At 71.0% G+C, this 57,671-nt stretch carries 41 protein-coding genes (1 of these 41 running past the window's edge); 16 read left to right on the top strand and 25 right to left on the bottom strand.

All coding sequences use genetic code 11. The features are described from left to right. The 3 genes in view from CIK71_RS15850 to CIK71_RS15840 are tightly spaced (at most 4 nt apart) and all read right to left on the bottom strand, a layout consistent with a single transcriptional unit that may run on beyond the window. Window positions 1-1,559: the 5' portion of an FAD-binding oxidoreductase gene (locus CIK71_RS15850; protein WP_096166651.1), read on the bottom strand. Its footprint begins 151 nt before the window's first position; only the first 1,559 of its 1,710 coding nucleotides appear in the window; it begins with the start codon at window positions 1,557-1,559; the stop codon falls past the left edge of the window. After that, on the bottom strand, window positions 1,556-2,512 hold the full coding sequence (locus CIK71_RS15845; protein ID WP_096166650.1) for a lysophospholipid acyltransferase family protein: 957 nt from the start codon (window positions 2,510-2,512) through the stop codon (window positions 1,556-1,558). Before CIK71_RS15845 ends, CIK71_RS15850 begins: the two co-directional genes overlap by 4 nt. Before the next feature lie 4 nt (window positions 2,513-2,516). Then, window positions 2,517-3,293 (bottom strand): SDR family NAD(P)-dependent oxidoreductase, encoded by a 777-nt coding sequence (locus CIK71_RS15840; protein ID WP_096166649.1) that lies wholly within the window; start codon window positions 3,291-3,293, stop codon window positions 2,517-2,519. A 134-nt stretch (window positions 3,294-3,427) separates the two neighbouring features. Between CIK71_RS15840 and CIK71_RS15835 the strand changes: the two genes are divergently transcribed. From CIK71_RS15835 to CIK71_RS15825, 3 genes are all read left to right on the top strand, one after another. Then, window positions 3,428-5,713 carry an HAD-IB family hydrolase gene (locus tag CIK71_RS15835; RefSeq protein WP_096166648.1) on the top strand — a complete coding sequence of 762 codons (2,286 nt, stop codon included), beginning with the start codon at window positions 3,428-3,430 and terminating at the stop codon, window positions 5,711-5,713. Window positions 5,714-5,971: 258 nt separating this feature from the next. Further along, window positions 5,972-6,763 (top strand): hypothetical protein, encoded by a 792-nt coding sequence (locus CIK71_RS15830; protein ID WP_096166669.1) that lies wholly within the window; start codon window positions 5,972-5,974, stop codon window positions 6,761-6,763. Between the two features lie 179 nt (window positions 6,764-6,942). Further along, on the top strand, window positions 6,943-7,995 hold the full coding sequence (locus tag CIK71_RS15825; protein ID WP_241964242.1) for a CobW family GTP-binding protein: 1,053 nt from the start codon (window positions 6,943-6,945) through the stop codon (window positions 7,993-7,995). Between the two features lie 197 nt (window positions 7,996-8,192). Here CIK71_RS15825 and CIK71_RS15820 read toward each other — a convergent pair whose 3' ends face one another. The 5 genes from CIK71_RS15820 to CIK71_RS15800 form a co-directional block, all read right to left on the bottom strand. Beyond that, window positions 8,193-9,080 carry an amino acid ABC transporter ATP-binding protein gene (locus CIK71_RS15820; protein ID WP_096166647.1) on the bottom strand — a complete coding sequence of 296 codons (888 nt, stop codon included), beginning with the start codon at window positions 9,078-9,080 and terminating at the stop codon, window positions 8,193-8,195. Further along, entirely contained in the window at window positions 9,080-10,069 is a 990-nt protein-coding gene (locus tag CIK71_RS15815; protein WP_420807335.1) for an amino acid ABC transporter permease, read from the bottom strand. Before CIK71_RS15815 ends, CIK71_RS15820 begins: the two co-directional genes overlap by 1 nt. After that, complete coding sequence (locus CIK71_RS15810; RefSeq protein ID WP_096166646.1) at window positions 10,066-10,998, bottom strand: ABC transporter substrate-binding protein; 933 nt, start codon at window positions 10,996-10,998, stop codon at window positions 10,066-10,068. The genes CIK71_RS15815 and CIK71_RS15810 overlap by 4 nt, the downstream gene beginning before the upstream one ends. 129 nt (window positions 10,999-11,127) lie before the next feature. Further along, window positions 11,128-13,308, bottom strand: a complete 2,181-nt coding sequence (locus tag CIK71_RS15805; RefSeq protein ID WP_096166645.1) for an ABC transporter ATP-binding protein — start codon at window positions 13,306-13,308, stop codon at window positions 11,128-11,130. After that, window positions 13,308-15,044, bottom strand: a complete 1,737-nt coding sequence (locus CIK71_RS15800; protein ID WP_096166644.1) for an ABC transporter ATP-binding protein — start codon at window positions 15,042-15,044, stop codon at window positions 13,308-13,310. Before CIK71_RS15800 ends, CIK71_RS15805 begins: the two co-directional genes overlap by 1 nt. A 520-nt stretch (window positions 15,045-15,564) precedes the next feature. Here CIK71_RS15800 and CIK71_RS15795 point away from each other — a divergent pair. Continuing rightward, a complete protein-coding gene (locus tag CIK71_RS15795) occupies window positions 15,565-16,266 on the top strand; it encodes a DUF6318 family protein (protein WP_176485670.1) in 702 nt (233 codons plus the stop codon). A 614-nt stretch (window positions 16,267-16,880) separates the two neighbouring features. Then, the gene (locus tag CIK71_RS15790; protein WP_241964246.1) at window positions 16,881-17,816 is read left to right on the top strand and encodes a hypothetical protein; all 936 of its coding nucleotides are present in this window, start codon (window positions 16,881-16,883) and stop codon (window positions 17,814-17,816) included. A 445-nt stretch (window positions 17,817-18,261) separates the two neighbouring features. Here CIK71_RS15790 and CIK71_RS15785 read toward each other — a convergent pair whose 3' ends face one another. The 4 genes from CIK71_RS15785 to CIK71_RS15770 form a co-directional block, all read right to left on the bottom strand. Further along, window positions 18,262-19,242 (bottom strand): class I SAM-dependent methyltransferase, encoded by a 981-nt coding sequence (locus CIK71_RS15785; protein ID WP_096166642.1) that lies wholly within the window; start codon window positions 19,240-19,242, stop codon window positions 18,262-18,264. Window positions 19,243-19,377: 135 nt separating this feature from the next. Further along, window positions 19,378-21,267 (bottom strand): ABC transporter ATP-binding protein, encoded by a 1,890-nt coding sequence (locus CIK71_RS15780; RefSeq protein ID WP_096166641.1) that lies wholly within the window; start codon window positions 21,265-21,267, stop codon window positions 19,378-19,380. Continuing rightward, on the bottom strand, window positions 21,264-23,675 hold the full coding sequence (locus CIK71_RS15775; RefSeq protein ID WP_241964245.1) for an ABC transporter ATP-binding protein: 2,412 nt from the start codon (window positions 23,673-23,675) through the stop codon (window positions 21,264-21,266). Before CIK71_RS15775 ends, CIK71_RS15780 begins: the two co-directional genes overlap by 4 nt. Beyond that, window positions 23,672-24,181: a DUF456 domain-containing protein gene (locus CIK71_RS15770; RefSeq protein WP_096166640.1), complete on the bottom strand. Its 510-nt coding sequence runs from the start codon at window positions 24,179-24,181 to the stop codon at window positions 23,672-23,674. The genes CIK71_RS15775 and CIK71_RS15770 overlap by 4 nt, the downstream gene beginning before the upstream one ends. A 389-nt stretch (window positions 24,182-24,570) precedes the next feature. Here CIK71_RS15770 and glsA point away from each other — a divergent pair, with 389 nt between their 5' ends. Further along, window positions 24,571-25,842 carry a glutaminase A gene (glsA, locus tag CIK71_RS15765; protein WP_096166639.1) on the top strand — a complete coding sequence of 424 codons (1,272 nt, stop codon included), beginning with the start codon at window positions 24,571-24,573 and terminating at the stop codon, window positions 25,840-25,842. A gap of 237 nt (window positions 25,843-26,079) precedes the next feature. On the opposite strand, the gene CIK71_RS15760 is transcribed toward glsA, so the two are convergent. The 5 genes from CIK71_RS15760 to CIK71_RS15740 all read right to left on the bottom strand — a co-directional run bounded on the left by CIK71_RS15760 (window position 26,080) and on the right by CIK71_RS15740 (window position 34,907). Continuing rightward, complete coding sequence (locus CIK71_RS15760) at window positions 26,080-29,148, bottom strand: AAA family ATPase (protein ID WP_096166638.1); 3,069 nt, start codon at window positions 29,146-29,148, stop codon at window positions 26,080-26,082. Then, complete coding sequence (locus CIK71_RS15755; RefSeq protein ID WP_096166637.1) at window positions 29,145-30,323, bottom strand: exonuclease SbcCD subunit D; 1,179 nt, start codon at window positions 30,321-30,323, stop codon at window positions 29,145-29,147. The genes CIK71_RS15760 and CIK71_RS15755 overlap by 4 nt, the downstream gene beginning before the upstream one ends. Before the next feature lie 214 nt (window positions 30,324-30,537). Next, window positions 30,538-32,103 carry a sulfatase family protein gene (locus CIK71_RS15750; RefSeq protein ID WP_096166636.1) on the bottom strand — a complete coding sequence of 522 codons (1,566 nt, stop codon included), beginning with the start codon at window positions 32,101-32,103 and terminating at the stop codon, window positions 30,538-30,540. Window positions 32,104-32,250: 147 nt separating this feature from the next. Then, a complete protein-coding gene (locus CIK71_RS15745) occupies window positions 32,251-33,765 on the bottom strand; it encodes a sugar porter family MFS transporter (RefSeq protein ID WP_096166635.1) in 1,515 nt (504 codons plus the stop codon). Next, window positions 33,762-34,907, bottom strand: coding sequence for an ROK family transcriptional regulator (locus CIK71_RS15740; protein WP_096166634.1), 1,146 nt, complete (start codon window positions 34,905-34,907; stop codon window positions 33,762-33,764). Before CIK71_RS15740 ends, CIK71_RS15745 begins: the two co-directional genes overlap by 4 nt. 164 nt (window positions 34,908-35,071) lie before the next feature. Here CIK71_RS15740 and CIK71_RS15735 point away from each other — a divergent pair, with 164 nt between their 5' ends. Next, window positions 35,072-36,571, top strand: coding sequence for a dihydrolipoyl dehydrogenase family protein (locus CIK71_RS15735; protein ID WP_096166633.1), 1,500 nt, complete (start codon window positions 35,072-35,074; stop codon window positions 36,569-36,571). Window positions 36,572-36,879: 308 nt separating this feature from the next. Beyond that, window positions 36,880-37,581 carry a hypothetical protein gene (locus CIK71_RS15730; RefSeq protein ID WP_096166632.1) on the top strand — a complete coding sequence of 234 codons (702 nt, stop codon included), beginning with the start codon at window positions 36,880-36,882 and terminating at the stop codon, window positions 37,579-37,581. 112 nt (window positions 37,582-37,693) lie between these two features. On the opposite strand, the gene CIK71_RS15725 is transcribed toward CIK71_RS15730, so the two are convergent. Beyond that, window positions 37,694-38,356, bottom strand: a complete 663-nt coding sequence (locus CIK71_RS15725; protein WP_096166631.1) for an SRPBCC domain-containing protein — start codon at window positions 38,354-38,356, stop codon at window positions 37,694-37,696. A gap of 603 nt (window positions 38,357-38,959) precedes the next feature. Here CIK71_RS15725 and CIK71_RS15720 point away from each other — a divergent pair. Further along, entirely contained in the window at window positions 38,960-40,474 is a 1,515-nt protein-coding gene (locus CIK71_RS15720; RefSeq protein ID WP_245857683.1) for an NAD(P)/FAD-dependent oxidoreductase, read from the top strand. Window positions 40,475-40,548: 74 nt separating this feature from the next. Here CIK71_RS15720 and CIK71_RS15715 read toward each other — a convergent pair whose 3' ends face one another. The 3 genes from CIK71_RS15715 to CIK71_RS15705 are packed head-to-tail and all read right to left on the bottom strand — an operon-like array spanning window position 40,549 to window position 45,685. Continuing rightward, complete coding sequence (locus CIK71_RS15715; protein ID WP_096166630.1) at window positions 40,549-43,185, bottom strand: transglutaminase TgpA family protein; 2,637 nt, start codon at window positions 43,183-43,185, stop codon at window positions 40,549-40,551. Continuing rightward, window positions 43,182-44,540, bottom strand: coding sequence for a DUF58 domain-containing protein (locus tag CIK71_RS15710; protein WP_096166629.1), 1,359 nt, complete (start codon window positions 44,538-44,540; stop codon window positions 43,182-43,184). The genes CIK71_RS15715 and CIK71_RS15710 overlap by 4 nt, the downstream gene beginning before the upstream one ends. Next, entirely contained in the window at window positions 44,537-45,685 is a 1,149-nt protein-coding gene (locus CIK71_RS15705) for an AAA family ATPase (protein ID WP_241964229.1), read from the bottom strand. The genes CIK71_RS15710 and CIK71_RS15705 overlap by 4 nt, the downstream gene beginning before the upstream one ends. A 238-nt stretch (window positions 45,686-45,923) precedes the next feature. Between CIK71_RS15705 and CIK71_RS15700 the strand changes: the two genes are divergently transcribed. Further along, the gene (locus CIK71_RS15700; RefSeq protein WP_096166628.1) at window positions 45,924-47,249 is read left to right on the top strand and encodes a hypothetical protein; all 1,326 of its coding nucleotides are present in this window, start codon (window positions 45,924-45,926) and stop codon (window positions 47,247-47,249) included. Between the two features lie 177 nt (window positions 47,250-47,426). On the opposite strand, the gene CIK71_RS15695 is transcribed toward CIK71_RS15700, so the two are convergent. Both CIK71_RS15695 and CIK71_RS15685 read right to left on the bottom strand, forming a co-directional pair. Further along, complete coding sequence (locus CIK71_RS15695; protein ID WP_096166627.1) at window positions 47,427-48,683, bottom strand: MFS transporter; 1,257 nt, start codon at window positions 48,681-48,683, stop codon at window positions 47,427-47,429. 438 nt (window positions 48,684-49,121) lie between these two features. After that, complete coding sequence (locus CIK71_RS15685) at window positions 49,122-49,700, bottom strand: AAA family ATPase (protein WP_096166625.1); 579 nt, start codon at window positions 49,698-49,700, stop codon at window positions 49,122-49,124. A 163-nt stretch (window positions 49,701-49,863) separates the two neighbouring features. On the opposite strand from CIK71_RS15685, the gene CIK71_RS15680 reads away from it, so the two are divergent. Next, window positions 49,864-50,409: a YdeI/OmpD-associated family protein gene (locus CIK71_RS15680; RefSeq protein WP_096166624.1), complete on the top strand. Its 546-nt coding sequence runs from the start codon at window positions 49,864-49,866 to the stop codon at window positions 50,407-50,409. A gap of 200 nt (window positions 50,410-50,609) precedes the next feature. Next, a complete protein-coding gene (locus CIK71_RS15675) occupies window positions 50,610-51,662 on the top strand; it encodes a patatin-like phospholipase family protein (RefSeq protein ID WP_096166623.1) in 1,053 nt (350 codons plus the stop codon). A gap of 149 nt (window positions 51,663-51,811) precedes the next feature. Here CIK71_RS15675 and CIK71_RS15670 read toward each other — a convergent pair whose 3' ends face one another. Together CIK71_RS15670 and CIK71_RS15665 are read right to left on the bottom strand one after the other, a co-directional pair. Continuing rightward, window positions 51,812-53,428: an FMN-binding glutamate synthase family protein gene (locus CIK71_RS15670; protein WP_176485669.1), complete on the bottom strand. Its 1,617-nt coding sequence runs from the start codon at window positions 53,426-53,428 to the stop codon at window positions 51,812-51,814. Window positions 53,429-53,579: 151 nt separating this feature from the next. Continuing rightward, a complete protein-coding gene (locus tag CIK71_RS15665) occupies window positions 53,580-55,418 on the bottom strand; it encodes a thiamine pyrophosphate-requiring protein (protein WP_096166622.1) in 1,839 nt (612 codons plus the stop codon). A gap of 524 nt (window positions 55,419-55,942) precedes the next feature. Between CIK71_RS15665 and CIK71_RS15660 the strand changes: the two genes are divergently transcribed. From CIK71_RS15660 to CIK71_RS15645, 4 genes are all read left to right on the top strand, one after another. Beyond that, window positions 55,943-56,338: a phage holin family protein gene (locus tag CIK71_RS15660; protein WP_096166621.1), complete on the top strand. Its 396-nt coding sequence runs from the start codon at window positions 55,943-55,945 to the stop codon at window positions 56,336-56,338. A 1-nt stretch (window position 56,339) separates the two neighbouring features. Further along, on the top strand, window positions 56,340-56,753 hold the full coding sequence (locus CIK71_RS15655; RefSeq protein WP_096166620.1) for a DUF3618 domain-containing protein: 414 nt from the start codon (window positions 56,340-56,342) through the stop codon (window positions 56,751-56,753). Between the two features lie 48 nt (window positions 56,754-56,801). After that, window positions 56,802-57,098: a DUF4235 domain-containing protein gene (locus CIK71_RS15650; RefSeq protein WP_096166619.1), complete on the top strand. Its 297-nt coding sequence runs from the start codon at window positions 56,802-56,804 to the stop codon at window positions 57,096-57,098. Between the two features lie 106 nt (window positions 57,099-57,204). After that, the gene (locus CIK71_RS15645) at window positions 57,205-57,417 is read left to right on the top strand and encodes a hypothetical protein (RefSeq protein WP_096166618.1); all 213 of its coding nucleotides are present in this window, start codon (window positions 57,205-57,207) and stop codon (window positions 57,415-57,417) included. The last annotated feature ends 254 nt before the right edge of the window (window positions 57,418-57,671 follow it).

Below are 57,671 nucleotides of genomic sequence, written 5' to 3'. Positions count from 1 at the left end.
GAACCGAGGTCCACGAAGACCTGCTGCACGGCGTTCTTGGCCGCGTAGTACTGCTCCAGCGCCTGCTCGTCCGAGGAGTACGGGAAGGCGAAGGTGAAGTAGAGGCACGCACCCGAGTGGTAGCTGTGCGACATGTGGCAGAACATGAAGCCCGGCAGCCCCTGGGCCTTCTGCACCGCGTAGAACGCGTCGTACACCGTCGAGTGGACCTCGTTGATGTTCGACCAGGTGGCGCCCGTATCGCAGACGTCGCCGAACACCTGGTAGTTCAGCAGGAAGTCGCGCAGGTAGGGGGTGTCGAACTTCTTCTGGTCGTAGATCGCGCCTGGGCCCGCCCCGAGGGTGATGCCGCCGGCGTTCTTCACGATCTTCTTCACGATCGACTTCTGCTGCTCGACGCTCTCCTTGGAGCCCTCGAAGCACACGTAGGAGATCGACATCTCGTTGGTCGTGTCCCAGCCCTTCGAGCGCAGGTAGGCGAACAGGCCGTCCTGCACCTTCGCGGCCACCTTGCCCTTGGTGGAGCTGGGCTCCTTGACCATCGCGAGGCTGAACTCGGTCTCGGGTCCGTCGGAGAGCCGGGTGAACGTGGGCGCGACGTCGGTGGAGCGGGCGATCGCGTGGATGCCGCGCACGCCGTGCTCCCAATCGGGGTACATGTAGGCGATCACCTGGCGCACCGGGGCGACGCGGTGCACCTGCACGGTGACCTCGGTGATCACGCCGAGGCGACCCTCGCTGCCCAGGATCATCTCGTGCACGCTGGGGCCCGAGTCGCGGCCCGGGATCGCCTTGGTGACGGCCACGCCGTCGGGGTGGACCATGCGCAGCCCGCGCACGATGTCCTCGATGTCCCCGTACTTGTCGGACTGCATGCCCGAGGAGCGGGTCGCGGCCCAGCCGCCGACGGTGGAGTAGGTGAACGAGTCCGGGAAGTGGCCGACGGTCCAGCCCAGGGCGTTGAGCTGCTCCTCGAGGTCCGGGCCGTAGACGCCGGCCTCCACGCGAGCGAGGCCTGCGGTGTCGTCGATCTCGATGACCTCGCGCAGACGCCCGAGGTTCAGGGTGATCACGGGACGCTTCTCGTCGACCGCGGGAGTCACGGAGCCGGAGATGCAGGACCCGCCGCCGTAGGGGATCAGCACGAGATCCTTCTCGAGCACGATCTGCAGGATCCGGGTGACCTCGTCCTCGGAGACCGGGTAGACGACCGCGTCGACCAGGCGCTCGAAGTCGCCGGCGCGCACGCGGAACAGGTCCGGCAGGGAACGGCCGAAGGAGTGCACGACGCGGTACTCGTCGTCATCCAGCACGTTCTCCTCGCCGACCACGCCGGTCAGCAGAGCGCGGACGTCGGCGGGCAGCCGGCTCGCGGGCACCTCGTGATCCGACAGCTCCGGCTCGACGGGGATCGCCTTCGAGGCCAGGTCGACGCCCACCTTGTTCTTCGCCAGCGGGGCGAAGGCCGGCTTGTTGTCGTAGCGGAAGCTGACATCGTCCAGCCCCCAGCCCCACCACTTGTGCCGCTTGACCTCGCGGGCGCTCAGCCGTTCGCTCATGCGGTTTCCTCCTCGCCCCGGGGATCTGCTCCCAGGACCTCGTCGTGATTCTCGTCGTACAGGTTCTTGACCCGCTGCTGGATGCGGGCGGAGAAGTCGACCGCGGACTCGTTCTCCTCGGAGATCATCGGCTCCCCGAACACGACCGCGACCGGGGGGCGACCCTTCTCGGGCCAGTAGCGCCCCTTGGGCATCGCCTCGTAGCCGCCGATGATCGCCGCCGGCACCACGGGGACGCCGACCCCGATCGCGAGCGCCGCGGCGCCCGGCTTGAAGTCCGTCATGTGGCCCGTCGTCTGGCGGGAGCCTTCGGGGAACACCAGGATCGGCACCCCGGAGCGCAGCAGGCGGCGCGAGGTCCCGGAGTGCTTGCGGCTGCCGCCGCGATCGATCGGGAAGGCGTTCATCATGGTGCGCACGAAGATCCGGCGGTACCAGTGGTCGAACCAGTAGTCGGCGGCGGTGCCCGTGCACAGGTACTTCGCCTGGGTCCACGGCAGGCTCATCGCCAGCAGCGGACCGTCGACATGGCTGGTGTGGTTGGCGACCAGCACGAACGGGCCGCGGATGCTCCTCACGCGGCGATGCACGTCGACCTGCGGGGTGACCGCGGAGTTCACGACGGCGCGGAACAGCACGCGCTGCAGCACGAACCGGGCGGCCGCGCGCCACTGCGAGCGGTACTTGGCCAGCTCACCGGTGGGCTTCTCCCAGCCCTCGCCGCGCGAACGGGCGGAGAGCGATGCCATCAGGCGGCGGCCCGCGCTGGGCTCCTTGCGGTCTGCGGACTGCTTGCGGTCACCAGGCTGCTTGCGATCGCCGGCCTGTTTGCGGTCGCCGGACGACGTGCGACGCGTCGTGGCGTCCGCAGGTCCGGAGGAGTCCGTGGACCCCGAGGAGCCGACGGGCTCCGAGGGATCTGCCTGACCGTGCGCGGCGTTCTGCGGACTCATGCGATCACTTCTCCCGGCTGCGGCGATGGCTGAGCAGGGCGCTCAACCTGGCCACGATCCCACGCGGGGTGGCCCTGAGCACAGCGGAGATCAGCCTCCAGCGCTTGGACGGGATGGAGACCGGCTTGCCGCGGGCCACGTCGCGCAGGCACTCGGAGACCAGGCGGTCCGCATCGAGCCAGAGCACGCCCGGGATCGAGGAGCCCTTGATGCCGGCGCGGTCGTGGAACTCGGTGCGCACCCACCCGGGCATGAGCGCCGTCACCTGCACGCCGGTGCCGGCGAGCTGCACGCCGAGGGATTCCGAGTAGTTGCCCACCCACGCCTTGATGGCCGAGTAGTTGTTCTGCGTCACCAGTGCGCTCACGGAGCCGACATTGACGATCCAGCCGCGACCGCGCTCACGCATGCCGCGACCTGCCGCACCGCCGAGCTTGAGGACGGCGCGGATCATCACCTCGAAACCGAGGTCATGAGGGGTGATGTCCTCGTCCAGGAGGCTCGCGCGCACCGAGAAGCCGGCGTTGTTGATGAAGACGTCGACCGGATCGGTCGCGGTCTCCAGCCGTTGCGCGACCCGCTCCTGGGCAGCGCGATCGGCGAGATCGGCGACCATCGTCTCGACCTCGACGCCGTAGGTGCGGCGGAGCTGCGACGCAGCATCGTCCAAGCGGGTGGCATCGCGTGCGACCAGTACGAGGGAGGTTCCGCGGCCGGCGAAGGCTCTCGCGAAAGCGGCCCCGATGCCCGCGGTGCCACCGGTGATCAGGGCCCTATGCATGGCGGCTACGATACACTAGCGCCGCCCTGACCAGCGCGGAGAAGACCCCAGGTGAGGCACCCCAGGGGCTCGTCCAGCGCCACAGCGGCCACCGTCCTCCAGCTTCCCGCCGTACCCGTCCACAGAGGGATCCCATGTCGCACAGCACACCGCCCGCCGACCAGGCCGCCACCACCGGCGGAAGCCGAGAGGGTGACCGACGGATCCTGCTGACAGGCGTCACGGGCTTCCTGGGACAGGCGGTGCTGCGCTCCCTGCTGGAGACCACCGACAGCACCCATGTCACCGCCGTCGTGCGCCCCAAGGGCTCCCTGAGCGGGCGCAAGCGCCTCGAGCAGCTGCTGCGCAAGCCGATCTTCTCCTCCTGGGCCGACGCGCTCGGCGCCGACGGCAGCGACGGGAAGGCCGCCGTGAAGGCCGTCTTCGACGCACGCGTGGGGGTGCTCGAGGGTGATCTCACCGACATGCCCGCCCTCGAGGACCGCTACGACGTCGTGATCCACTCGGCGTCGTCCGTCTCCTTCGCCCCGCCGATCGACGAGGCGTTCCGCACGAACGTCGGCGGCGCCCGGAACCTGTACGAGGCGCTGCTCGCCTCCGGGCAGGACCCGCACGTCATCCACGTCTCGACCGCGTACGTCGGCGGCATGGCCAAGGGTCTGCGCCAGGAGGGCTCGCTGCAGACCGACGTCGACTGGCGCGCCGAGTACCAGGCCGCGCTCGAGGCCCGCGACCGCGTCGAGGCCGAGTCCCGTCGGCCCGAGACCCTGCGCTCCCAGATCCGCAGCGCGAAGCTGCGCGACGGCCGCATGGGCCCCAAGGCGGTGGCCGACGCCTCCGAGGAGGCCCGCCGCGCCTGGGTCGACGAGCGTCTGGTCGACTTCGGCCGCACGCGCGCCCAGTCCGTCGGCTGGACCGACATCTACACCTTCACCAAGGCGATGGCCGAGCAGGTCGCCGAGGAGCTGTGGACCGCCAACGGCCACCGCGTCTCCTTCGTGCGCCCCTCGATCATCGAATCCGCAGTGCGCAATCCGTTCCCCGGCTGGATCGACGGCTACAAGGTCGCCGACCCGCTGATCATGGCCTACGGCCGCGGCGCGCTGCCCGAGTTCCCCGGCCTCGCCGATTCGATCCTCGACATCATCCCCGTCGACTTCGTGGTCAACGTGATCGTCGCCCTCGCCACCCAGGACGTCTCCCGTCGCGGCGACGACGCCTACTTCCAGGTGGTCTCCGGCGCCTCGAACCCGCTGCCCTTCCACGAGATGTTCACGGCGGTGCGCGAGTACTTCGTCAAGCATCCGCTCGAGGACGACAACGGCAAGCCGATCGAGGTCCCCGAGTGGAGCTTCCCGGCCGTGGAGATGGTCGAGCAGCGCTTCCGGGCCAAGGAGCTCGCCACGAAGGCCGGCTCGGCCGCCGTGGCCTATCTCCCCGCCACCAAGCGCACCCGCGAATGGACCTCCAGCCTGCACAAGGCCACCTCGGGGCTGACCACCCTGCGGATGTACATCGAGCTGTACCGCCAGTACACGAAGACCGAGATGGTCTTCGACGACGCCAACACCCGTGCACTGCGCGAGGAGCTGCCGGCCGAGTTCCTCGCCGAGCACGACTTCGATGTCACCGGGATCGACTGGCGCGAGTACTTCGGGGACCAGCATCTGCCGGCCATCACCGAGCTCACCAAGGCGTACTCCCGCGCGAAGTCCGCCCAGCGCAAGCGCGCCTCGCGCCCCGCCCCGGAGCTCAAGCAGAACGAGAACGCGCTGGCGGTCTTCGACCTCGACGGCACGGTGCTGGCGACCAACGTGGTCCAGCAGTACTTCTCCGCGGTGCGGGCCACCCGCCCCCGCCGCGCCTGGCCGGCCGAGCTCGGCGGCCTGCTCGCCTCGGTGCCCGGCTACCTGCGCGCCGATCAGCGGGACCGTTCCGAGCTGATCCGCCTGGTCAACCGTCGCTACAAGGGCTACCGCAGCGACGAGCTGCGCGCCGTGATGCAGGGCGAGGCCGGGCGCCGAATCCGCTCCTCGATCCGCCCCGAGGCCCTCGAGGTCATCGAGCGCCACCGCGCCGCCGGCCACCGGACCGTGCTCGTCACCGGTGCGCTGGACGTGCTCGTCCAGCCGCTGTCGGACCTGTTCGACGAAGTCGTGGCCACGCACATGGACGAGGACGCTTCCGGCGTCATGACCGGCTACCTGGCCACTCCCCCGCTGGTCGACGAGGCCCGCGCGAACTGGCTGAGCAAGTACGCCGACTCCCGCGGCGCCGACCTCTCCGCGTCCTTCGGCTACGGCGATTCCCACGCCGACGCCGCCTGGCTCGATCTGGTCGGCACCCCCACCGCGATTTCCCCGGACCTCGGGCTGTACGCGGTGGCGAAGAAGAAGCGCTGGCAGATCCTGGAGTGGTGACCGCCTGAGATCGGCCCCGCAGCGCAGCAGTGCTGCGTAGCAGGACAGCGGCGCAGCTGCGCACTGCAGCAGTGCAGCAGTGCAGCAGTGCAGCATGGGGCCCGGGCGGTGGGGAGTTGTCCCCATCGCCCCTGGTGAGGAAGTTCCCTAGTGTCGACGCCAGGTCGAGAAGCAGCTCCGCACGAGCGGATCGCACGGAGCGGATCGACCTGGGGGATGGCGACGGACGCGATCCCGCATCGACCCGAGGGGATCATCATGTCCAGGACCATCATCGCCCGCGGCGCCTCGCTCGCCGCCATCACCCTCCTCGCACTGACCGCCTGCGGCGGCGCCGAGGACAGCGACGCCGAGCGCGAACCCACCGGGCAGGCCGACGAACAGGCGCCGGAGCAGGATTCCGGCGCCGACGCCGCTGACGATGCGGCCGACGACCGTGCCGACGCAGAGGCGGACGACGCAGAGGCGGCGGAGGCTGACGCGGCGGGGGCGGAGGGCTCGGAGGCCGAGAACGGCGCGGCAGCCGACTCGGACGCGGCCGACGCCGACACCGACGCCGACGTCCCGGGCTCCTCCACGGAGGACGGTGCCGACTCCGACCAGGAGCCCGCCGCGGTGGACATCGGCACCGAGTTCACCGACGAGGAGACCGGAGACGTGATCACCGTCGTGTCCGCGCTGCGCGGCAATCCGACCGAGTACTACGCCGCGTCGGACAACCCCGATGGCGAGATGATCTACCTCGAGGTCGCCATCACCCCTGGTGAGGTGTATGGCGGAGTGGTCAGCCAGTCGGACTTCGTCCTCGACGACGACGGCGACGAGGTCAACTACGCCGCGAGCGCCGACGACGAGCTGACCGCTGCCGGCTACGACTACTTCGACGGCGCCCCGCGCCGCGACGGCGAGGCCACCGGCTACATCCCGATCTACGTCGAGACCACCGGAGATACCCTCACCGGCGCCTATGTGCGCCCCGAGATGAAGGTGCTCGGCGAGGACACCACCGTCCCCGAGTTCCGCGGCGAGTTCGAGATCCCCGCGGCCTGAGGAGAGTGGGGGTTCGCTGGTGGCCTGGGGTGGCCGGGCACTCGCGAGCCCCAGAGGTGGGCGGGGCGCCCGCGAGCGGCCCGAGGCGGCGGGGCGTTCCCGGTCCCAGATCGCGCCCGCTCGGGAAGCCCCTTATACTGCGAACGACTCTCAACAAGCAGGAATCAGCAGGAATCGGAGTGAGTCCCACCGTGATCCCCACCATCGCCCTGACCGGCTATCTGGGCGCCGGCAAGACCACGGTGCTGAACTCGGTGCTGCGCGCTCCCGGCGCGCGCTTCGGGGTGGTCATCAACGACTTCGGTTCGATCGACGTCGATGCGGCGCTGATCACGGGGCAGGTCGACGAGGCCGCATCGATCTCCGGAGGGTGCCTGTGCTGCCTCCCTGACAGCGGCGGGCTCGACGAAGCGCTGGAGAAGCTCTCGCATCCCTCCCTGCAGCTCGACGCCATCCTGGTCGAAGCGAGCGGGGTCGCCGAGCCGCTGGCGGTGGCGCGGCTGATCGGCGAGGCTTCCGCACACCGGATCCGGCCCGGCGGCGTGATCGAGGTGGTCGACGCCTGCTCGTATCTCGACACGGTGGACCCCGTCGGCCCCAGCGGGACACGGGGCGAGCCCCCGGCGCGTTTCGCCGCCGCGTCCCTGGTGGTGATCACGAAGACGGCGCTGCTCCCGCCGGAGCAGCACCGTTCACGGGTGGAGGAGATCACTGCGCGGATCCGGCTGCGCCAACCGGCGGCGCCTATCCTCGAGGCTCCCCACGGCACCATCGATCCCGCGCTCGTGGCCGACATCGCTCACCGCGAGGAACCCGACGGCCAGCTCCCCCTCGCCGAGATCACGCGTCAGGACCGCGAGGAGCGCGCGCACCACGACCACGTCCATGCGGACGTCGTGACCGTCCACGCCGCCGGGCCCGTGGAACCGGGAGCGGTGCTGGACCTGCTCGAGGATCCGCCGGCCGGGGTGTACCGGCTCAAGGGCACGATCACCGTGCGGGCCCCCGAGGGCGACCGTCACTGCGCGGCCCAGCTGGTGGGCCGCCACCTCCACCTCGCCCCCTGCTCTCCGGGCGGAGAGGACGGGCTGGTGGCGATCGGGCCGCACCTCGACACCACGTCCGTGCACTCCCGCCTGACCGCTGCGCTGCGGGAATCAGGCACGGCGACGGCCGACGGCCTGCGCCGGCTCGACCGTCGCCTGAGGCTCAGCGACCGCTCGAGGGGCTGACGTGCACCCGCCGACACCGTCGGCCCCGGCGACGCCGGCGCGCCTGGCGGCCACGTCGATACCGTCGGCCCCGTCGGTCCTGGAGGCGCAGGCAGCCCCGTCGGCCCCGTCGGCCCCGTCGGCCCCGACCAAACCTGCCCGACCGAAACGACCCAGAGCACCGGGGCCCAGAGCGCCGGCGCTCTGAGCAATACGGCTCAGAGCACCGAGGCGAGGAAGCCCTTGAGACGCTCGGACCGCGGCTGCTCGATGAGCTGGTCGGGAGTCCCCTGCTCGAGGATCATGCCGTCGTCCATGAACACGACCTGGTCCGCGACCTCGCGGGCGAAGCCCATCTCGTGGGTCACCACGATCATGGTCATACCGCCCTCGGCGAGCTCCTTGAGCACGGCGAGGACCTCGGCGACGAGCTCCGGGTCCAGCGCCGAAGTGGGCTCGTCGAAGAGCATCAGCTCGGGGTCCATGGCCAGGGCGCGGGCGATCGCGACGCGCTGCTGCTGGCCGCCGGAGAGCTCCGAGGGGTAGTGGTCGGCCCGGTCGGCGAGGCCCACGCGCTCCAGCAGGGACAGAGCGGACTTCTCGGCCTCCGCGGCGGAGCGTCCGAGCACCTGGATCGGCGCCTCCATGATGTTCTGTAGCGCCGTCATGTGCGGGAACAGGTGGAAGCGCTGGAACACCATGCCGATGCGCGAGCGCTGGTGGGCGATCTGGGTGCTGGGGAGCTTCTGCCAGCGGCCGTCGGCCAGAGGCTTCTCGGCGTATCCCTGGGTGACCCCGGCGATGCGCACCCGCCCGGCCGTCGGCTCCTCGAGCTGGTTGATGCAGCGCAGCAGCGTGGACTTGCCGGAGCCGGAGGGACCGATCAGCACGGTGACCTCACCGGCGGCGACGGAGAGGTCGCAGTTCTTGAGCACGTGCAGGTCGCCGAAGGCCTTGTGCACGCCCTCGAGCTCGATGAGGGGCGCCGCGGCACCGGCTGCAGCGTCGGATCCGGGATCAGGGACGGGCGCAGCACCGGGGACGGCTGCAGGGTCTGGGGTGGGCGCAGAATCGGGGGTGGGCGCAGGAGTGGCGGCGTGAGTCATCAGAGCTCCACCTCCGGGAGCGAGTCCTTGGGGGTCGTGCCGGCGCGGTTCACGGCCGACTGGCGGGAGCGCTTGGCAGGGCCGACGCCGCCGGGACGGTCGTCGAAGCCGCGGCCGAAATACCGCTCCAGGAAGTACTGGCCCACCATCAGCACGCTGGTGATCGCGAGATACCAGATCGCGGCGACGATGAGCAGCGGGATCGGGGCGTAGAGCTTGTTCGCGATCGCGTTGGTGGCGAAGGTCAGGTCGAGGGTGAAGGGCACCGCGAGCACCAGCGACGTGGTCTTCAGCATGCCGATGGTCTCGTTGCCCAGCGGCGGCACGATCACGCGCATGGCCTGCGGGATGATGATCCGCCGCAGGATCTTGCCGTTGCTCATGCCGAGGGCCTTGGAGGCCTCGGTCTGGCCCTTGTCCACGGAGTTCAGGCCCGAACGGAAGATCTCGGCGAGGTAGGCGCCCTCGTTCAGGCCCAGACCCACCACGGCCGCCCAGAACGCCGGGAAGTAGTCACGGGTGGAGAAGGAGAACCATTCGGGGCCGAACGGGATCCCGAGCGCGATCTTCGGGACGATCACCGTGAACAGGCCCCAGAACACCAGCTGGGTGTACACCGGGGTGCCGCGGAAGACGAAGATGTACGCCCAGGAGACGCCGCGCAGCACCGGGTTCTCGCTGCGCCGCATGATCGCGGCGGTGAGGGCGACGACCGTGCCGAGCACCATCGACAGCACGGTGATCAGCAGCGTCCAGCCGACGCCCTGGACCACCTTGACGTCCAGGATGTAGGTCGCCACGGTCGCCCAGTCGAACACCGGGTTCGTGATGAGGAAGTTGATCAGTCCGAGGACGACCAGCACGACCACCACAGCGCTGATCCAGGTGCCGGGACGCGGGCTGGCCTTGGCCCGGATCCGGTGCGGGATCGGATCCTCGGCACGACGACCGGCGGCGGCCGGCACGGGGGCGGGGGTCTGTGTGCTCACTGCTGCGGGTCCACTTCCGAGGTCTCGATCATGCCGTTCTCGTTGCCCCACGCCGCGAGGATCTCGCGGAGGGCGCCGGAGTCGATCAGGTGCTGCACCGCCGCGCGGATCGCCTCGGCCAGCTCCGGCTGGTCCTTGGCGACGACGAGGCCGTTCAGGGCCGCGTCCTCGATGTCCCCGACCTCCTCGAGGGTGCCGCGCGAACGGTCCACGGCGTAGGCGACGACGGGCGAGTCGCCGATCAGCACGTCGGCCTTGCCGCCGGCCACCGCAGTCGCGGCGTCGGCGTTACCCACATAGGGCTGGTCGACGATGCCCTGGCCGCCGGCGTCCCGGCACTCCTGGTCGCGCTCGACGACGACGTCGTCCATGTAGGTGCCCACCTGGTGGGCCACGCGGGTGCCGCAGAGGTCCGGCGGGGTGATCCCATAGGGGTTCCCGGTCTTCACCGCGTAGGACATCCCGGCGGCGAAGTAGGAGACCATCGAGACCTGCTCGAGGCGCTCGGGGTTGATGGTGAAGCTCGAGATCCCGACGTCGTACTTCGCGCCGATCGACGGGATGATCTGCGCGAACACCGCGGATTCGGTGCGGGTGGTCAGCCCCAGCACCTTGCCGACCGCAGCCAGGATGTCGATGTCATAGCCGACGGCCACCCCGTCGGAGCCCAGGAACTCCCCGGGGGCGTAGTTCAGGGCAGCGCCGTTGACCAGCTCGCCGCGCTCGCGGATCTCCTCCGGAACCAGGGCGGCGATGTCGGACTGCTCCTGGATGGCGTCGAAGTCGACGACGGGGATGGCGTTGGAGTCGGCGTCCAGACGGACGGACGCGTCGGTGCACGCGGCGAGCGCAGGCGTCAGCGCGGCACCGCCGAGGGCGAGCGGCAACGCGCGCAACAGGGTGCGCCGCCGGGGACGAGGTGAAGTCACGCGTGAATAGTATTCATGGCCATGCATGAAAACAAACCGATGTCGCGTGGTTCACCGAGGCGGCGTCGGCGCAGGTCTCGCGCGTGCCGTGCACGGGGCGCCGCGCACGGCCACCGCCCTCCTGCGACGTCACCCGAGCCTCATCGGCCCGGTGGTGGTCGGGGTCTCGCCGTCGGGCGCGCGAAGCCCGCCGTCCTGGGCGGCGACCACACCGTCCTGCGCCGCGAGCACGTCGTCCTGCGCGGTGGGCTCCTCGCCGAGCGCGGCGACCTCCTCCTGGGCGTCGAGGTCCACGGCGGCACCCTCGAACTGCGAGCGGTACAGCCGTGCGTACGCGCCGTCCTGCGCGATCAGCTCGTCATGGTCGCCCTGCTCGACGATGTCGCCGTCCTCCATGACGAGAATCAGGTCCGCGTCGCGGATCGTGGAGAGACGGTGGGCGATCACGAAGGAGGTGCGCCCCTCGCGCAGGCGGTTCATCGCGTTCTGCACCAGCACCTCGGTGCGGGTGTCCACGCTCGAGGTGGCCTCGTCGAGGATCAGCAGGCTGGGCTTGGCGAGGAAAGCGCGCGCGATGGTCATCAGCTGCTTCTCGCCGGCCGAGAGCGAGGACTCGTCGTCGTCCACGATCGTGTCGTAGCCGTCGGGCAGCTGCCGGGCGAAGTCGTCGACGTGGGTGGCGCGGGCGGCCTCGAGGACCTCCTCGTCGGACGCGTCCAGGCGCCCGTAGCGGATGTTCTCCCGGAGGGTCCCCTTGAACAGCCAGGTGTCCTGGAGGACCATGCCGGTGCGCTGGCGCAACTGGGCGCGGGTGAGGTCGCGGATGTCGATCCCGTCGACCGTGATCCGGCCGCCGTCGACCTCGTAGAACCGCATCACGAGGTTCACCAGGGTGGTCTTGCCGGCGCCCGTCGGCCCCACGATCGCGACCGTGTGGCCCGGATCGGCCACCAGCGACAGGTCACGGATCAGCTCGCGCTCCGGGGTGTAGGAGAAGCGCACGTGCTCGAACTCGACGCGCCCCTCGCGGATACCCGCAGCGGCGGTGTCCACCGTGGTCTCGGGCTCCTGCTCCCCGGCGTCCAGCAGCTCGAAGACCCGCTCGGCGCTGGCCACGCCGGACTGCAGCATGGTGGCCATCGACGCGATCTGGCTGAGCGGCTGGGTGAACTGGCGGGAGTACTGGATGAACGCCTGCACGTCACCGAGCGTGAGCTGGCCGGAGACGATCCGCAGGCCGCCCACGATCGCCACGACGACGTAGCTGAGGTTCCCCACGAACATCATCATCGGCATGATCAGCGAGGAGACGAACTGCGCGCCGAAGGTGGCCCTGAACAGCTTCTCGTTGCGCTCCTCGAAACGCTCGGCGATCTGCTCACGGCGGCCGAAGACGGTCACCAGGCTGTGCCCGGTGTAGGCCTCCTCCACCTCGGAGTTCATCACGCCCGTGGCGTCCCACTGCTGGGCGAACAGCTTCTGCGCCTTGGAGCCCACCACGGCCGTGAGCAGCACGACCACGGGGATCACGGCGAGCGCGATGAGCGAGAGCTGCCAGGAGATGGTGAGCATCATGACGAGCACGCCGATCACCGTGAGGATCGAGTTCACCAGACCCGTCACGGTGTTCATCAGGGTGTTCTGGATGTTGTCGATGTCGTTGGTGACGCGCGAGAGGATCTCCCCGCGCTTCATCCGGTCGAAGTACGCCAGCGGCAGCCGGTGCAGCTTCTCCTCCACATCGCGGCGCAGGCGATAGACCATGCGCACGATGATCCGGTTCAGGGCCACCCCCTGCAGCCACATCAGCAGCGCGGCGCCCACGAACAGGGCCACGGCCAGCGCGAGGGTCTGGTGCAGGGCGGCGAAGTCGATGCCCTCACCGGGGGTCAGGCGCATCCCGGACAGGAGATCCGCCATCTTCCCCTCGCCGGCGGCGCGCATCTGCTCGATGACGTCTGCCGGATCCGCTCCGGCCGGGAGGTTCTTGGAGATCAAGCCGGTGAAGATGATGTCCGTGGCGCGGCCCAGGATCTTGGGGCCGACGACGCTGAGCGCGACCGAGACCATCCCGATCAGGACCGCGAGGACCAGGTACTTGGCCTCGGGGCCGATCTCGCGCACCAGGCGCTTGGTCGAGGGCCAGAAGTTCTTGGCGCTCTGACCGGGCCGCAGGCCGCGCTCGGCGTCCTTCTCGCTCGCGATCTCGTCGGCCGCCTGCGCCTCGTCGCCTGCGGGCGCGTCCCCTGCGGGCGCGTCCCCTGCGGGCGGGTCGCCTGCGGGCTCCTGCTTCTTCTCGGAGGAAGTCATCAGGCCACCTCCTCCTCGACGCCCTGCGAGCGGACGATCTCCTGGTACGTCTCCGAGGTCTCGAGCAGCTCGGAGTGGGTGCCCTGATCCACGATGCGCCCGTTGTCGAGCACGAGGATCAGATCGGCGTTGGTGATGGTCGTGACGCGCTGGGCGACGATGAGCACGAGGGCGTCGCGGGTCTCCGGCGCGAGCGCCGCCCGCAGCTTGGCGTCCGTGGTGAGGTCCAGCGCGCTGAAGGAGTCGTCGAACAGGTACAGCGACGGCGTCGCGGCGAGCGCGCGGGCGATGCACAGCCGCTGGCGCTGACCGCCGGAGACGTTCGTGCCGCCCTGCGCGATCGGCGACTCGAGCTCGGTGGGCATCGAGGCGACGAAGTCGCGGCCCTGCGCGACCGTCAGCGCATGCCACAGCTCCTGCTCGTCGGCCGACGGATTCCCGAATCGCAGGTTGCTCGCGACGGTGCCGGAGAACAGATAGGGACGCTGCGGGACCAGGCCCACGCGCTCCCAGAGCACCCGGGCGTCGAGGTCGCGCACGTCGTGACCGTTCAGCAGCACCCGGCCCTCGCTCGCGTCCATCAGGCGCGGCACGAGGTTGATCAGGGTCGTCTTGCCGGCGCCGGTGCCGCCGATGATCGCGACGGTCTGGCCGGCGCGCGCGGAGAAGGAGATCCCCTGGAGCACCGGGCGCTCCGCCCCGGGATAGGTGAAGGAGACGTCCTCGAAGGTCAGCTCGATCGGCCCCTCGATCTCGCGGACGCCGTCGGTGCGCTGGACGACGCTGGTCTCGGTGTCGAGCACCGCGGAGATGCGCTCGGCGGAGACCATCGCACGCGGGATCATCATCGTCATGAACGTCGCCATCATGACCGCGATGAGGATCTGCATGAGGTACGCGATGAACGCGGTGATCGAGCCGACCTCCATCTGGCCGGAGTCGATGCGCGGCGCCGCCACCAGCAGCACCATCACGCTGGAGACGTTGAGGATGAACATGATGATCGGGTTGATGAGGATCATCAGCAGGCCGATGCGACGGTTGAGGTCGGTGAGCTGGTCGTTGACCACGCCGTAGCGCTCACGCTCGCGATCCTCGCGCACGAAGGCGCGCAGCACGCGGATGCCGGTGATCTGCTCGCGCAGCACCCCGTTGATGTCGTCGATCTTCCCCTGCATCTGTTTGAACAGCGGTGCCGCCCGAGCGATGAGGATGCCGACGGCGACCAGCATGATCGGCACCATCACGGCGATCAGCCAGGCCATGCCCGGCTCCACGCGCAGCGCCAGCACCACGCCGCCGATCCCCGTCACCGGTGCCTGCACCAGCATGTTCAGGGAGAAGAACACCAGCATCTGGACCTGCTGGACGTCGTTCGTGGAGCGCGTGATCAGAGACGGAGTGCCGAATTCGCTGAGCTCGCGCGGCGAGAACGAGGACACCTTCGAGAACACCGTGGTGCGCAGATCCTTGCCGACCCGCATCGCCGAGCGCGCGGCGAAGAAGTTCGCAGCGACCAGCGCCACGATGTTGCCCAGGGAGATGACCAGCATGATCTTGCCCAGATCCCAGATCACCGGCACGTCCGCCTTCGCGACGCCCTTGTCGATGATGTCCGCGTTCAGCGTGGGCAGGTACAGCGCCGCCAGCACTCCGACGGTCTGGAAGACCACCACCAGGAGGATCCAGAGCCAGTACGGCTTCACGGATCTCAGCGCGAGTCGCAGCAGGGTCACAGGGCTCCTCCGGGTACGGGCACCGGCCGGCCGTGCCTGTGCGCCTGAGGAAGCATAGACCGCATAGCACAGCTCCAGCATCAGACTTCCGTCGTTTCATCTGATGGCGGATTCGGGCGGCGGCCGAGACATCGCACGGCCGCGACAGCAGGGCGCCGGGAGTCCGCACGGCGCTGGCAGCCGGCGGCCGGGAGCCCGCACCGCGGTGACGGCCGGGTGCCGGGACTCCGCACGGCCGCGACAACTGGGCGCCGGGACCTCGCACCGCGGCGGCAACCGGGCGCCGGGACTCTGCACGGTGCTGGCAGCCGGCGGCCGGGAGCCCGCACGGCGGCGAAAGCCGGGTGCGGATGAAGCGGCGGGAGGGCGGGCGACGCAGGCAGCGGGGGCGACGGCCGGTCGCGCAGCGGGGGTGACGACCGATCGATTTGAGGCCCGATCCAAGGACCTCCGGGCTGTCCGAGTGACGGGACCGACCCTCCGTTCCCCGCGCCAAGGTGCGTCGTCTACCGTGGTCCGCGTGAATCGCCCCGTCCAACGCATCGTCATCGCCGTGCTCGCCATCCTCCTGGTGGTGCCGCTCGGCGCCGTCGGGATCACCTCCCTGATGAATCCCGACGCGGACGAGCAGGAGACAGCGCAGGACCAGGGGCAGGAGCAGCCGACCGACGACCGCCCCACCGTCGACCCGGCGCAGCAGCCCCCGCGCCCAGAGGTCGCGAAGCCTGAGGCACCCGCCGGCCTCACGGAGCAGACCCCCGAGGGCGCACAGGCCACGGTCACCTACCTGCTGGATTCGTACACCTACATGATGACCAGCGGCGATGTCTCGGTGTGGGAGAACTCCGTGGACCCCAAGTGCGAGGTCTGCACGACGTTCCTCGGCAACGCTGAGCTGCTCGCCGAGCAGGACGGCTACCTGGTCGACGGCGGCTTCGACGTCAGCGACACCGCCTTCGAGGGCAAGGGCGAGCCGCCGGCCACCGGCGAGGTCACTGCCACCTTCACCCAGGCCGCGAGCATCATCGTCGACGACCCCCGCTACGAGGCCACCCCCATCGACGAGGTCTCCGGACAGATCGTCGCCCAGGTCGCCTGGGACGGCGACCGGTGGCGCGTGACCGACATGAGCCTCGCGACCGCCGACGGCGCGGGCGACGGCACGGGCGACGAGGCCGGCCCGGGTGACGGGGCCGGCGCGGGCGCTGGCGCTGGCGGCTGACAGCCAGCGGCTGCGGGCGGCACGGGCGCTGGCGGCTGACAGCCGGCGGCTGCGGCAGCTGGCGGACGGCGCGGGAGGCTGACGACCGGCGGCGCAGCCGATGCCGGGCACACCAGCTGACCCGGACAGCACGGGCACGGCACGCGAGGCACGCGCAGGTCGCCGACATCGCCCGGCTCACGCCCGGCTCACGCCCGCGGCCACTCGCGACCTCTCACGCTCGAGCACCCCGTCGAAGTAGGCGGAATAGGCTGCTCTCAACGCCTGTTCAGACGGGTTACCGACGCGGCACGACGAAGGCCCGGGGCGAGGCGGGGCAGAAGGCCAGGGCGAGGGCGGAAGGCCAGGCGGGGATGACGCGCCGGAGCTGGCGAAGCGGGACGAGAGGCTGGGCGAAGCGCGCGGGGCCTTCAGCACTCACACGTCGGGATCTCAGCGTCGCGCAGCACTCACACGTCGAGGACTCAGCGTCGCGGTCCGAGCCTCGGGCCGTCACCGCACCTCTCCTCCACAGTGCGGACTGTGGATGGCCCGCGGCGTCGGAGCGCGAGTAGTCCCATCCTGGCGTGATGTCGCGCCCTCCGCTCCCGCTCCCCGCTGCGCTCCCCTGGCATGTGTTCACCAGCGCCGAGGCACGACGAGCAGGCGTCTCCCAGGATCGCCTCAAGCGGAAGGACATCTCCCGAATCCGCCGAGGCCTGTTTTCACGCACGGGCCCACCGGTCTCCGAGGCCGCCATCGTCGCCGCCCTCAGTCGACAGGATGGCTCCGCCGTCGTCGTCGGTCCTTCCGCCGCTCGGCTGTGGAACATGCCTCTTCCTCCGCAGCTCGGTTCCTGGGATTCGCGAAAACCAGTGCACTTGTCGATTCCCGGCGGCCGCAACAGTCATGGCGCCGTCGTGCGGTGGCACGACTTCACCTTGGCTGAGGAGGACGTGCAGCGACTGGTCTTCACCCAGGTCCTGTCCTTCCACGAGACCGCGCCGCCACCGCACTGCTCGTTTCGCATGACCACTCGATCGCGAACGTGGCGAGATCTCGCGCGCCACCTGACCCATGGTCAGCTCGTGGCGGTCGGTGACCATCTCGTCCGGGCTCCGCGGCCGCAGTTCGAGAACGGACGACGGAAACCGTGGTGCAGCCTCGAGCAGTTGGCGAACGCCTGCACGGGTCACTACGCCGCGTCACTCCGGCGTGCCCTCACCGATGTGCGTCGAGGAGCGGACTCCCCGATGGAGACCATGCTGCGGTTGGCGTTCATCGACGCCGGGTTGCCCGAACCGCTGATCAACGTGCCACTCATCGGGCCTGACGGCGTCGCGCTCCACACCCCGGACTTCCAGTGGCCGCAATACCGCGTCTGCGCCGAATACGAAGGCGCCGCCCATAACAAGGATCAACAGGTGAAGCGGGACATCCGGCGTGCGCGGCGGGTGAAAGCCGCCCGGTGGTCCGAGATCCGCCTCTACAAGGACGACGCTCACGCAGGCTGCGCCGCTGCAGTGCACCTGGTCCGCGAAGAGCTCCGGGCCCGAGGATGGCGCCCGTGACACGTCGTCCCGCCTGGGTCTGTCGACCGACGCTTCACGCGCCCCGGCGAGTCGGACACCCCGGCGCCTCTCGCACCCCCCGCGGGTCGGGGCCCCGGCGTGTCAGGCACGCCGGCGCCTCACGCACCACAGCGACTCGGGCACGCCGGTGCCTCACGCGCCCCAGCGAGTCGGGCGCTCCGGTGCTTCACACACCCCAGCGAGTCGGGCACCCCGGGGGAGTAGGCGGAATGGAGCGCTCTCAACGCCTACTTCCCCCGGCTACTAATGAGTAACGGGAAGCAAAGCAGCGGGAGGGGAGTCGCGGGGGTCAGAGCGCCCGGCCGCAGTGAGCGGGCCAGAACGACAGGGCAGGTCAGAACGACGGGGCGCGAACGACAGGGCAGGTCAGAACGACGGGGCGCGAACGACGGGACAGGTCAGAACGACGGGGCGCGATCGGCGGTCAGGCAGCGGAGGGCCGGTAGAGGAACAGGTCGGTGCGGTACGGGATCCCGATGATGCTCCCCGGCGCGTGGCCGAGATGCTCGTGGAGGTACCAGTCGAGATTCGCCAGGACCTTCGCACGGCGCTCCTCGGAGGCAGTGATCACGTAGCTGCGGGTGCGGGCGAGGTCGATGACGTCCGGCGTGGGCATCGGGTCCTCCCACTGGTGCACGCTGCGCTGGAGGAGCTCGAGGCCGGGGCCGACCGTGGGCGAGAAGTCCTCACGATGGATGTCGCCGGCGTGCATGATCCGGGAGAGGCGGTGCACCCAGGGGATGGTCACGTCGAGCATGTTCCACACCAGCGCGAGCGTGCCGCCCGGTGTGAGAAGCCGCGTGACCTCGGCCGATGCCGCCTGCGCGTCGAACCAGTGCCAGGCCTGGGCGACCGTGACCAGTTCCGCCGATGCAGCCGGCAGGCCGGTGTCCTCAGCAGAGGCGACGTGCGTGGCCAGCCGGGGAGCGGCGAGCGCAGCACCTGCTGCGTCCGCCGAGCCGGATGAGTCGGCAGGTTCCGCTGAAGCCAGTGAGCCGGAGGAGACCGTGAGGTCCGCTGAAGCCAGTGAGCCGGATGAGTCGGTGGGGTCCGCTGAGCCGCCCGACGGGGCGCGGCGCAGAGCGGTCTCGAGCATGGCCCGGCTCGTGTCCACGGCGGTGACGTCGAGACCGCGCTCCGCGAGAGCCCACGACAGTTTTCCGGTGCCGGCGCCGAGGTCGATCGCACGGCGAGGCAGCGCAGAGCGCGGCTCAGCACCAGGCAGGGTGGCGAGGATCGCGTCGAGCACGGCGGGCGGGTAGCCGGGGCGGAGCCGGTCGTAGTCCTCGCCCTGGTCCTGGAAGGCAGCGGCGAGTGCGCCTTTCCGCTCGTCGCTCCCGAAGCGCGGTTCGTCGCGTGCGGAGACCGGAGGAACGGGAGGGTTCAGCGAATCGGGCGAGCTCATGCTCCCGAGTTTCCCATCCTGCTCGCCTCGCCATCGACTCCGCTCACCACGGCACCCGGCACGCAGCGCTCCCGCTCACCGCAGCGCTCCCGCTCACCGCACCGCACCGCACCGCACCGCACCGCACCGCACCGGTCACCGTGACGCTCGGTGGGCCACCCAGGAGCGGTGCAGTCCCGCGTAGATCCCGCCGTCGAGCTCCACGAGTTCGGCGTGCGTGCCGTGCTCGACGAGGTCGCCGTGGTCGAGCACCATGATCCGGTCGGCGCGCTCGGCGGTGGAGAGCCGGTGGGCGATGGTGATCGTGGTGCGACCGCGGGCGAGGCCGTCGATGGCCTGCTGGAGGCGCACGTCGGCCGCAGGATCGACGGCACTCGTGGCCTCGTCGAGCACGATCACGTCGGGGTCGGCGAGATAGGCGCGAGCCAGGGCGACCAGCTGCCGCTCCCCCGCGCTGAGGGACTCGCCGCGCTGGCCCACTGGGGTGTCCAGGCCGTCGGGCAGCTCGTCGGCCCAGGTGCCGAGCCCCAGCTCGTCCAGGGCGCGGCGCATCTCGTCGTGGGTCGCGTCGGGCTTCCCGTACAGCAGGTTGCCTGCGACGGAGGTGTCGAAGAGGAAGCCCTCCTGCGGCACCATGATCACGCGCGAGCGCAGCGAGGAATACGGGATGAGGTGCAGCGGGATGCCGCCGATGAGCAGCTCGCCGCTCGCGGGATCCATCATGCGGGTGAGCAGCTTGGCGAAGGTGGTCTTGCCGCTGCCGGTCTCGCCCACGATCGCGATGCGGCTGCGGGCGGGGATGTCGACGCTGATGCCGTGCAGCACCTCGGGCCCGGTGGGGTAGGAGAAGCGCAGGTCACGGATCTGGATGTCGAGCAGACCGTCGGGCAGCAGAGTCGCGCCGGGCACGGGGGCCAGGCGCCGTCCGGTGTGGGGATCCATGGCGCCGCCGGGATCGGCGACGTCGGCCGGAGTGTCGAGCACGCCGAGCACGCGCCGCCAGCCGGCCACCGCGTTCTGCGCCTCCGAGAGCATCTCGATGCCCATGCGCACCGGCTGGCTGAACAGGGACACCAGGAACACGAAGGCGATGACGCCGCCAGCGGTGAGGTCCGCCCCCGGCAGGTTCACGCCGAGCGTCTGCGTTCCCAGCAGGATGCCGACCACGACGACGATCGCGGTGGCCAGGCCGTCCGCCGTCTCCGAGAGAAAGAACGACGCGGACTGCGGCCTCAGCACGGAGAACTGCGCGTTGCGCACGTCGCGCACGCGATCGACCTGCCCGGAGCGGGTGCGGTCCTCGACGCCGTAGGCGCGCACGGTGGCAGCGCCGACGAGGGACTCTGAGACCGCGCCGAGCATGCTGCCGACGTTCGCACGGACCTGCTGGAAGCGGGCTCGGATGCGCTTCTGCAGCGAGCCCATGATCAGCAGGATCGGGATGTAGCAGAGCCACACCACGAGGGCGAGCGGCCACGAGTAGAAGGCCATCACGCCCGTGGCGAGGACGAGCTGCATGCTCATCACCACCAGCATGATGCCACCGAAGCTCATGAACTGGCTGACGGTGTCGACGTCGCTGGTCACGCGGGAGACGAGCGCTCCGCGCTGCTCGGTGCCCTGGGTGAGCAGCGAGAGGTCGTGGATGTGGCGGAAGGCGCGCTTGCGCAGCGTCGCCAGTGACGTCTCGGCCAGACGGAACAGCCGACGGTTCATGAGGACGTTGCAGGCCGCGGTACCCAGCAGGACGATGGCGGCGAGCCCTGCGGCGCCGGCGACGAAGGCGACGTCGGGCCGCTCCGGGGCGATGATGCCGCGGTCCAGGATCGACTGCACGGCGATCGGGACGACCACCTTGCCGCCGGTGGCGACCACGGCCAGCAGCAGCGTGACCCACAGCCCGCGCAGCAGCTCGGGGGTGAGCCCGAGGCCCCGCCGAATGGTGTGGAGGGCGGATTCGTCGGTGGTGGTCTCGCTGCCGAGCGCGGAGGATTCGGTGCGGTCGGCGGCAGGTGCGGCGGTCATCGGCCGGCCTCCTCATCGGTCGGAGCGGACACGGCAGCGCCCGGGGTGGGAGCGTCCGGGCCGGGAACGTCCGGTGCGGGAGCGTCCGGTGCGGGAGCGTCCGATTCGACAGAGCCCGGCGCGGCGCCGTCCGGCTCAGCAGCGTCGGGCTCGGGAGCGTCCGGTGCGACGGCGTCGGGCTCGGCAGCGTCCGGAGTGGCAGCGTCCGGTGCGACGGCGGTCAGCCCGCCGGTCGCCGTCGGCGGCTCGCACTCGCACTCCCCGTCGGCCGTCGCGTCCTCACGCCGGTATCTGCCCTCGCCATGGCGTTCGACGGCGGCGGTGACGGTGCGGGCGCGCGCGGCGTCCACGGCGATGCCCGGATCCGGGCCGTCACTGGGCTGGGGCCGGGAGGCCTCGAGCAGGTTGTGGGAGATCGCGGCCTCGTCATATGCGTCGACCAGAGCGCGGTAGCCCTCGCTGCGTCCACGCAGCTCCTCATGGGTGCCGGCGGCACCGACCCGGCCGTGATCGAGGAAGACGACCTGGTCCGCGAGCGAGATCGTGGACTTGCGGTAGGCGATCAGCAGGAGCGTCGAGGAGGTCATCTCGCGGCGGATCCCGTCGAGGATCGCCAGCTCCACGCTGGGATCGCAGGCGCTGGTGGCGTCGTCGAGGATCAACAGGCGGGGCCTGCGGGCCAGGGCCCGGGCGAGCGCGATGCGCTGGCGCTGCCCGCCGGACAGCGACCCGCCGCGCTCCCCCAGCTCGGTGTCGAGCCCGTCGGGCAGCGCGTCGACGAAGGCCTCGGCCTGGGCCACGCGCAGCGCCCAACGGATGGTCCGCTCGTCGATGGCCTCGCCGAGGGTGACGTTCTCGCGCACGCTCGCGTCGAAGACGAAGGCCTGCTGGAGCACGAGGGCGACGTCCGCGGTGAGGGCGTCGGCCGTGAGCGAGCGCAGGTCCGCGCCGTCGAGGGAGATGCTGCCGGTGCTGGGATCCACCAGGCCCGCGGCGAGCAGGGCGAGCGTGGACTTCCCGGAGCCGGTGGCGCCGACGACGGCGAGCACGCGGGTCCCGGCCTCGGGGTCGGCGCGCAGGGAGACGTCGTGCAGGGCGGTCGCGGTGCGCAGGTGGTCCTCCGCGCGGGCGCCGCGGCCCAGGATCACCTGGGCGGGGTCGTCGCGATAGACGAAGGAGACCTCGTCGAAGGTGAGCACGCCAGGGCCCTCGGGCAGGGCGTCGGGACCGTAGACGCGCTGTTCGGTGACGTCGAGGATCTGCTGCACGCGGCCGCCGCCGACGACGGTGCGCGAGAGGTCGCCGAGCACCCAGCCGAAGGAGCGGATCGGCAGGGACATCAGCGTGAACAGGTAGGACACCTCGACCAGCTGGCCGGTGGTCAGATGACCCTCCCCGATCCGCCAGGCGCCGAGCACGGCGACGGCGAGGATGCCGAGGTTGGGCAGAGCGTCGATCGCGGGGTCGAACCAGCCGCGCACGTAGCCGAACCGGATGCCGGTGCTGCGCAGGTCGTCGGCCGCCCGGGAGAAACGCTTCTCCTCGACGTCCTCGCGGCCCAGGGACTTCACGACGTTCGCGCCGTCGAAGGACTCGTGGGCGATCTCGGCGACCTCCGCGCGCAGCCGCTGGGAGCGCACGGCGATCGGGGTGGCGAAGCGCTGCAGCAGCACGTTCAGGGCGATCAGCAGCACGATCAGCGCGAGCATGACCAGCAGGATCACCGGGTCAATGCGCGCCACGACGACCGTCGCGTACACCAGCATCACGATGGTGGACAGGGCGAAGGGGAAGGGCGCCATCGCGAAGAAGGTCGCCTCGACGTCGGAGTAGACCGAGCTGAGCAGGGTGCCGGTGGACTGTCGGCGGTGCCACAGAAGCGGCACCTTCGCGTACACGGCGGCCAGGCGCTCGCGGTACAGGCGGAACAGGTCGAACTGGGCGGCGGCCGCGAAGATGCGGCGGGCCATCACGGTCACGGCGCGGGCTACGGCGATGCCGAAGATGGCCAGGCCCCCGCCGACGACCAGGCCCAGCTCGATGTCGCCGCCGTCGGCGAAGGAGGGCACGACGACGTTCTCGGTGACGCTGCCGATGATCGAGGAGGTCGCGATCTGCAGGAGCGCGAACGCGGTCGCTCCGAGCACGGCCAGGATGAACCATCCGCGCTGTTCCCAGGAGCCCTTGAGCAGGCGCTTCAGGCCCGGGACGAGGACCGCGGGATGGTCGCGGTCGATGTTCTGGATCGGTGGGGTCACGGGCTCGGCAGGGCCAGGATCAGGATCAGGGGCAGGGGCAGGGGCCGGGGCCGGACCGTTCGCGCCAGCGGGATTGTTCGCGCCGGCGGAACCGGCGGAACTGTTCACGGGGCCCGAGCTGTTCGCGGGGGCGGGGCGGGGGGCGGTCATGCAGTCACGAAATGGACGACGACGCCGACCGCGAACACGATCGTGGAGAGCATGGCCAGGGAGAACTCGATCATGATGCCCACGCCGAGCGCCTTGACGGCGATCCAGGCGGAGCCGAGTCCCTTGGCGATGTCCTTCTGCCGCACGGCCTCGCTCACGCACAGGCCGAGCACGAAGCCGATCGGCAGGCCCAGCAGCGGGATCACGAAGAAGCCGACGATGCCGGCGGCGATGCCCACGTAGATCGGCCACATCGGCACCTCGGCGGCGTGCAGCTTCCTGCCCGTGAGCACGTAGCTGGTGGTCATGCCGATGGCACTGAGCACGAGCACGATCGCGAAGACGATCCAGGCCGGCCATCCACCGATCACGATGGCCCAGATCAGGGTCGCGATCGCGATGGTGATGGTGCCGGGCAGCACGGGCACGACGATCCCGGTCAGGCCGACGATGTACGCCAGACCGACCACGACGGTGACGATGATCTGGACGGTGAGGGAGTCCACGGGTCCTCCGAAGGAGATGGGTGGGGACTGCGGCCCGGAAGCGGTGACGGCGCCGGATCCCGTGATCGTTCACGGGCAGCGCGCGGAGCGGCAGGGTCCCCAGCAGTCAGGGCCGCACCCATCCTATCGGCGTGCCTGCGCCCGGTGGGAGACGCGCCACCGTACGGGCCTCGGCGTCCGGGCCTCTCGCGGTGGAGAGCGTGCGCACCGTCGCGAAGGAACCCCGCGATCGAGCCGCCGGCCTGCGAGCCTCCCGCATGCGACCCTCCCGTGCGTGAGCCTCCAGCGCGCGGCCGCCCGTAGAGGAGCCCCCGCTCGGTGGGCCGTGGAACACTGACGTCGCCCTTCGCGGCACCCTGCCCCGCCCCGACCACGTGATGGAGCGCCCCATGCGATCCCCGATCCTGGACTACCTCGACCGCGCGATCGAGCAGACGGCCCACGTCGCCCCCGGAGCTCCGGCCGACTACATCCCGGAGCTCGCCTCGGCAGATCCGCAGCGGATCGCCGTCGCGATGAGCACGATCAACGGGACCGTCTACGCCAGCGGCGACGCCGACCACCACTTCACCATCCAATCGATCTCCAAACCGTTCGTCTATGCCCAGGCGATCGAGGAGCGCGGCCTCGAGGACGTCCTGGCGCGGATCGGGGTGGAGCCCAGCGGCGAGGCGTTCAACGAGCTCTCGCTGGACCCCGACACCGGCATGCCGCGCAATCCGATGATCAACGCCGGGGCGATCGCGACCCACGCACTGCTCAGCCACGGAGCGAGGCCGGCCGATGAGCGGATCCTCGAGCTGTTCTCGCAGCTCGCGGAGCGCGAGATCGAGATCGACGAGGCGGTGGCGGCCTCGGAAGCTGCCAGCGCCCACCGGAACCTCGGACTCGCGCATCTGCTGCGCGCCGCGGGAGCCCTCGATCAGGAGCCGCAGGATGCGGTGGACGGCTACATCCGCCAGTGCGCGGCCTCGGTGACGGTGCGTGATCTCGCCCTGATGGCGGCCACGCTCGCCAACGGCGGGGTCCAGCCCAACACCGGCGAGCGCCTGTTCAGCAGGACCACCACTCGGCACCTGCTCGGCGTGATGACGTCCTGCGGGATGTACGACGCCGCCGGGGACTGGCTGACCACGGTCGGCATCCCCGCCAAGAGCGGCGTGGCCGGCGGCATCGTCGGCGTGCTCCCCGGGCAGCTGGGCATCGCCGTGTTCTCACCGGGGCTGGATGCCCACGGCAACAGCTCCCGGGGCGTGGCGATGATGCAGCACCTGTCCGAAGAGCTCCACCTGCACCTCATGGAGCCGGCTCGGCCGGCCCGGTCGTCGCTGCGGGAGACCCGGACGGTGTGGATCGACGAGCATCGGGCGACGCTCTACGTCCTGCAGGGCGATCTCGTGCTCAGCAGTGTCGAGTCGCTGGTGGAGAGGGTCCTGGAGGATCCGCCGACGACGGAGCGGGTGGTCTTCGACATGAGCCGGGTCGACGAGGTGCTGCCGGTGGCGCGCCACGTCGCGGGACAGATGGCCAAGAAGCTCATCGACGACGGCCACCGGATCGTCCTCATCGACCGGGACGGGGTTACCACCGAGGTCCCGGGCGCGGCGGAGCCCCGGGTCGAGCGCTGGACCCGCGAGCAGCTGGATCGCAGCGCTGGATGACCCCGAGTGACCCAGGTCGCAGGGGAGGCCACGATGCCTGGGCGGTCGCGACGCGCGGAAGCGCCGCAGAGGAACGAGGGCCGGAGGGCGTCGTGGAGTGATCGGCGTGCCGCTCAGGGAGCCGCACGACCTGCCCGCAGTGTCCCTCCAACATCACGTTCCTGTCCCCGGGATGCCGACACGGACGGAGAGCGTGTTCACACCGTCAACCCGTCACGCCGTCACGCCGTCACGCCGTCACGCCGTCACGCTCAGGGTCGAGCGGAAATCGGCGCCGCGGCGCACGTGGATCTGCTCGGCGATCTGCGCCTTCATGTCGCCGACGTGGCTGACCACACCGATCACGCGGCCGCTCTCGGCGAGGCGGCCGATCTCGCGCACCACTGTCTCGAGGGTCTCGGGGTCGAGGCTGCCGAAGCCCTCGTCGATGAACAGGGTCTCCATCTGCACGCCGCCGGCCTCGCCCATGACGATGTCGGCGAGGCCGAGCGCAAGGGCGAGGGACACGAAGAAGGTCTCGCCACCGGAGAGGGTCTCGGGAACGCGCACCTGATCGGTCCGACGGTCCAGGACCAGCAGGTCCAGGCCCGTCTTGCGGGCACCTCGTGCGCCGGTGTCCCTCAGCAGCTCGAGGTCGGAGCCGGAGAACAGGGCCAGGCGGGCGTTGGCGGCCTGCACCACGGCGTCCAGGCGCCACATGAGCACGTAGGTGGACAGCTGCACGCGGTCCCCGTCGCTCGAGCGGCCGGTCGCGAGGTCGGCGACGCGCACCACCACGCCAGCGTCCTCGCTGATGGTGCGCACCTGGTCGGTGGCCGTCTGCAGGGCCGTGCGGGCGGCTGCTCCCCGCTCTGCGACACCGCCGAGGCGCGCAGCGAGGCCGGCGGCGTCGCGGGCCGCTTCCTGCGCGGTGGCATGCCGGGCGGTGGCGTCCGCGAGTGCGGCGTCGGCCTGCTCCCGGGCCTCGTCAGTGGCGACGGTGGCCTCGATGCCCTCCTCGGCGAGACCGTCGGCGAGGCGGGACTCGTCGACGGCGCGGGCCTGGACGAGCGCTTCGAGACGTCGACGTTCGGCCGTCTCGAGCACCGCTGCTCGCGCGGCCTCCGCAGTGGCGAGCTCGGCGGCGGCCAGGGCGGCGTTCGCCTCCTCGGTGAGCTCGTCGGCGCGGGTGGTGGCCTCGGTGCGGGTGCGCAGTGCGTCGCGCAGCGCGGTGGCGGCGCGGGCGCGGGAGAGATGGGCCCGACGGCGAGCGGCGATGGAGTCGTCCTCGCCGCGGGCCTCGGCGACCTTCGTCCGGTCGGCCTCGAGCGCTCGGGCGGTCTCCTCGATCGCGGTGCGCTCGCGTTCGACGCCGAGCGCGTCGGCCTCCTTGCGCTTCGTGAGGCGGTCGGTCTCCTCGTCGAAGGCCGTGATCTGCGTATCGATCCGGGCGGCCTTCTTCTCGGCCTCCTGAGCCGTGGTGACCTGGGCGCTCGCCTCCTCCACGGCGGTCTTCGCCGTCTCGGGCGTGAGGTCTCCGGCGATCTCGCGGAGGCGAGCGAGTTCCTGGCTCGCGAGGGCGTGCGCCTGCTCGGCCCGGGCGTGCGCGGCCTCGGCGGCCTGGCGGGCGGTCTCGGCGGCCTCGACCTGCTCGGGGCTCACGGCATCCTCGGCGGCGCCGGCCGGGTGCGGGTGCTCGACCGCGCCGCAGACGGGGCAGGCGTCCCCCTCGGCGAGGTCCACGGCGAGCTCCGCAGCGATCCCGGTGAGGCGACGCCGGCGCAGGTCCGCCTCGGCATCGGCCTTCTCACGGGCGGTGCGCAGGGCGGCGACGGTCTGCTCGCGAGCAGCCTCGACCGTGCCCTGCTGCGCCGCGGCGGCGGTCGTGGCCTGCTGGCGCTCCTGGGAGCTGCGCAGTGCGAGCCGGGCGTCCCCGAGGGCCCGGGCGGCGGCACGGGCGGTATCGCGAGCGGTGAGGTGCTCGCTGCGCTGTGCGGGCCGTGCCTCGAGCTGCTCGCTGAGCGCCGCGAGGGCGCTCGTCGTCCTCGCGAGCGTCTCTCGGCGCTCGGCGAGCTTCTGCTCGCGGGCGGGGAGGGCGGCTTCGAGGGTGACGAGGTCGGCGAGGGTGCCGGCAGCGGTGGTGGCCTCGTCGGCCGCGGTGGCGAGCTCCGCGTCGGCCTCGTCGTTCTCCAGCAGGTCGACGAGCGCGGGCTGGTCCGGACGGGTGCTCTCGGCGAGCTGGGCGAGGTTCTCCAGGGCGGTGGCGGCCTGGGCGGTGGCGGTGTCTCGTCGGCGCAGCAGGTCCGCGACGGGGCGGGCGGTCTCATCGCGCTGCAGGGAGCGTCGGGCGGCGTCGACGACGGGCTTCTCCGTCGTGAGCCGGGCGGCCAGCGCATCGAGCGTGCGTCGGCGCTCGATGCGGGTGCGCGCGGTCTTCGCGGTCTCGGCGGCGGTGCGGGCGGTCTGCTCCGCGGTCGCGGCGCTCTGCGCGGCGCTGCCCGTCGTGGTCGCACGGGCGGTGACGGCGGCGAGGTGCTCGTCGGCCGCTGCTGTCAATGGGTCCAGCCGCAGGGCGTCCGCGTGGTCCTGCAGGACGGTCACCTGCTCGGTCTCCAGCGCGGTGGCTTCGGTGAACCGGGCGAGCGCCGTGCCGAGCGTCTGCTGCGCCTGGTCCACCTGGCGCTTGGCGGATTTGCGCATCTCCTCGAGCTGCTTCTCGACGGCGGCGTAGGTCTCGGTGCCGAACACGCGCTGCAGCACCTGCTGCCGCTCCCCGGTGCCGGCGCGCAGGAAGCGGGCGAACTCGTTCTGGGGCAGCAGCACGGTCTGGGTGAACTGGTCCCGGTTCAGGCCCACGGCGCGCTGGATCTCGCGGCCCACCTCGTCGATCCGGGTCGCGATCGCTTCGACCCCTCCCCCGCCGCCCATCTCGTCGGCGATCACCGCAGGGATCAGCTGCGGGGAACCGATGCGCCACAGCACGGCCTTGGGCTGCTCCTTCGTGGTGCCGGTGCCGCGGAGCTTGGGGCGCTGGAACTCGGGCTGGCGGCGCACCCGGTAGATCCCCGAGGCCGTCTCGAAGACGAGGTCCACGACGCTCGCCTCGGTGGGCTGGGCGAACTGGGAGCGGATCCGGGCATCGCTGGTGGCGCTGCCGGCGACCTGCCCGTACAGCGCGTAGGCGATGGCATCGAGGATCGTGGACTTGCCGGACCCGGTGGGTCCCTCCAGCAGGAACATGCCGCTCGCACCGAGGGCGGCGAGGTCGATCTCGACGGTGCCGGCGAAGGGGCCGATCGCGGTCAGGCGCAGGTGATGGAGCTTCATGAGGCCTCCTGGTCGCGCCGCACGTGACGGTAGGCGCGCTCGAGCACGTCGTGCTCGGCGGGCGTCGGGTCGGCGCCGGTGACCGCGGCGAGGAACTCGTCCATCACCTCGAGCGGGTTCGCCTCCCGGCGCACCACGGGGGTGCCCTCCCGGGCCTCTCTCCCGTCGGGGGCGTACTCGGTGAGCAGCAGGTGCGGGAATCCCTCACGCAGGTGCTCCTGCAGGTGGGCGGGCCGTGCGGGGTCGGTGACGACCGCCTTCACCCAGTCGCTGCCGTGCTGGTCCTGCTGCGCGAGGATCTGCTCGAGGGTGCCGCGCAGCTCCGTGAGGCGGCGCGGCACGGGGGTGCGGATCCGCTCGACGGTGACCTCGGCCCCCTCTTCGCCGGGGCCGGGCGCGCCGAGCTCGACGAGCAGCACGGACTTGCGGTGGGTGCGCTCGGAGAACGAGAACGCCAGCGGGGAGCCGGAGTACCAGGCCGGAGCGCCGACGGCGGCGGTGAGGTCCTGGCAGCCGTGCAGGTGGCCGAGCGCCAGGTAGTCGATGCCGCCCAGCACACCGGCGGGCACGGAGTCGACTCCGCCCACCGAGAGGTCGCGCTCGGAGTCGCTCGCCTCGCCACCGGTGACGAAGGTGTGGGCGAGCACGACGGTGCGGGCACCGGGATGCGCAGCGGCGCGCTCGCGCACCCGGTCCAGGGCGGCGCGGGTGACGGCCTCGTGGCTGCGCGCCAGCGGCGGTTCCCCCTCGGCCACGAGCTCGGTGCGCACGCGGTCGGGTTCGAGATACGGCAGCCCGAAGAGCAGCACCTCTCCGTGCTCGTCCTCGACGCTGACCGGATGCTCGATGCCCGCGATGTCGGTGAGCAGGTGGACGCCGGCCCGCATGAGCCCGCGGCCGAAGCCGAGCCGTTCCGGCGAATCGTGATTCCCGGAGGTCAGCACCACGGTGGCGCCCGTGTCCGCCAGACGGGCGAGGGCGGAATCGAGCAGCTTCACGCTGGTGACGGCCGGCACGGCGCGGTCGTACACGTCACCGGGGATGACGACCACGTCGACCTCCCGCTCGCGCACGAGATCGACCAGCCAGTCGACGAATGCCGCCTGGTGCTCGTGCAGATCGACCTTGTGCAGCGTGCGCCCCAGGTGCCAGTCCGAGGTGTGCAGGATTCTCATGCCCCGAGCCTAGGGACCGGGGCCGACATGCGGGCACGCGTCCGCGCCGTGTGGACGACGGGGAGGTGGGGAGGAACGTTGGCTCGCCGGTCGTCCGACTGGTCGTCGGGGCGGGTCTCGCCTCGCCCCGACTCGCCGCCTCGCCCCGACTCGCCGCCTCGCCGCCTCGCCGCCTCGCCGCCTCGCCACCAGGGCACCAGGGCACCTCGCCGCCTCACCCCCGATAGGTCACCTCGTCGAGCCCGGACATCGTCGGGTCGTGATCGAGGTGGCCCACCTCGTACATCGAGCTCATCCAGTGATAGAAGTTGTCGCCCCGCGCCTGCAGCCGGCTGTAGAGATCCGCGAGCATCTCTTGGCGCACGCCGCTCAGCCGCGGGTCGTCGTAGCGGTTGTGCAGCTCATCGGGGTCCTCCTGGAGGTCGTAGAGCTCGTTGCGGGACTCCGGGCTCACGATCAGCTTGTACCGGCGCCCGCGCAACATCCGCTGGGCGATCGGGAAATGGTGGCCGTGGAACTCGCACAGCACATGGTCGTCCCACTCGACGTCCTCGCCCCGTACGAGCGGCAGGAGCGAGCGCGAGTCGACGGCCGGTGCCGTCTCGAGACCCGCGAGATCGAGGAACGTCGCGGTGAGGTCGAGCAGGCTCACGAACTCATCGCGGACCTGCGCCGGAGCGCCCGGCACGTGGAGGATGCCACCGGTGCGGTAGATGTCGTCGTACATCGCCGGACCCTTGTCGTGCAGCCGGTGGGAGCCGGTGAACTCCCCGTGGTCGGAGCTGAAGGCGATGGCGGTGGTCTCCGCCAGGCCCAGCTCCTCCACCGCGCGGAGGATCCGGCCGAACTCGCGATCGATCATCGTCACGTAGCCCCAGTAGGCGGCGATCAGTGTGCGGGACTCGGCCTCGGTCATGGTGTCGAAGGCCCAGTGGCGCGAGTAGTTCTGCTGGACCGGCGGCTTGTCCGCGAAATCCTCGGCGACCGATCGGGGCAGCTCGACGTCGGCAGGGTCGTACAGGTCGAAGTACTCATCGGGCACGACGTACGGCAGGTGCGGGCCGGAGAAGCTCGAGACCACGAAGAACGGGACGTCGGACTCCTCTCCGTCGCGGGCGTATCGCGTGAGCATCTCGATGGTGCGGTCGGCGAGATAGTGCTCGAAGGTGGCCTCGACCGGCTGCTGCAGCCGGGCCGCCATCAGGTTCCCCACCTCTCCGTTGGGGAAGCGGCCGCGGATACGCTCGGTGATCCGATACGGCGGGTGCCCGTTCTCCTCGAGCCAGCGCACGTAGTCGGGATGGTCGACGGGGTTGTGCCAGCCCGGGTAGTGCTCGGCGTCGAAGCCGAAGTCCGCAGCGGTGCGCTCCTCCCCCACATGCCACTTCCCGACGAGTCCGCACTGATAGCCCTGGGCCCGCAGCTCCTCGGGGAGGGTCCACTGGTCCTCGGGGAGATCCTCGATGTAGCCGACGTTGCGCTCGTGGTTGGCCAGCAGCTTGTGGCGGAAGGGGGCCGCACCGGTGAACAGCGAGGCACGTGCCGGGGTGCAGATCGCCGACGGGGTGAACCAGGAGTCGAAGCGGGTGCCGGTCGCGGCGAGCGCATCGAGGTTCGGGGTGCGGCAGGTGGTGCTGCCGTAGCAGCCCAGGGTGTCCACCCGGTGCTGATCCGTCATCAGCATGAGGATGTTGCGGCGCGGGGCACCCGTCGGCTCGGCGGCGGGGACCGCCGGGGCGGTGCGGGATCCCTCGAGGGGCCGCTGGGTGTCATCGGTCATCGGTGGTGCCTTTCGTGGAGGGATGCGCAGGATGGAGCGGCCGACGCGGGGACGCGGGGCCCTGCGTCGGACACGGACGCGGCCGGGTCGGGTCGGGTCAGGTCGGGTCGGGTCAGGTCGGGTCGGGTCGGGTCGGGTCGGGTCGGCTCAGTTCGAGAAGTCGTCCATCTGCTCGAGCTCGAGATTCTTGGTCTCGGGCACGAACTTCACGACGAACCCGATGGACAGCAGAGCCACCGCGGCGTAGAGGACGTACGTGGACCCGATCGACCAGGCGGCGAGCACCGGGAATGTCAGGGTGACGGCGAAGTTCGAGGCCCATTCCACACCGCCCGCCACCGAGGTGGCGGCGCCGCGCAGGCGGTTGGGGAACATCTCGCCGATCAGCACCCACATGATCGGCCCCCAGGTGCCGGCGTAGGCGAAGACGTACAGGCACAGCGCGACCAGGGCGAGCGCGGCGCGGCCGGGAGATCCGGCCAGGTCGGGGCTGAGCGCCCCGTCCGGCCCGGCGACCTGCGGGGCCGTCAGCATGACCACGGCGGTCATCACGAGGGCGGCGAACATGCTGATCGACCCCACCAGCAGCAGGGGGCGTCGGCCCACCCGATCCACGAGCAGCATCCCGGTGACGATCGCAGCGATCTTGACCGCGGTGAGGATCAGGGTCTGCTGGAGCGCGGCCTGCTCGCCGAAGCCGATCGTCGAGAAGATGGTGGTCGCGTAGTAGAAGATCGCGTTGATGCCCACGAGCTGCTGCAGGGCGGCGAGGCCGATGCCCACCCACACGATCCGCTGGAGGTTGGTCCCGGAACGGTTCAGCAGCGATCGGAAGCCGCCGATGCTGTGCCCGCCCAGAGACTCCGAGATCTCCTGGACGCGGGCATCGACGGAGGTTTCGCCGAGGGTGCGCACGAGCACGCCCCGTGCTTCCTTCACACGACCTCGGGCGATGAGGAAGCGCGGGGACTCGGGCACCAGCAGCGAGGCGATGAGGTAGATCAGCCCGCCGGCGGCCACGGAGAGGAACGCCCACTGCCAGACCTCGAGGTGCAGGCCCAGCAGCCCCAGCCGTGCGGTGGACAGCGGGGCGTCGCCGGCGGGAGACGGCGCGGCCGCGAGCATCGCATCGCCCAGCAGACCGCACACGAACAAGCCGATGATCAGCATGAACTGGCGCAGGGAGACGAGCATGCCGCGCATGTCCGCCGGGGCAGTCTCGGAGACATAGGCCGGGGCGATCGTCATCGCCGCCCCCATCGCCATCCCGGAGAACAGGCGCCAGACGAGGAACAGCGCCATCGAGTCGCCGATGAAGGCCGTGCCGGTGGACGCGACGATGAACAGCACTGCCGAGACCACCATGATCGCCCGGCGACCGATGCGGTCCGAGAGGCGCCCGGCGAGGAAGGCCCCCAGCACCGCGGAGAGGACGCCGAAGGCGACGGCGAAGCCGATCAGCCCGGATCCCGACCCGGTGTGGAACTGCAGCGCGTTCTTCACGACGTTCAGCGCCATCGCGTCCCAGCCGAACATCAGTCCGGAGATGGAGGCGGCCAGGGCCGCCTGGACTGCACGCCGACGGGCGGCGCGCGGCGGCCTCGTCGCGGCGAGGACGGTGCTCTCGCGGGATCGGGTCTCGCGGGATCGGGACGTGCTCATGCGATCACGGTCCTTCCTGTGGAGGGTCGCGGATGGGTGAAGGGCAGGGCCGCGCCGAGGGCGCCGGCATCGCTGGAGAGACGGCCGGGCCCGAGCCGGACGGCGGGGAACCGCGCTCCGGCCTCCCGGGCGACGAGCCCTCGGACCCGGTCCAGAAGCGCGTCGCCGGCATCGAAGAGGTCGCCGGAGAGGAGGATCTCCTCGGGATCCACCATGGTCACGGCGAGCACCAGGGCGTGGGCGAGGCCCTCGGCCGCGCGGGTCAGGACGGGGTCGACGCGGCCGCGCCCGCTGGCCAGCTCCTGGTGCAGCTGCTCGACGGTGTGCAGACCGAGGCCCAGCGCCCGGCAGGCGGCGAGGACCGACGGGGTGGAGGCCACGGTCTCGAGGCATCCGCGTCGACCGCATCGGCACGGTGCCCCGGGGAACTCGACCTGCAGGTGGCCGATCTCGCCGGCCAGGCCCGCCGCGCCGCGGTCGATCCGTGCCTCGCGCACGACGGCTCCGCCCACGCCCTGGTAGCAGCGCACGTGCAGCGTGATCCGATCGCGGCGGGGAGCGGCGAGATGCTCGGCGAAGGCGGCGTACCGGGTGGTGTTGTCCACGCGGACCTCCGCCCCGAACCGCCCCTGGAGGTCGTCGACGAGCCGCTGCCAGGGGGCGTCGGCCCGGTGGAGGAACGCGGCGGGGCCGGGCACCCCGAGCCCGACGCCGCGCAGGGACGGCATCGCCGCGGGCAGCGCGAGCTCCTCGAGGAGCTCGCGGACGATGCCGAGCCGCTCCTCCCATCCGAGATCCTCCGGATGCTCCCGGGACCCGGTCGTGAGCGCGTCGCCGACGATGTTCAGCGCGGCGATGCGCACGGCCCCGTGGGCCAGATCGATCCCGAGCGCACTGATCGCGTCGAGGTCGATCTCGATCCGTTCGGTGGGCCGGCCGCGGCCGGGATGGTCCTCGTGGCCGGCCACCACCACGGTTCCCTCCTCCAGGAGCGGGGCGATCACGGCGGAGACCGTCGTCCTGCTGAGCCCGGTGGCCTCTGCGATGGCGGCGCGGGTGATCGGCCTGCTCGTGCGGAGGGCCTCGATGACCTCGGCCTCGCGCGGATGCGCTGGATCATGGTTCGACCCCGTTGTGGACATGCGCCCACGCTAAGGGCCGCGATTTCCTCCCACGGCACGATGCAGAAGTCACCGCCAACTGTGAGCCGCCTCACAGGTAGAGCGTCCTGCGACACCGAGACCATGCCCCGTCCTCCCTGGAGCCGCCCCGTGACGAGAGCCGCTCGCGGGCGTAGCGTGCCGACATGGCTCCTCATGCGCAGTCCACCGTCCCGCAGTCCGCCTCTGCCCCCGAGATCACCGCCGACGTCGTCGTGATCGGCGGCGGCCCCGTCGGCGAGAACGTCGCCCAGTACGCGATCGAGGGCACCGACCAGACCGCCGTGCTCATCGAGGGCGAGCTGCTGGGCGGCGAGTGCTCCTACTACGCCTGCATGCCGTCCAAGGCCCTGCTGCGGCCGCTCGCGGTCGCCGATGCCGCCGCACATCTGGACGGCGTCTCCACGCCGGAGGTGGACACGGCCTCCCTGCTGGCGCGGCGCGACACATGGGTCTCCCAGTACGACGACACCGGTCAGGTCGAGTGGGCCGAGGGCGCCGGGATGCGGGTGGTGCGCGGACACGGCCGGATCGTCGGCGAGCGCGAGGTGCGCGTCGAGGATCCCGACGGGGGCCCGCCGACGCTCGTCCACGCCACCCGCGCCGTCGTGATCGCCACCGGCTCGCAGGCCGTCGTGCCGGACGCGCTGCAGCCACTCTCCCCGTGGACCTCGCGCGACGCGACCGGGGTGCAGGAGATCCCCGGGGAGCTGCTCATCGTGGGCGGCGGTGTGGTGGCGGTCGAGGCCGCGACGTGGATGGCGGCGCTGGGCTCCCACATCACCCTCCTGGTGCGCGGCGACGCTCTGCTGCGGGGGATGGAGCCGTTCGCGGGCGAGCACGTGCTGGGCGCTCTGACGGCCCTCGGCGTCACGGTCCAGCTCGGCACCTCGGCGGTCTCCGCCGAGCGGGCCGACGCCCGCGACTCCGGGCTCGGCAGGATCCATGGCGGCCGCGTGACCCTCCAGGTGGAGGATGCGCAGGGCCGACGCGAGGTCACCGGGGACGAGATCCTGGTCGCGACGGGTCGCACGCCGCGACTGGCGGACGTCGGCCTCGAGACCATCGGCCTCTCCCCCGAGGACATCACCGGGGCGCAGGCCCCGACGTCGGACGATGCGACCGGGGCGCCGCTGCCGTCCTGGCTGCACGCGGTGGGCGATGCGAGCGGCGAGGCGCCGCTGACCCACTGGGGCAAGTACCGCGCCCGCGTGATCGGGCAGGCGATCCGTGCCGGCGTCACCGGTGAAGCTCTCGAACCGGTCCCGGAGACCGTGCCGGTGCCGCAGGTGGTGTTCACCGATCCGCAGGTCACCTCGGTCGGGCTCACGGCAGAGCAGGCGCGCGAGGCCGGGCACGACGTCGTCACCTCACAGGTCCCCTTCGGCGGCGCGGCCGGCTCCGCGCTGCTGCGGGACGACGTCTCCGGCACCGCCCAGCTGGTGGTCGATCGCGGCACGGCCACGCTGATCGGGGCGACGTTCGTGGGCCCGGAGGCCTCGGAGCTGATCCATGCCGCGACGATCGCGATCGTCGGCCAGGTGCCGGTGCACGTGCTGCGCCATGCGGTGCCGAGCTATCCGACGTCCTCCGAGCTGTGGCTGCGCCTGCTCGAGGAGCTGCCGACGGAGCTCCGCACCACCTGATCGGACCCGGCGCCCGGCGGGTCGGCGCGCGGGACCGACCGGGGCGGGGCGCTCACCGGGTCGATGCGCAGGTTCAGCTGGCGGGACGCGCGGACCCGCCGGAGTCGATGCGCGGAGCCGGCCCGGGCGGACCCGATCCCGGCGGCGGCTCCTCCCTTCGGAGGAGATGGCAGATCGCACTGGTCGCGGCGACCGTCGATCAGGTGGAATGGGGACGGCGGCAGACGCCGCCGGGGAACGACGGCCGACGTCGCCCTCAGACCGTCGGCTCGCGCAGTCCGCGCGGGCCGCCCGCCCCGGGGAGGACCATGTTCACGCGACGTCGCCGCATCAGGCGCCTGCGCCGTGCCCGCGACGGGGACGGGAGCGCGCTGAAGGACCTTCGCTGGTGGCAGACCCTCACCCGCACCCAGTTCCATCTGGACCCGCACGAGGGCGAGACCTGGGATGCGCAGGATGCGCAGTACACCGTCGACGTGCGCTACCTGGCCTCCGAGCTCGAGGGAGGCAAGATCCCCGAAGGGTCACGGCACGCCCCGGTGGCCCTGTACCGCGACGGGACCCAGCAGTACATCGCGAATCCGCCGGTCGCCTTCCCCATCCCGGGCGGAGTGATCGAGGTGGCCACCAGCTCGTACGGGCTGACCCGGATGCATGTCGTCCCCGACGAGGGGTCGCCGCGACCGCTGCGCCCGCATCCCCGCGGGCTCGAAGGCCTCCGGGCCCGGTTCGGCCGACGGTTCCCGCGGGTGAGCTCCGCCCTCGGACTCCTGGCGATCATCGTGCTCCTGGCGGGCCTGGCGGTGATGGTCCCGCAGCTCGCGGAGCTGGTCACGCAGATCGACGTGGTCGCCGAGCACGTGGGCACCTTCACCTCGCCGATCTCCCTGCCCGGCTGGGCGAACACCGCGCTCCTGGTCGCGGGGATCCTCGCGGCGATCGAACGGGCGCTCACCCTGCGCAACCACTGGCTGATCGACGCCGACACGACCTGGACCTCGTTCGCCTGAGGAGCTGGGCTGTGGGGCGTTGCCGGGCCCTGCGGAGACCTATTCGCTCGCGACCCGGACGAGTGTTCGTGGTGATCGCCCGCGCCGACTGAGCTCGGCACAGACTCCGGGCTCAGCCCTCTGCGCCGGTCCCGGTGTAGAAGCCGTAGGTGGCGTCGGCGGTGCGCTGGGCGGTCTCGGCGTCGGCCCCGGAGGCGGTGTGGGCGACAGCCCACCCGTCGGCCGCCCCGCGGTAGAACGCCCGCCCCTCCTCGGTGCCCGCCCACTCGGCGGCCTCGGAGGGTGCGAGGGCGCCCTCGGTGGCGCCGACGTGCAGCGCGAGGCCCAGCAGACCGCCGTCCCAGCCCACGCCGGTCGCGCCGGGGCCGAAGGTCTCCCACATCTGCGCGGGCACATCTGCGACGCGACTGGTGTGCTCGAGCTCGAAGCGGGTGGCTCCCGCGCTGATCTCCTCCAGGCGCACGGTCACCCAGGAGACGCCGCCGGCTTCCCAGGTGACGCGGTACTCGGCGACGCCGCCCGCCGGGGGCTCGCAGGCGAGGACCTCACCGCCGGCGTTGCCGTCGAACTGGTAGCGGCCGCCGTTCCGCAGGTCACCGCTGATCGGGAGGAACCACTGCTGGATGCGCTCCGCCGTGGTCACGGCCGCCCAGGCCTCGGCGAGGTCGACGGGGAGATCCTGCTCGAGGGTCTGCACGTGGAGTCCCTCGCCCTCGCGGTCCTCCTGGCGATAGGCGCGGGTGACGGACGCGAGCTGGGCGGGGACGTCGACCATGGCAGGTCTCCTTCGGGATGAGGCGGGTGAGGCGGGTGGGGCGGGTGAGGGCGATGCGATACGCGAGCACGGGCCGTGCGCGGGCGTCGGCAGAGCGCGAGGACCGGCAGCGCACGGTCACCGGGAGAATGCGGGCAGAGTGCGGGAGTCGGCAGTGGGGCGTGGTCCAGACTACGGGCCCGTAGCCGCTCTCACGGGGGCGTGGCGAGGTGCGTACGACGCCCTGCCGTGAGTCTCAAACCACGGTTCGGCCGGGCTCGGACCGACCGAACGGTGACCCCTCTCTCCGGCGAGCGCTTACCCCCGGGTCGAGCGGCCGACCAGGTGTGACTCGCGAGCAATGGACCGACCCGACGGTTACCTCATCCCGGGCTGAGTGGGTAGCATCGATGGGGACTTCGGACGGACGCGCATGCGGACACGTTCAGGCTCCGAGCCCGGCTGATCGCCGAGTTCGCTTCCCGGGTCGCACCCGGCACCGCCCGCAGCCCGCCGATCCTCTCCTCATCCTCCCGCCGACGCCGGCGCTCCCGTTCAGGGACGCCACCAGCGCCCCGCACGGACCGTCGACCACCGTCTCTCCTAGGAGTCAGCCCCATGGTCATGCCATTGCCCTTCTCCGTTCGCCGCCCCACTGTTCCTGCGAAGGACGGCGCGAGCTGGCCGCACGTGATCATCCTGGGCGGCGGCTTCGCCGGCGCGCACGCCGTGGGCGCCCTGCGCGATGCCCGGGTGCGCGTGACCCTCATCGACCGCAACGTCTACAAGACCTTCCAGCCGCTGCTGTACCAGGTGGCCACCGCCGGTCTGAACCCGGGCGACGTGACCATGTTCCTGCGCGGCCTCTCCCTCAAGGTCCCGAACATGCGCTACCGCCAGGGCGAGGTCGAAGGCGTGGATCCCGAGCGCAAGGTCGTCAAGCTCGACGAGGGACAGAAGGGCATCCAGGAGCTGCAGTACGACTACCTGATCATCGCCAACGGTGCCACCACCACCTACTTCGGCACCCCGGGTGCCGAGGAGCACGCGATGCCGATGTACACGCGCTCGCAGTCCCTGGCGATCCGTGACCGCATCTTCTCCGAGCTCGAGCGCTCCAGCCGCGAGGACGTCCTCGGGCACGACAAGCTGCACGTGTGCATCGTCGGCGGCGGGCCGACGGGCGTGGAGATCGCCGGCGCCCTCGCCGACTTCCGCATGCAGGAGCTGGACATCCTCTATCCCGAGATGGACCCCGGGACCCTGCAGGTCACCGTGCTCCAGCGCGGCGACGAGCTCATCAAGGAGTTCAGCCCGAAGTACCGCGAGTACGCCGCCGAGGAGCTCCGGGACCGCGGCGTGACGCTGCGCCTGGGCCACGGCGTGAAGTCCGTGGGCTACGACCACGTGGTGCTCGACAACGGCTCGATCCTCGAATCGGACATCACCATCTGGGCCGCGGGCGTCGCCATCCCCGAGTCCGTCAAGGAGTGGGGCCTGCCGCAGGACAAGCGCGGCCGCATCGCGGTCGATGACTACCTGCAGGTCAAGGGCTTCCCAGGAGTCTATGCCGCCGGCGACATCGCCGGCCAGGACGAGCCCCTCCCCCAGCTAGCGCAGCCCGCGATCCAGATGGGTCAGGCCGCGGCCCGGTCCATCGCCGCGGACGTCGCCGGCAAGCCCCGCAAGCGGTTCACGTACACCGATCTGGGCACCATGGCCACCATCGGCCGTCACGCCGCGATCGCCGAGATCCCCCACGTGGGCGGTCTCTCCGGTGCCATGGGCTGGGCCGCGTGGCTCGGCGTGCACATCACCAAGATGATCGGGCACCGCAACCAGCGCGCCGTCGCGATGAACCTGCTGTCCCTGTACGGCGGCACCCGCGGCACGCACCAGCCGAACCCCGTGGTGGGCGAGGTCGACTCGCTGCGCGCGGCCAAGATCTTCGAGGAGCAGGCCGCGCACCGGAAGTTCGGTCTGGGCGCTCAGGCCGGAGACCCCTCGGACGTGCTCGCCTCCGGCAAGAGCTCGGCCCAGGGACTCCGCAAGAAGCCCGAGAAGAAGACGGCGAAGGCTGAGAGGACAACGCGGCAGGCCCCCGGCGCTCGTCACGTGGCCGACCCCTCCCAGGACTGATCACGTCCGGCGCGGGCCGGTCCGGCGTGCGCGCCCGACGAGCCAGCGAGCCAGCGAGCCAGCGAGCCAGCGAGTCAGCGGGCGCGGCGGATGAGGGCGATCAGCTGATCGGAGTCGGCGCGGAGCGAGGCCATCGTGTCCGTGGCCGGTTCAGAGGCTCCGTCTGCGGAGGCAGGCGTCGAGGGGCCGGGGGCCGACGGCGCTGCGGCGTCCCTGGCAGAGCCCGCCGATGGCGGGGTTGCCGAGGCCGTCGCCTGCGCCGCCGCCGCGGCACCGGGCTCGGGGAGCGGGGCGGCGTACCGGGCGGCGGTGCAGGCCGAGGCGATGCGCGCTGCGGCGGCGTGGTCCTCGTCCGTGACCTCGGTGTCGCCGGCGGCGATCTGTGCCAGCAGGTCCTCGAGCGCTCGGCCCGGGGGCAGGGAGTCGTCCAGGGCGATGCGCTGCGGGGGCGAACCCCAGGCGCCGGTCCAGCCGATCAGGCGGAGCACACGGTCGCGCACCACGAGCTCCCAGGTCAGCTCCGTCCATGCCAGTTCACCGGCGCGGCGTCGGATGCGCTCGGCGAGGATCGCGGCGTCGGCCGGATCGAGCGGCCCGTCCCCTGCCCCGTCGCCCGAGCCGCGCTCACCCTCCGCATCATCGCCGGTCGCACCCTGCACGTACTGATCCCAGCGGGCGTCGCGCGAGTTCACGCGATGGCGCCGCACCAGGACCACAGCGGCCGCGCCTCCCGCGGCGACCAGGAAGCCGAGGATGAGCAGGGTGAACACACCGCCCTCGACGCGCTGCACGGTGGCGGGGTCGGTGACCAGGCCACCGCCGTCCGAGGTGGAGGCGTCCGCGCTGCGTGCCGGATCCTCCGTGGTGACGGCCTCCTCGCTCGCCGAAGCCTCCTCGGGGTCCTCCGTGGTGGGGGCCTCGCTGGGCTCCTCGGCGGCGTCCGAGTCGTCCTGGCCGGAGCCGTCCTCGGTGACCGACGGGGTGCTCACGCCGTTGGCCGCGGCGGAGGGCGTCGGCTCGAACCGCACCCAGCCGTATTCGGGGCCGAACCACACCTCGGGCCAGGCGTGGGCGTTCTTCGCGGTCACGGACCACTGGTCGCCGTCCTGCTCGCCGGGGGTGAAGCCGATGGCCACACGCGTCGGGTACCCCTGGGAGGTCATCATCAGGGCGAACGAGGCGGCGAACTGCTCGCAGTAGCCGATCCGGTCGGCGAGGAAGGACTCCAGCGGGTCCTCCCCCGGCGGGGAGTTGACGGTCAGGGAGTAGGCGAAGGAACTGTTGAAGTACTCCTGATAGGCGACCGCGGTGTCGAAGGCGTTCTCCGCGCCGGCGTCCGCCCGGACCTGGTCGGCGAGGTCCACCGCGATCTGCGGGACCTCCTCGGTGCGGATGTAGCCGGCCTCGAGGGGCTGGTCGAACACGGCGGGGTCCACGGTGCGCAGCGCCTCCGGCGAGGCGGGGCTGGTCTCGGTCGTCACGGTATAGCCCAGCCCCACGAGACTCGTGCGCACACCGCTCATCGCGATCTCGCCGTTGGTGGGCTGCACCGAGAGCGCGTCGGAGACCTCGGCGTCCGAGGTGGTCACACGGCGGATGTCCGACGGGGCGGGCAGGCGGTCCCCGGCGAGGTCCTCCACGCTGATCTCGGTGGTCTCGAGGTCCGCGGAGGTACCGGCCACGGCGGTGCCGTCGGTCCGGGCGTCGGAGAACGCGGTGCGCCCGAGCAGCGGCTCCTCGCCCGAGACGTCGGCCGTGAAGTTCTCTCCGTCGAAGCTGTTCAGTGTGCGCAGGCGCAGGTAGGACGGCTCGGCGGCGGTGGTCGAGTAGCGCAGCACCTCCGCGTCGGACTGCTCGAGCAGGGAGCGGCGCACGGAGATGTCGTCGTCGATCATCACCGGGCCCAGCTGCGGCATGTCCCGGTTCTGCCACTGGTTGATCACGTCCATGTCCAGCGCGACCTGGGTGGGGGCGATCTGGGGCAGGGCGGCGCCGAGCGGCATCGCCAGCGAGGCGATCAGCAGCGTGCCCACCACGGCCGCGCCGGCGGTGCGCAGCGGCATCGGCAGCGGTCCCGCCTGCGGCCGACGATCGCCCTCGATATAGCTGGGGTCGGCGTGCAGGGTGCGGGTGGCGAGGATCAGCAGCCCGGCGAGGACCGGGCCGGCGACGGTCCACCAGCTCCCGCCCTCAGGCGCCTGCAGGGCGGGGATCAGCAGCGTGCCCAGGAGCGCGAGGCCGGTGGGAGTGTGCCAGCCGAGGTCCACGTAGACCAGGTCCAGGATCAGGGTGCCCAGCGCCATCAGCAGCACCACGGCGACGGTGCCGCGCGAGCCCAGGGTCATCGGGGCCGTGCCGGAGGCCAGCTCGCTCATCGCCCCGGGGAAGATCGAGGTCTGCGCGGTGACCAGCGCGATCGGGCCGTCGGAGACGCTCACGAGCCCCTGCACGCTCTCCATCACCAGCAGCATCACCGCGAGCACGACGAGCTGCGCGAGAGGCACCAGCCACAGGTGCCGCAGCAGCGAGCGCAGCACCGCCCCGCTCACGATCACGGGAGCCGTCGCGGCGAGGGTGAGCGTGAGCCAGGAGGAGCCGTCCAACAGCATCGACAGCGGGGCGGAGGAGATCAGGATCGCGAGCAGCAGGGCGAGCTCGCGGCCGAGCAGGGCGGTCCCGCGCAGCGACGGCCTGCCCATCAGGGGGCTCATGCGGTCTCCTCCGCGTCGGCCGCGGTGAGCAGGTCGTCCAGGGAGTCGGCCGTGGTGCCGCGCACGAGCGTCCAGCCGCCCAGGCGCGAGCGGACCGGTGGCGCGTCCTCCCGGGCGGCGGCGAGCTGGGCGGCGTGCTCCTCGTGGGCCCGTCCGAAGTCGTCGCCGTCGGCCGGGCCGATGCGTCGGGCCCGACGGGGATGCTCGCCGTCGGCCTCCTCGTAGGCGGGGCGCAGGGCGATGGCCGTGCGGTGGGTGGCGCGGCCGGCGAAGCGATCCAGCTGGAGCCCTTCGAAGGGGTCGCCGTGGTCGACGCCGAAGGCGATGGCGAGGGCCGTCTGCCCGGCAGCATGGTCGATGCCCACTCGCACGCGCGCGGCCTCGTCGTCGTCGAAGACGACGCCGGCCAGGGCCATCAGGGAGGCGCGCTGCTCGACGGCATCGGCCTCACTGCCCAGCAGGGAGGGGCCGGGGATGCCGCGGCGGCGGCCGCTGCGGGTGATCTCGTCGCCGGAGGCGTCGACGATGCGCACGTCCCAGCCGTTGATCCCGAGGCTGTCCAGCACGGTCGCGGCGTGGGAGACCAGGCGGTCCTCGACCGCGGGATCCGTCTCCCCGCGTCGCGTCGTGTCCAGGACGATCACGGCGCTGAGCCCGGCGGCGGGCTCGTCCTCGCGGGTCATGAGCTGGCCGGTGCGTGCGCTCGCCCGCCAGTGGATGCGGCGGATGTCGTCGCCGGCGGCGTAGGGCCGGGCGATCGGGCCGATCTCCCCCACCCCGGAGACGGCCATCGCGCCGAGCGCCCCGTCCCGCGTGATCCCGGCGGCCCGCTCGGCGGCCGGGGCCATCTCGGTGAGCACGGGCAGCCCGGTGATGCGCAGGGCGTCCTCGGAGGTGCGACGCAGGTGGAACAGGCCGAACAGGTCGCGCACGAGGAGGCTGTAGGGACCCAGCTCATGGGTTCCACGGTGGCGCACCGGGAGCACATGCGGCATGCGTCGACCCAAGGGGAGATCACCCTGCCCGCCGAGCGCCCCGGGCAGGTGCTCGCGCACGGCGCCGCGGGCCAGCGGCAGCACCGTCAGCGGCGGGTTCCCGACCAGCTCGAGCTGCACCCGGGCGACGGCCCCGACGGGCGCGGCGTCGTCGATCACCTGGCGGCGGGCGCGCAGTCCGATGCTGCCCAGCACGATCCCGATACCGCCGACCAGCAGTGCTAGCAGCAGGGCGGCGGCGAGATAGCGGGCGGGCAGCAGGCGCGTGAGGTCCGAGAGCACCCAGCACAGCACGGCCAGCACGGCGACGACGACGCCCCGCGCGGTGGGCCGCAGAACCGTCCCGGGCCGCGGCGTCACGTCAGCGAGGTGCCCTTCAGCACCTGGTCGACCAGCTCCCCCGCGCTCCCGCCCCGCGAGAGGGCCTGCGGGGTCAGGTGCATGCGATGGCGCCAGACCGGCATGATCACGGCCCGGACGTCCTCGGGGTCCACATAGGTGCGGCCGACGAGCGCCGCATGCGCCTTGGCGGCCCGCACCAGGTGCACCGCGGCACGGGGCGAGGCGCCGAGGCTGACCTGTGGATGGCTGCGGGTCGCGTCCGCCAGGCGCACCACGTAGTCGAGGATCTGGGGCGAGGCGTGGATGCGGCGCACCCTGCGCACGTGCTCCGCGATCCGCTCGGGCGTGGTGCGGGTGCGCACGGCATCGAGCACGTCGCGATCGCCGCGGGGGACGGGCCCCGCCTGCGCGGCCAGCATCCGCGACTCGGCCGACGGCACGGGATAGCCCATGGAGGTCTGGGCGAGGAACCGGTCGCGCTGCGCCTCGGGCAGGCGGTAGGTGCCCTCCATCTCGACGGGGTTCGCGGTGGCCACCACCATGAACGGCTCCTCGAGCTCGTAGGTGGTGCCGTCGACGCTGACCTGCCGCTCCTCCATGGCCTCCAGGAGCGCCGACTGGGTCTTCGGGGAGGCGCGGTTGATCTCGTCTGCCAGCAGGATCTGGGTGAACACGGCGCCGGGGCGGAACTCGAACTCGCTGGTCGACTGGTTGAAGATGCTGGCGCCGGTGACGTCGCCGGGCAGCAGATCGGGCGTGAACTGGATGCGGTGGCGCTCGGCGCCGAGCGCGGCGGCGAGGGACTTGGCGAGCATCGTCTTGCCGACCCCGGGGATGTCCTCGATCAGCAGGTGGCCTCCGGCGAGCAGCACGAGCAGGGCGATCTGGGCCACTTCGCGCTTTCCCTCGACGATGGTCGAGATCTCGGCGATCACTCCCTCCGCCTCGGCAGCGATCTCCCGCACCTCGGCCTCGGTGATCGGAAGCTCGGGGTCGATGGGCTCCGGGCCGGTGGTGTCGGGGCCGGTGGTGTCGGGGTCAGCGGTGTCGGGGCCGACGGGGTCAAGACCCGAGGCGTCTGGGTCGACGGGTCCCAGGCGGACGTGTTCGGGCCCCGTGGACGCAGGACCAGTGGGCGCAGAACTCGTGGGCGCCGGACTCATCGCAGGAGCGTCATCGCTGTTCGGAGCGGCCGCAGCGGCGGTTCGGCGGGACTCTTCCCCTCCACGATAAGAAGCGTCGCCGGCTGCCTCGGACTGCGTCATGGGGATGCTCCTTGGATGTGTCGCCCGCAGAAGTGTTCGCGAAGAGTTTGCCCAGCGATGAATCCCGCATGGGCGCACTCCGCTGGGCCTGCTCATAGGGTAGCCGGGTTGATCTTCATTACCGAGGAGTCTTTCTGTGATCACCCGAGGCCGTTCCACGCTCGCCTGCCTGGGTGCAGGCGTGGCGCTGGTGGCGTCTGCAGGGGTCGCGCCCGCGGCGCTGGGTGACCCCACGCCCCCGGCGGCCGACACCCAGGGCGAGGTGTGCAACAAGCCCGCGACGCTCAGCGTCGCCGGGGATTCGGGCGACCCGACCGTGGGCCAGCCCGTCACCGTCTCGGGAATCTGCTTCCCCGTCGGTGAACAGACCCGCGGAACCGTCAACGTCGCCGGAGCCGAGTCGCAGTCCGAGGGGATCACGAGCGACCGGAACGGGCGCGTGAGCTATACGTTCGTGCCCGAGGAACCCGGTGAGCACATCGTCCAGATCGTCCTGCAGGGCGAGCGCAACAACGCCGACATCAGCTTCGACGTGGCCGAGGCCGAGCCTGCACCTGATGACCCCGAGCCCTCGGACGGCGGTGGGGATGACTCGAAGGACGACAACGACGACGACAGCGGCGAGGGCACCGAGGGCGACGGCACCAGCAAGGACGACGACGCCGCCAGCGACGACGACCAGTCGAATGCAGACGGTTCCGACTCCGACAACTCCGATTCCGACGATTCCGGGTCCGACGACTCGGGCTCGGGCTCGAACGGCTCGGGTTCCGGGTCGGGGGGCTCCGGCGGCTCCGACTCGGATGACGCAGGCTCCCACGGTTCCGGCTCGAACGATTCGGGATCCGGTGACTCGGGCTCCCAGGGAACGGGGTCCCAGGGCACGGGGTCCCAGGACTCCGACAGCTCCGGGTCGAACACCGGCGGTTCCAGCAGTTCAGGCGACTCCGACGAGCCCGACAGCTCAGGCAGCTCGGGCAGCTCAGGTGGCTCCTCGGACGACGACGCGAGCTCCGGCAGCTCCAGCTCGACGGATTCGGGGTCCGGGGGCTCCGACGAGTCGGATTCCACGGGCTCGGACGATGCCGATCCCGCGGACCCTGACGCCACCGCCGACGCCGACGCCGACGATCCGAGCGCGAACGGTTCCGAGGAGTCCGACAGCGCAGGGAGCTCGTCCGGCTCCGAGGAGTCCGGTGGGGACTCGTCGACCGATCCGCAGCAGCCCGCCCCGTCGCAGGACGCCGGTGACACGGCTTCTCACGATTCCGGAGAGGTCGGTGCGAACGATTCGCACTCGTCGGGCGACGACGTGGCGGAGGGCTCCCCCTCGGACGCCGGATCCGATCATCGTGCGACGACCGGCATCGACGTGAGCGCGCCGGCCGCGATCACCGCGACCGCGGTGAGCGGCGGCGCGATCGCCCTGGGCGTCGGCCTCCTGCGCCGCCGTATGCACTGACTCCGCTGAATGCACTGAGCTCGTCGGCCTCCTGCGCCACCGCATGCGCTGAGCCGCCCGTCCGGTGATGCACAGGCTCGTGCGGCTGTGCGCGGGCCACATCCGGCCATGGTACTGACCCGTCGAGCCGTGCACTGTCCTCGTCGGGTGCGACGGCCCGTCTGCCCGTCGGCAGGTTCAGGCCCGTCGGCCGCGTGCCGTCTGCAGTCCGGTGAGCACGGCGATCAGCACAGCACCCACCATCAGGCCGATGCCGCCCACGGCCACGGCGCCGCTCACACCGACCAGAGCGCCAAGCCAGGCGATCGTGATGCCGTTGCCGGTGCGCATGCCGCTGCCGACCATCCCGTAGACGCCGACGACCCGGCCGCGCCGGTCCGCCGGAGCACGCAGCTGCACGATCGCCTGCCCTACCGAGGTGGCCGCCAGGTTCGCGATGCCTCCGAGGACCAGTGCCGCCAGGGCGATCCCGTAGTGCGAGGTGGTCGCGACGATGAGACTGGTCAGTCCGAACATCACGGCCGCCACGATCGCGGCCTTCACGTCGGCCTTGATGAGTCCCGTGGCCTCGAGCAGGAAGCCGCCGATCACCCCGCCGATGCCGTTGGCGAACAGCAGCAGCCCATAGCCGAGGCCGCCCTCGTCCCCCGCACCGAGGGTGTCGGCGAAGTTGGGCATGGCGACCGTCAGGGAGGAGCCGACGCACACGGCGATCAGACCGGCGAGCGCGATCATGCCCACCAGCACCTTGTCGTCCGCGACACTGCGGATCACGCGCGGGGTGTCCAGGATCGAGACCCGTTCGCGCATCACCAGGCCGCTGCGGGAGTGCCCGGTGAAGGGCGTGCGCGCCATGAGCAGCGTCATCGGCAGGTAGAACAGGATGTTCGCGAAGATGCCCCAGGTGGGGCCGAGCAGCAGGAGCAGCGCGGAGCCGACCACGGGCCCGGCGAGCACGCCCAGGCTCTTGAAGGTCGCGTTCAGCCGCACCGCGCTGGGCAGCTCACGGGGCTCGGCGAAGTCGTGGAGCATGAGCTGTTCAGCCGGGCCCCACAGTGCCCCGGCGCAGCCGTGCAGCACCAGCAGCACGCAGGCGCTCCACATCTCCAGGGTGCCGGTCAGGAACAGCAGCCCCCATCCCAGGGACACGAGAGCGAACAGCCCCTGGGCGATCTGGATGATGCGTCGGCAGTCGTACTTCTCGGCGAGCCCGCCGAAGACCACGGAGAACAGGAGGAAGGGCAGCCAGTGGCTGATCACCTGGAAGCCGACCAGCCAGGGCGAGTGGAACGTCTGCCAGAGCACCCAGTAGGTGATGACGTGCTCGATGTTGTCGCCCATCATCGACATGCCGGCGGTGATCAGATACGGCCGGGAGTGCTTGTCGCGCAGCGGGCCGAAGCGGCGCGGGCGCGGGGAGACGGCTGTGGTCATGCCAGGTCAGACCCCATCGACCCCGTCGACATTGTCCGCCCCGTCGGGCCCGTCGGGACGACACATCGCGGCGCGGCGAGCACGAGCTGAACGGGCACTGGACTCCTTCGAACGGGGAGGTGCGGGGCCCGCGCAGCGGGAGTTCGACCACGGTACTCGCGGCGGCGTGCGCAGGGCACGGAGGGTCCAGAGGGCGGGCCGCGACGAGCGCGTCAGAGGGGCGCGACGAGGGCGACGGATGGTGCGTCCCCAGGCCCACGCGCTCGTCACCGATCCCGGTGAGGAATCAGGCTGCCACCGCATCTGTCCTTGTTACGTTGTCGACATGGACAGGATCCTGCTCATCCGGCACGGCCAGGCAGACGGACACGACGGGGATGACCCCGGCCTCAGCCCCCTCGGGGTGCGACAGGGGCGGCACAGGATGCGAGACGTCGCCTAGCTGGCGGATCTCTCCACGATCAGATCCGCCGTCTCCTCCGGGCTGAGGTGAGTGGAGTCGACCCAGAGCACGTCCGCCCCGAACGCTTGATGCATCCGCGCGATGACCCCCGCATGGTCGTCGAAGTCGAACCGCTCTCGCTCGTCCCGCTGTCGGTTCCTGGCCACGCACTCGGCAGGGTCGGGAGCCAGCACCACCGGGCGCAGACCCCACGCCCCGAGCGCCGTCGCGAACACAACGAACTGAGCCCTGTCGGGGATGATCCAGTCGATGACCGGAGTGATCCCGGCCGACGCGATGTTCTGTGCGAGAGCGCAGAGGTTCTGGTTGCACAGGGCCACTTGCCGCGCCGCCTCGTCGGCGGGCTCCCCGAGGGGCCAGACGTATCCACTCACGACGAGCCGGGCGATGAAATCGCCGTCGAGCAGAGCCGAACGGCGGAGCCTCCGGGCGAGCAGTGTAGTCACCGTGGACTTCCCCGCCCCGGGCGGTCCCGTGACCAGCAGGATCGCCCGGCCCGCGTCGAGAGCCTCGAGGCGTGCGGAGCCGACGGGAGAGGGGTCGACAGGCGTCATGAAGGCACCGTAGGTCGCGTCTCCGGAAGGAGCCAACGGTTTTCCGAGGCGGGCACCGCTCAGCCTTGATGACGCCCTCCGCGGACGACGCCCCGTCGCACGCACGGGTGAGCCTCGTAAACTGAGCCGCATCCGATCCGCTCTCGATCCGAGGAGCATTCCCATGGCTGCGAAGAAGACCGTCACCATCGAGGGGCGGGCGACCGTGCATGCGATCGGCGAGCGCCTGATCGCTCCTCTGCCGGAGGATGTGAGCGCGCAGCTGCCCTCCCGCGGCCAGGTCGCGATGGTGGGCGCACTGGAGGATCACGAGGTCGAGCTGGTGCTCGAGCCCGACGGCCGCAAGGGCCACTGGATCTCTCTGGACGATGAGCTCGCGGCCGCTCTGGAGGCGGCCGACGGGACGCGCCTCACCTTCACCCTCACCACCGCAGCCCGGTGGCCGGAGCCCGAGGTGCCCGAGGATCTCGAGGCCGCGCTCGAGAGCGCGGACGACGTCGAGCAGCAGTGGGACTCCATCACCCCGATGGCCCGGTGGGAGTGGGTGCGCTGGGTGGGCGCCACGAAGAACGCCGACACCCGTGCCAAGCGCGTGGACGTGTCGATCGACAAGCTCCGCAAGGGCAGTCGCCGACCCTGCTGCTTCGACCTCTCCTCCTGCACTGACCCCGAACTGTCCAGGAGCGGGAAGCTGCTCGGCATCGAGTGAGTGGCTGAGCGCCACGAGATAAGCCGCAAGGTAGGCGCCCGGCGCCGACGAGCCAACCTCAAGCCTTGTCCTTGGATGGACCGTCCGACGGTCCAACCTCAAGCCTTGTCCTTGGATGGACCGTCCGACGGCACCGCACCAGGTGTTGTCCGTGGGCCGCTTCGGCATCGACCGTCGGTCACCACGCTTACGCTGGTCGAATGGCCGTTCCGCATCACAGTCCGTCCCGCTCGAGCAACATCTCCGGCGGGCAGCGCGTGGACCTCGTGCTCGAGGGCGGCGGCGTCAAGGGCATCGCCCTGGCCGGGGCGATCGAGGTGCTCGAGGAGCGCGGCTATCGCGTGAACCGGGTGGCCGGCTCCTCGGCGGGCTCCATCGCCGGTGCGCTGGTCACGGCGGATATTCCCGCCTCGACGCTCGTGCAGATCCTGCGGGAGACGGACTACCGCATGTTCCAGGACGGCCCCTTCTGGGTGCGCCTCCTGCCGGGCAAGGTGCTCAGCGTGCTGCTGCACAACGGCATCTACCGCACCACGGCCCTGGCGCGGTGGCTGGAGCAGCAGCTGACGACCCACGGCCGCCCGGATCGCACCGGCACCTTCGCCGATCTTCGCTACCGGGATCCGGACCCGGAGCTCGATGCGCACCGTGGAGAGGAGTACCGGCTCGTGGTCACCGCCTCCGATCTCTCCGCCGGTCGGCTGCGCCTCCTGCCCGCCGATGCCGACGCCTTCGGGATCACGCCCTCGACGCTCCGTGTGGTCGACGCCGTGCGCGCGTCGGTCTCGATCCCGCTGTTCTTCCGCCCTGCGAAGTGGAAGACCCTCGGCGGGGGCACCTCGTGGCTGGTCGACGGCGGGATGCTCTCGAACTTCCCGGTCTCCGTGTTCGATCGCGAGCACGGCGAGCCGCCACGCTGGCCCACCTTCGGCATCAAGCTCTCCGCCCGCCCCGAGAACGGCTTCGGCACCGTCAACCGGATCTCCGGACCGATCTCGTTCGGCAAAGCCGTGCTGAACACCCTCACCGGGTTCTACGACCGCATGCACATCGAGGATTCCCACGCCGTGGCCCGCACGATCTTCATCGACACCGATGCCGTGCGGCCCACCGAGTTCGACCTCTCCGACGAGGACCGCGAGATGCTCTATCAGCAGGGCAGGCGCGCTGCCACGGAGTTCCTCGACGGGGCGGGCGCGCAGCAGGCCTGGGACTTCGCGCAGTACATCGCCACCTACCGCTCCCCCGGCTGATCAGCCCACATCTCCGTCGCACTCTGCGTGCGGGCGCGCGTGCACGGGGCACGGAGCACAGAGCACAGAGCACAGAGCACAGAGCACAGAGCAGAGAGCAGAGAGCAGAGAGCAGAGAGCAGAGAGCAGAGAGCAGAGAGCAGAGTTTCCTACCGGCCGTCCGTCGGCTCCTGGGAGGGCTCGCCGGTGCGGCGGTGCTTGCGGTGCCGTTGGAGGGACGGACGGGCACCCTGGAAACGGTGCGCATCGGCGATGTCCCAGTCCCGGGCCCACGCGGTGTGCTCGGTGCCGTGCAGGAGCTCTCCCTCGTCCAGCCAGGTGTACAGGTCCTCGTAGGTCAGCACCCGCGCAGGATCGATGCGTCGCAGCACGTGATGCGGGCCGAGGTCGTCGAACGACTCCAGCCCCATCGAGGCGAGCAGCTCCATGGCCGATCGCACCGTCGCCTGCTGATACCGCATCACCCGGGGCCCCTTGTCCTCGACGACCACTGCTCGGCTGCGCCGCGGGTCCTGCGTGGCCACACCGCTGGGGCACGTATTGGTGTTGCACCGTTGGGCCTGGATGCATCCGGTCGCCATCATCATCGGCCGGGCCGCGTTGCAGAAATCCGCCCCCAGGGCGATCTTCCGGATGATGTCGTTGCCGCCGGCGATCTTTCCCGAGCATCCGAGAGCGACGCTTTCGCGCAGCCCCGTCCCCACGAGCGCGTTGTGGACGATCACGAGGGCGTCGGACAACGGCGTCCCGACGTGGTCCTCGAACTCCAGCGGTGCTGCGCCGGTTCCGCCCTCGGCGCCGTCGACCGAGATCCAGTCCGGGGTGATGCCGGTCTCCAGCATGCCCTTGCACATCGACAGAACCTCGGAGCGCTCGCCGACGCAGAGCTTGATCCCGACGGGCTTGCCGCCGGACAGCTCCCGCAGCCGGGCCACGAAGTGCATCATCTCCACCGGCGAGCTGAAGGCCGAGTGCGCCGCCGGGCTGACGCAGTCCTTCCCGAGGGGGACGTCGCGCGCCTCAGCGATCTCGGGGGTGATCTTCGCCGCCGGGAGCACCCCGCCGACACCGGGCTTCGCGCCCTGGCTGAGTTTGATGAGGATGCCCTTGACCTCGGGCGTGGCCGCCTTCTCGGAGAACTCGTCCGGGTTGAATCGTCCGTCGGACGTTCTGCATCCGAAGTACCCCGATCCGAACTCCCAGATGATGTCGGCGCCGTATCGCAGATGGTATTTGGACAGTCCGCCCTCTCCGGTCTCCTGGGCGAACCCGCCGTGCTTCGCGCCGTAGTTCATCGCCATGACCGCGTTCGCCGAGAGGGATCCGAAACTCATCGAGGACACGTTCAGCATCGCGGTGTCGTACGGCTGCGTGCAGTCGGGCCCGCCGAGCCGCACGCGAGGCGGTGTGCGCATCGGCTCGAGCGGACTGGAGGCGTGGAGGATGTGGTCGTATCCGGCACCCGTGATGTCGTTCTCGGTGCCGTAGGCGTCGTCCGCGCTCAGGCCCTTCGCCCGCTGATAGATCATCGTGCGCGTGGAACGGTCGAACGGGCGGCCGTCGGTATCGCGTTCGATGAAGTACTGCTGGATCTCGGGGCGGATCGCCTCGAACGCCCAACGAGCGCGACCGATGACCGGATAGATGCGCAGGATCGAGTGCTTGCGCTGCAGAAGATCCCGGGCGCCGAGAGCCGCGACAGCGGCGGTCCCGATCGCCGTGGCCGCGAGCTTCCGGCTGGAACGGGGGATTCGGGGGGAACTCATGGGGCCTCACTCTGTCGCTCGTCAGTTCGGTGTCTCGTCGGTGGTGCCTGCGCCCGGCCGATGATCGGCGGGCCTGCTCGCGGGTCTGCTCGTGGCCCGGTCAGGGTCGGTTCGAGGCCTGCTCATGGTCTGGTCGAGGTCTGGTCGGGTTCTAGTCGGGGTCCTCGTCCTGCCCGAGATGCAGCTTCTGCTTGGCCCGCTCGACGCCTTCGACCAGCAGGGCCTGGGCCGACGCCGTGAGGACGCCCGGCTCCGCCGGGTCCCCCTTCAGCAGCGCGATGCCGGTGTTCTTCGCGAACTCGGCCGAGATGTGCGGTGGCAAGGGCGGGGTGTTCTTGCTGGTGTAGGCGTCGATGAGGGTGACGCCCCGGGTCGCGAAGGCCGCGTCGAGGGCGGGCTCGACGTCGTCGTCGGACCGGACCCGCCATGCCGCGAAGCCCAGCAGCTCAGCCCATCCGGCATAGTCCACGGATTCGACGTCCTGGGCGGTCGACCACAGGGGGTTCGCATCCTGCGTGCGCATCTCCCAGGAGACCTGCGTGAGGTCGTCGTTGTGGAGCACGATGACGATGAATCGGGGATCATCGCCCCAGCTCTCCAGATACTTCTTGATCGTGATGAGCTCGTTCATCCCGAGCATCTGGAAGGCGCCGTCACCGATCGTGCACACCACGGTCCGTTCCGGGAACGCGAACTTCGCCGCCGTCGCATACGGCATCGCGCCGAGCATCGTCGCGAGCCTGCCCGAGAGGTCCCCGGTCATGCCGTCGCGGAGCCGGATGTGGTGCCCGTACCAGTCCGCGGTGGACCCGGCGTCAGCGGTCACGATCGCCTGCGCGGGGAGCCGTTTGTTCAGCTCGTGGAAGACGCGCCGCGGGTTGACCCCGTCTTCGTAGGTCACCATCGCCTGCGCGGTCATCTCGGCCTCCCACTCGACCATGTTGTCCGCGGCGGTGTTCTGCCAGGACAGATCGTCGGTCCGGTCCAGATGCGGGATGAGAGCCGCCAGGGTCGATCGGACGTCGCCCCAGAGATCCAGCTCCGTGGGGTAGCGCAGGCCCATGTGCTCCGGCTTCAGGTCGATCTGGACGGCACGGGCCTGCCCGCTGCGGGGGAGGTACTCGCTGTAGGGGAAGTTCGTCCCGAGGAGCACGAGCGTGTCGCAGTCCTTCATCTGCTTCACGCTCGGCAGGCTTCCCAGCAGGCCGAGCTGCTGGGTGTGGTGGGGGACGTCCGACGGCACCACCTGCTTTCCGCGCAGCGCGGTGATGATCCCTGCGCCGACGAGGGACGCGGCCTCGAGGATCTCGGCGGTCGCCCCGGCCGCCCCGTGCCCGACCAGGAAGGTGACCTTCGCGCCGGAGTTGATGATCTCCGCTGCTCGCGCGATCTCCTCCGGCGGCGGCGTGATGGACATCGACGGCGCCACGGCGCTCGACCGCGCCACGGAGGGCCGGGGGGATGCCATGTCCGGCATCTTCATGGCCTGGACGTCGTGGGGAAGGATCACGACGGCGGGCCCGAGCCGGAGCCTGGCGGTCCGGAACGCGGTGTCGATCACCGCCTGCGCCTGTGCCGGCGCGACCACGGTGTGGACGTATACGGCCACGTCCGCGAAGGCGCGCTCGAGGTTGCTCTCCTGCTGCACGAAGGTCCCGAGCGATGTCGTGGGCTGCTGGCCGACGATCGCGACCACCGGCTGGTTGTCCATCTTCGCGTCGTAGAGCCCGTTGAGCAAATGGAAACCGCCGGGGCTCGACGTCGCGATGCAGACGCCCACCTCACCGGTGAATTTGGCGTGGGCGGTGGCCATGAGGGAGCTGACCTCCTCGTGGGTGGGCCGCACATAGCTCACCCCCGTGCCGGCGCGCTCGGCCCGGCCCAGCGCCCCGTCGAGATCTCCGATCCCGTCCCCGGGATATCCGAACACCCGGCCGACGCCCCACTCCTGCAGGCGATCGATCACGAAGTCGCTGACGGTGGCTGTCATGGAAGATCTCCTCCGGCTGGATCGCTGCCACGTCGCTGCTCCCACGCGGCACCCTCCCGGGCCACGGGATCGTGCGGTCACGGGATCCTCGATGCGGGGCCCGGCAGGTGCCTCTCAACGTATCCCTCCCGCGAGGCGGACAACAGTGCTGCGTCCGCTCGGTCGGCCGCCTGCGACCCGGGCCGCTCGCCCCCGAGCGCGCCGGGCGACGCGCTCGGACCGGAGCCCGACGGCGGGCACGGTCTGCTTTCTGATCGGCCCCCTCTGCTTCGCGGCCAGGAGGCTGAGGGGCACACGCGGGCAGAGTCCTGCGACCACCCGGTCGAGGAACGATCCGTAGCGCGTCGAACCCTCAACATCCCAGGTCACGGCGCCACGTTGCGCTGCCGAGCCTTCTTCGGAAGGGGCGGTGCCGTGCGCCGGCCCTACTCTGTGATCCACGGCACGTCTCGTACCGATGTTGAGCGACCCGAGCCCCGGTTCGCACTGGGACCGGTCGCCTCGACGTTCCGAAGGGAGCACTCGTGAGCAGTCCCCATCCACCAGAAGAAGCCTCCGTCGCCCATCTCGTCGATCGGCTGTCGGAGCAGACCTCGCGCCTGGTGCGGGACGAACTGAAGCTCGCCCGCGCCGAATACACCGAGAAGGCCAAACAGGGCGGGACGGCAGCGGGATTGTTCGGGGCGGGCGCAGTTCTCGCCTGGTTCGGGCTCGGAGCACTGATCGCCACGGTGATCCTGCTGCTCGCGCTGGTCCTGCCGCCATGGGCTGCGGCCCTGATCGTCACCGCCGTCGTCTTCCTCGCCGCAGGCGTCGCCGCGCTGCTGGGGAAGAAGAAGGCGGAGGGCCTGACCCCGACCCCCGAGCGGACCGTCGCCACCTTGCGCCGGGACGCCGACGAGATCACAGAACGGATCTGAGATGAGCACAGCCCACAACGGCCCTCGCGCGGAGGACATCGGGAAGCCGCCCCTTCGGCCCACCGATCCCGCCGGTCCTCCCGACCTGACCCCCGAGCCGGCCGACGACGCCTCCCCCGAGGACATCGAGTCAGATATCGCCCGCACCCGTCGCGAACTCGCGAACACCGTCAGCGAGCTCTCCCGGAAGCTCGATCCCACGGCGCAGGCACAGCATCAGGTGGAGGACATCGCCTCACGCGTGCGCGGCCAGGCCGAGCACGCCGGCCAGGCGGCGCAGTCCTCGATCAGCCGGGCGCGTGACGCGGCCACCGGGGATGACGGCCGCCCCGCCGCCACCGCATGGATCGCCCTCGGCGCGGGCGTCGGCATCCTCGTCGGCCTCGTGGCGATCGGTGCGCTCCGCGCCCGCTGAGCGTCTCGCGCCCCATCCACCCCACATGCGCCTCGAAGGAGACCACCCATGACGCACAAGAAATCCACGAGCACATCCGCCAAGGTGCTGTACCGGCCCATCGGTCTGGTGAGCGGCGTCGCGAGCGGCGCGGTCGCCGGGATCCTGTTCAAGCAGATCTGGAAGCTCGCCTCCCCGAGCAGCTCCGAGGACACGCCCAAGGCCCTGGAATCTGAGTTCCCGCTGCGGCAGATCGTGCTCGCCGCCGCCGTGCAGGGCGCTATCTACGCGACCGTCAAGGCGCTCGTGGACCGTGGCGGGGCCCGGGCGTTCGAGCGGGTCTTCGGCGAATGGCCGGGCGACTGAGCGGCAGGTGCACAGCTCTCAGCCCACAGCCCACAGCCCACAGCCCACAGCCCACAGCCCACAGGTTCACACGTCCAGAAAATTCGCAGATCCAGGAGGATCCCTCATGACGAGCACGCCCATCCATCACCCCGACGGGGACGATCCGCAGACTGGCTCCGAGGACCAGGGCTCGTCCGACGCCACCCCGGAACACGACCGCAAGGACCGTGTAGACGAGGAGACCAAGAAGCTCTCCCACGACGAGGCCGAGACGCACGACAGCACCGAGGAGGCTCAGAAGGAGGACGCCGAGGAGTCCGGAGGCTACGGGTACTGAGCACCACGGGCGGCGGGAACGCACTCGACACTAAACAGGTCGGTCGCGTTGACTTGCGAAAACCCTGAATACACTAGAACTCCGCCCCGTCTTACGGCACTGTTCTCAGTTCTCACAAACACCGCCCCGGATCGCAAGTCCGGACAGGGCAGATTCCGCTCGGGTCAGTTTGCGGCCAATGCCGCGAGGATCCGCTCGTCAACTTCATGGCGTGAAGCCAGGTGCTCGGCGACGTCGTAGGAGAACGACGAGTA

Origin of the sequence: Brachybacterium alimentarium (genome assembly GCF_002332425.1) — a bacterium.
GTDB lineage: Bacteria > Actinomycetota > Actinomycetes > Actinomycetales > Dermabacteraceae > Brachybacterium > Brachybacterium alimentarium.
The sequence above is the reverse complement of the archived record's forward strand: the minus strand, read 5'-3'. Positions and strand labels throughout refer to the sequence as shown.

What these genes read in the sequence shown, in the direction of transcription:
- CIK71_RS15750 (WP_096166636.1), bottom strand. Translation starts at nt 32,103, where the DNA reads ATGACCGATGACACCCAGCGGCCCCTCGAGGGATCCCGCACCGCCCCG.
- CIK71_RS15670 (WP_176485669.1), bottom strand. Translation starts at nt 53,428, where the DNA reads ATGAGTTCCCCCCGAATCCCCCGTTCCAGCCGGAAGCTCGCGGCCACG.
- CIK71_RS15695 (WP_096166627.1), bottom strand. Translation starts at nt 48,683, where the DNA reads ATGACCACAGCCGTCTCCCCGCGCCCGCGCCGCTTCGGCCCGCTGCGC.
- CIK71_RS15840 (WP_096166649.1), bottom strand. Translation starts at nt 3,293, where the DNA reads ATGCATAGGGCCCTGATCACCGGTGGCACCGCGGGCATCGGGGCCGCT.
- CIK71_RS15680 (WP_096166624.1), top strand. Translation starts at nt 49,864, where the DNA reads ATGGCTGCGAAGAAGACCGTCACCATCGAGGGGCGGGCGACCGTGCAT.
- CIK71_RS15820 (WP_096166647.1), bottom strand. Translation starts at nt 9,080, where the DNA reads ATGACTCACGCCGCCACTCCTGCGCCCACCCCCGATTCTGCGCCCACC.
- CIK71_RS15775 (WP_241964245.1), bottom strand. Translation starts at nt 23,675, where the DNA reads ATGACCGCCCCCCGCCCCGCCCCCGCGAACAGCTCGGGCCCCGTGAAC.
- CIK71_RS15730 (WP_096166632.1), top strand. Translation starts at nt 36,880, where the DNA reads ATGTTCACGCGACGTCGCCGCATCAGGCGCCTGCGCCGTGCCCGCGAC.
- CIK71_RS15760 (WP_096166638.1), bottom strand. Translation starts at nt 29,148, where the DNA reads ATGAAGCTCCATCACCTGCGCCTGACCGCGATCGGCCCCTTCGCCGGC.
- glsA (WP_096166639.1), top strand. Translation starts at nt 24,571, where the DNA reads ATGCGATCCCCGATCCTGGACTACCTCGACCGCGCGATCGAGCAGACG.
- CIK71_RS15740 (WP_096166634.1), bottom strand. Translation starts at nt 34,907, where the DNA reads ATGTCCACAACGGGGTCGAACCATGATCCAGCGCATCCGCGCGAGGCC.
- CIK71_RS15685 (WP_096166625.1), bottom strand. Translation starts at nt 49,700, where the DNA reads ATGACGCCTGTCGACCCCTCTCCCGTCGGCTCCGCACGCCTCGAGGCT.
- CIK71_RS15645 (WP_096166618.1), top strand. Translation starts at nt 57,205, where the DNA reads ATGACGAGCACGCCCATCCATCACCCCGACGGGGACGATCCGCAGACT.
- CIK71_RS15715 (WP_096166630.1), bottom strand. Translation starts at nt 43,185, where the DNA reads ATGAGCCCCCTGATGGGCAGGCCGTCGCTGCGCGGGACCGCCCTGCTC.
- CIK71_RS15785 (WP_096166642.1), bottom strand. Translation starts at nt 19,242, where the DNA reads ATGAGCTCGCCCGATTCGCTGAACCCTCCCGTTCCTCCGGTCTCCGCA.
- CIK71_RS15735 (WP_096166633.1), top strand. Translation starts at nt 35,072, where the DNA reads ATGGCTCCTCATGCGCAGTCCACCGTCCCGCAGTCCGCCTCTGCCCCC.
- CIK71_RS15745 (WP_096166635.1), bottom strand. Translation starts at nt 33,765, where the DNA reads ATGAGCACGTCCCGATCCCGCGAGACCCGATCCCGCGAGAGCACCGTC.
- CIK71_RS15650 (WP_096166619.1), top strand. Translation starts at nt 56,802, where the DNA reads ATGACGCACAAGAAATCCACGAGCACATCCGCCAAGGTGCTGTACCGG.
- CIK71_RS15755 (WP_096166637.1), bottom strand. Translation starts at nt 30,323, where the DNA reads ATGAGAATCCTGCACACCTCGGACTGGCACCTGGGGCGCACGCTGCAC.
- CIK71_RS15780 (WP_096166641.1), bottom strand. Translation starts at nt 21,267, where the DNA reads ATGACCGCCGCACCTGCCGCCGACCGCACCGAATCCTCCGCGCTCGGC.
- CIK71_RS15705 (WP_241964229.1), bottom strand. Translation starts at nt 45,685, where the DNA reads ATGAGTCCGGCGCCCACGAGTTCTGCGCCCACTGGTCCTGCGTCCACG.
- CIK71_RS15830 (WP_096166669.1), top strand. Translation starts at nt 5,972, where the DNA reads ATGTCCAGGACCATCATCGCCCGCGGCGCCTCGCTCGCCGCCATCACC.
- CIK71_RS15665 (WP_096166622.1), bottom strand. Translation starts at nt 55,418, where the DNA reads ATGACAGCCACCGTCAGCGACTTCGTGATCGATCGCCTGCAGGAGTGG.
- CIK71_RS15725 (WP_096166631.1), bottom strand. Translation starts at nt 38,356, where the DNA reads ATGGTCGACGTCCCCGCCCAGCTCGCGTCCGTCACCCGCGCCTATCGC.
- CIK71_RS15835 (WP_096166648.1), top strand. Translation starts at nt 3,428, where the DNA reads ATGTCGCACAGCACACCGCCCGCCGACCAGGCCGCCACCACCGGCGGA.
- CIK71_RS15805 (WP_096166645.1), bottom strand. Translation starts at nt 13,308, where the DNA reads ATGACTTCCTCCGAGAAGAAGCAGGAGCCCGCAGGCGACCCGCCCGCA.
- CIK71_RS15720 (WP_245857683.1), top strand. Translation starts at nt 38,960, where the DNA reads ATGCCATTGCCCTTCTCCGTTCGCCGCCCCACTGTTCCTGCGAAGGAC.
- CIK71_RS15845 (WP_096166650.1), bottom strand. Translation starts at nt 2,512, where the DNA reads ATGAGTCCGCAGAACGCCGCGCACGGTCAGGCAGATCCCTCGGAGCCC.
- CIK71_RS15675 (WP_096166623.1), top strand. Translation starts at nt 50,610, where the DNA reads ATGGCCGTTCCGCATCACAGTCCGTCCCGCTCGAGCAACATCTCCGGC.
- CIK71_RS15655 (WP_096166620.1), top strand. Translation starts at nt 56,340, where the DNA reads ATGAGCACAGCCCACAACGGCCCTCGCGCGGAGGACATCGGGAAGCCG.